The sequence below is a fragment of the Streptomyces sp. NPDC007088 genome (genome assembly GCF_042869355.1).
GTDB lineage: Bacteria > Actinomycetota > Actinomycetes > Streptomycetales > Streptomycetaceae > Streptomyces.
In genome coordinates this window covers 1-55,895 of record NZ_JBIAFO010000003.1, presented here as the reverse complement: position 1 = coordinate 55,895, position 55,895 = coordinate 1, and the positions used below count along the sequence as shown (strand labels likewise).

Here is a 55,895-nt window from a genome sequence, read left to right as displayed (position 1 = left end):
GCTGCTCGTCACCGCCGGTCTCGTGCTCGGCATCCACGACGTGGTCAACGCCGATACGCACGGCTGGACTTCGGCCCGGACGCTGGGCCTGGGGGCGCTGGCGCTGCTGCTGCTCGCCGGCTTCTTCGTACGGCAGGCCAGGGCCCGTACGCCGCTCATGCCACTCCGTGTACTGCGTTCCCGGGCGGTGGCCGGGGCCAACGTGGTGCTGATGCTGACGGTCGCCGCGATGTTCGCCTTCCAGATCGTGCTCGCGCTGTACCTCCAGCAGGTGCTCGGCTACGGGGCGACGGCGAGCGGACTCGCGATGCTGCCGGCCGCCGTGGTCATCGGGGTCTTCTCGCTCGGCGTCTCCGCGCGGCTCAACGCGCGCTTCGGTGAACGCCGTGTCGTCCCCGCCGGGCTCCTTCTCCTCATCACCCTGCAACTGCTGCTGAGCCGGATACCGGTGGATGCCCATTACCCGGTGCACGTACTGCCGTTGCTCCTGCTCGCCGCCGGTTTCGGGCTCGCTCTGCCCGGACTGACCGCGCTCGGCATGTCGGGGGCCGGGTCCGCCGACGCGGGACTGGTGTCCGGGCTGTTCAACACCTCGCAGCAGATCGGCATGGCGCTGGGCGCGGCGGTCCTCACGACGCTCGCCGCCGGCCGGACCGGCCACCTGCGGGCCCAGGGCCACGGGGCGGCCGAGTCCCTCGCGGGCGGCTACCACCTGGCGTTCACCGTCGGGGCGGGGCTGCTGACCGCCGCCCTGCTCGTGACCCTCACCGTCCTCCGCCGCCACACGCCCGCGCCGCGAGCGCCGTCCACCCACCGCTGACAGCCCGTCGCAGGCACCCGTCGCAGACCCCGTCATCGGCGCCCCGTGTCCCGGGTGTTGACCCTGTCCCTGGGGGAGGCCCCAGCATCGCCCGGGTGATGAACAACTACGCGGCCGAGCTCCTGATCCGCGCCCGGGTCCGCGATCTCCGTCGGCAGGCGGAGGCCGAACGCCTCGCCGGGGCCGCCCGGAGGCGACAGCGCCGCACTCCCGCCCGCCGCCCCTGCCTCCTCCGCGCCCTCGTCAGGGGCGTGGACCGACTGGTAGACAGGACCGGCTGGTAGACAGGACCGGCCGGGTGCGGGTCCGGGCCCGGTCCGTCACCCGAGGGAGACCGCCGTGCCCGCCCCCCGCACCCTCTACGTCGTCCGCCACGCCGAGGCCGCCCCGGACGGCTCCGGACTGACCGAGGCCGGGCGGCGGCAGGCACGGCTGCTCGGGCACCGGCTCCGGGAGGTGCCCTTCTCCGTCCTGCACCACGGGCCGTTGCCGCGCGCCGTGGAGACCGCCCGCCTCGTCGCCGAGGCCGCCGGGAAGGGCCGGGCCGGTCAACTTCCTCTGGAGCAGTCGGAGGAGGCGGGAGACTACGTGCCGTACCTGCCGACGCGGGCCGAGCTGCCGGCCGGCGCCGCCGACGCGCTCATGAAGTGGCTCGCGGACACCACCGCGCGGGAGGCGGAGACCGGGGCGGTACTCGCCAAGGAGGCGCTCCGGCGGTTCACCGGGCCCGTCGACGGGGACCTGCCCCGCCACGAACTCCTCGTCACCCACGCCTTCCTCGTGAGCTGGCTGATACGGGAGGCGCTCGACGCCCCCGCGTGGCGCTGGATGGGCCTCACCCCGGCCAACACCGGGCTGACCGTGCTCCGTTACGCTCCCGGCCGACTGCCCTCGGTGCTCGTCCACAACGACCTCTCCCACCTGCCCGCCGAGTTGCGCTGGACGGGGCTGCCGGGGATCGGGGACGGGCAGGGCACCGGGGGCGGGAACGGCTGAGAACGGCCGGGCGACCCGAACCGCCCGCCACTCGCGCCCCCGCCCCGCAACTCGCTCACCCCACCCCCACAAGGCACCCCGCCACTCGCTCACCCCACCCCCACAAGGCACCCCGCCACTCGCTCACCCCGCCCCCGCAGGCCCCTCCCCCAGCGGCGAGGCCCCCGCGTGCACGATCTCCAGGCCGGAGACCGCGCGGGTCATGGCCACGTAGAGCCGGTGTCCGCCGCGCTCCTCGGCCGCCCGCACCCCGTCCGGGTCGACGAGCACCACGTGGTCGTACTCCAGGCCCTTGGCCAGGCCCACGGGGAGGAGGACGAGCCGGGAGGGCCGCTCGTCCTCCGGGGCCGACGGCACCAGCCCGGCCCCGTTGAGCACCTCGCGCAGCCGGTCCACGGCCCGGTCGGCGGCGATCACGGCGACCGCGCCCTCGTGCGCGAGAGCCCTGCGGACGGCCGGGACCACCGCCTCGACGGCGTACGGGTCGGGGGCCCGGGTCAGCCGCAACCCGCCCTCGTCGCGCAGCGACCGGGCCGGGGTCAGGTCCACGCCGAGCTGCGGCAGGAGCCGGCCCGCGAGTTCCAGTACCCGCGCGGGGACCCGGTAGCCCCAGGTCAGCTCGGTGACCACGGTCTCCGGCCGGCCCAGACCGGCGAGCAGGGCGGGCCAGTCGCGCGCCGCCCACGGCGTCGTGCCCTGCGCGAGGTCACCGAGGACGGTCAGCGAGCCCCGGCCCAGGCGGCGGGCGATCGCGCGGCGCTCCATCGGGGACAGGTCCTGCGCCTCGTCCACCACGATGTGCCCGTAGGTCGCGGGGGGTTCGATCAGCCCGGCGACCTCGTCCAGGAGCAGGAGGTCCGCGGCGGTCCACCGAGGGCGGCGCCGGGTGATCGCCCGCTGCTCGGCCTCGGTCAGCAGGTCCCCGGCGTACCGCGCGGGCTCGGCGAGCAGCGCGGACACCACCTCCTGCGGACGGGCCCGCGGCCACACCGCGTCGAGGTACGCGGCCACCGGGCGGCAGCGGCCCGTACGGCGCTCCCAGGCCGCCGTACGCGGACCGGACCGGCTCTCCGCGCGCGCCCGGACGGCGGCCACGACCCGGCTGCGCACCCGCTCCCTGCCCAACAGATACGGCGGGTCCTCCGCGCGTACCGCCGCCACCAGCGCGTCGAGTTCGGCGCCCGGGACCCGCCAGCGGTACGAGCCGTCCGGCACGACCAGCGACGGCGCACCGGCACCGGCACCGGCGCCGGCCGCCTCCGCGCCCCCGCCCTCGTCCGGGCCCCCGCCCTCGTCCGGGTCCGCGCGTGCCCACGCCCCGCCGACCCGGGCGTACAGGGCCCGGCGCAGCGACAGGGCCATGCGCGCGTCGTGTTTGACGGCCTCCGCCTCCGGGCTGTCCGTGCCGCGCACCGGCGGCCCGCCGATCTCCTCGCGTACGGTCGACTGCCGCACCCCGCTCTCGCCGAGCGCGGGCAGCACCTCGGCGATGTACCGCAGGAACGCCGGGTTCGGGCCGAGGACGAGCAGACCGGAACGGCGCAGCCGCCGGGGGTGGGAGTACAGCAGATAGGCCGCGCGGTGCAGCCCGACGGCGGTCTTCCCGGTGCCGGGGGCGCCCTGGACGCACACCGACACGTCGAGCGGGGCGCGTACGAGCACGTCCTGCTCCGGCTGGATGGTCGCGGCGATGTCCCGCATGGGCCCGGTGCGGGGACGCTCGATCTCGGCGGCGAGGAGGGCGGAGAACCGTGGCGGCTCCGCCTCCTCGGCTCCGGCGCCGGTCGCCGTCCCCGAACCGGGCTCCGGTGGCTCCAGCAGCTCGTCCTCGTAGCCCGTGAGGTCGGTGGCGGCGCCCCGGCTGCCCGGCGCCCAGCCGAAGCGGCGGCGGACGGCCACCCCGAACGTGCCCTCACCGGCCGACGACGCGGAGGTCTGTGGCGACGCGGAGGTCTCCGGCGACGCGGAGGTCTCCGGCGGCGCGGAGGTCTCTGGCGACGCCCGGTAGAAGGCGCGGGCCACCGGGGCCCGCCAGTCCACGACGAGCGGGGGCGCGGCGGGCTCCTCGAAGACCCGCAGCCGGCCCACGTGGTAGCTCTGCCCGGCGTGGTCCCCCGCCGCGCGCGAGGTACCGAAGTCGAGGCGGCCGAAGAACAGGGGGCCCTCCGGCAGCTCCCTGAACTCCCGGGCCCGGGTGCGCAGTCCGTACCCCAGGGCCTCGGCGTCGGCGCCCGAGGCGGACACCTCCTCCCCGGCCGCCACCTGCTCCTGCGCGCCCTCCCGCATCGCGGCGAAGGCCGTCCGGCAACGGTCGTGGTGGGCGCGCTCGGCGGCCAGGGTGCGGCCGGGCGGCGCACCGGCGGCCGCGTGGTGTTCACCGGGGAGGCCGCCGGTTCCGCCACCGGAGGGGGAGTCGGGATCGGACAGCGGGGACGGGGCGCGGGCAGGCTCCTCCGCGCGGGCAGGGCTCGGCTTCATTCCCGCCACCATAGTGCCAGCGGCAGTCTTTTTTAACCGAGTTTCCTTTTTACTCTCGTGGACCCGTACTCGCCCCGAGCCCCGCGAACCCGTCCGCCGCCTCCCGCACCGCCTCGAGGTACACCGCGTCGGCCGTCCGCCCGGCGGCCACGCGCCGCCAGTTGGCCTCGGCGAGGACCCGCTGCACCGCCACGATCTGGGCGGCCGCCAGGCGCGCGGGGAGGGAGGGCCCCTCGCCGTCCCCGGCGTCCGTCGCGCGCTCGCCGGGCGCACCGCCGGGCGCACCGCCGGGCGCGCCGTCGAGCGCCAGGGCGAGGGCCTGCTCCGAGCGCCGGGTGTACGCGTGCAGTCGGGCCACGAGGGACGGGGTGCCGTAGAGGAGGCGGTGGAAGGCGAGGACCTCGGCGGAGTCGTTGAGACCGGTCACCGGGTCGCGGCGGTCCAGGCCCGCCCGGAAGTGCGCGTGGAGGGCGTCGGCGGCGTCCCGGAGCGGGGCCGGTCCGCCCCCGTCCCGGGAGGCGCGGACGACGCGGGCGGCCTCGTCCTCGTGGTCGGCGAACCGGTGCAGGACCAAGTCCTCCTTGGCGGGGAAGTACCGGAACAGGGTCGGCTTGGAGATGTCGGCCGCCGCCGCGACCTCCGCGACGGACACGGCGTCGAATCCGCGCTCCAGGAACAGGGCGACCGCCGTGTCCGACACCGCCCGGTACGTCCGTTGCCGCTTGCGCTCCCGCAGCCCGCTCATCGCCGTGCCCTTCCGCCGAGCGCTCGTCCACCGCCGCCACCCGGGCGGGACGGACGGGACGGCCATCCTAGTTCCGGGCCGGGCGGTCCGGGGGTCCGCGAGGGGGGCGCCGCGCTCTCCCTCCGCCGCCCCTCACTCCTCCAGGCCCAGTGGCTCGCTGATCGTCGTCCACAGGCTCTCGAACCAGTCGTGGGCCTCGCCGACGAAGGCCGCGTCCCGGCCGCCGGGCGCCGTCTCGAAGCGGAAGAGCCGCGCCTGCGTGCCCCAGGTGTCGAACATGCCGGGCAGTCCGTCGGCGCCGTCCTCGCTGCGTGCCACGAGGTAGTAGGCGAACAGCGCCTCCGCCCCGTTGAGCAGGTACAGCTTGACCGGCGGGGTGAACGGCACCGTCCGGAACTCCACGGAGACCTCGACGCCGTGCGAGTGGCCGAGGCCCGTCAGGGCCCGGCGCAGCACCCGCGCCTGCGCGTCCCGCATCCGCAGCCAGCGGCGGCGTACCGCCTCCCGTTCCTCCTCCGCGACGGCCGCCGGGAAGGCGAGCCGCGTCGACCGGCTCGGCAGCAGGATGCGCGCGGTGACCGAGCCGGGGCGCAGGCTGCCGTGGTGGACCGCGATGACCGCCTCGCTGACGGCCGGTATCAGGGACTCGGCCGTCAGCGTCAGGACGTCGATGCGCACCGCGCGCTCCTCGAAGGCCCGCACCAGGCGCGGGCCGAGGGCGACGAGCGTGCCCTGGGGCTCCCGCGTGGCGGCGTCCTGGTGCGCGGGGTCCCGGCGCGGGCGCGTCACCCGGGGCGGTACGCCCCGGCGCGCGGGCCCGAGGAAACCCTCCGCGCGCAGCACCTGCAACGCCTGGCGCACCGCGCCGCGCTCGACGCCGAACTCGCGGGCCAGCGCGGCCTGCGTGGGCATCCGTTCACCGACCTTGAGGACACCTTCGTGGACGCGGTCGCGCAGCACCCCGGCGATCCGGGCCGAGGCGCGCCGCCCGTCCCCGCCGCCCGTCGCGTGCTGCTCGGCCGGACGCGCGCACTCGTTCTCCTCGGTCACCTCCGCACGGTACAACTTGGCACCAGATCGGCGCAGTTGTCACAGAAGGACGAGGAAATCCCCGCCGGGCGCGGTAAGGGGCCCGGCGAGAGCCGGCAGCCGCGCCCGCGGGCGATCGCCCCTCCGTGTACGCGGACGGGGGCCCTCTGGCCGGGACGTTCCCGGAGACCTCAGAACATGTCCGGGCACCACGGCCTGCGTACCGTGCGCAGCATGCGGTCGGCGCGGTCGACCGCCCCGGTCCGCCCCTCCGCCACTCGGCCCAGCAGCGCGAGCCGCCGCACGGACTCGTCCCCGAGCCACAGCGCACCCAGCTCCGCTACTTCCAGCACCAGATCCGGTTCCTCCCGGGAGGGCGCGCAGGAGCCGGGCCCGTCCGCCTCCTCGACGGTCAGCCGGTAGCGGCCGCCCGTGAAGCCCTGCGGGTCGACGACCTCCAGGACGAGGCTCCCGGCCGCCGCGTACGTGCGCGCCTCCAGGGCCCGTACGACGTCGAGGACCCGTACCCACAGCCAGTCGCACTGCGCGGTCACCGCCGCCGCGCGCGGATCGGGCAGCAGCTGCGGGAGCAGGTCGTCGGGGGCGCGGAACCCGGACACCACCGCGGCGACCTGATCGATCGCGCACAGGAACTCCCACAGCGCGCGGTACGCCCCGGTGGTGAGCGCCACGAGGTCCTGCACCCGGGCGGTGGCGGCGGGCTGGCGCGCGTCGGTCCAGCCGCCGTCCACCTGATAGACGAGCAGCCCCTCGGCGCGGCCGGAGGCCGAGCGGTACAGGACCGTGAAGGGTTCCTTCCAGTCCTCGGGCCGGTTCACCTCGCCGGTCCGCTCCCGCCACCACAGCGCGTCCCGGCCGACCGCGCCCGGCTGCCCGGCGCGGAACTCCTCGTACAGGCCGGGGCCCGCCTCCCGTACCGTCGCGAGGTCCACGAAGTCGACGCGGCCGCCGTCCGAGGGCCCCGACCAGCGTGGGTCGAGGCCCGAACGGGTCACGTCCACACGCCACTTGGCGGCCGAGGTCGCGGGGCCGAAACCGAAGCGCCCGTAGATCGGGTACTGCGTGGGGATCAGCGTGGCCACCATCTCGCCCCGCTCCTTCGCGGCCCGCAGGTCGAGGTCCATCATGCGGCCGAGTAGCCCCCGCCTGCGGTGGGTCGCCGCGACCGTCACCGCGGTGATCGCGTCGGCGGTCACCGTGGCCCCGCCCACCGCCGTGAGCGGCTGCGGGAAGGAACGGAAGGTGCCCACGCACCGCTCGCCGCCGCCGGGCCCGCCCGCGCCCTCACCCTCCTCGAACGCGCCGGTCACCCGGTCCAGGTCCCAGTACGAGGCGCGGTGCGCGACCAGCGCGGGATCGGCGGAGGGGCCCCGCACGAACCCGGCGAGCGAGGAACGCACGAACTCGTGCAGCTGGGCGGGATCGGTGAGGGCGCGCACGTCGATGTCCATACGGCCACCGTAAGCAGCGCGGCACGGGCGCGTCGCGCGGGTTCGCACACCTCGGGGGCCTGTCCCCGGCCTGTCCGGGGACAGGCCGGAAGCGGACCGGTCAGAACACCGCCCGCACCGAGCCGACCTCCTCCGCGCCGCCCAGCAGCGGTGCGGAGCCGATCCGTTCGAGCACCGCGGAGTCCACGCCGAGCAGGCGCAGGGCGCGCGCCAAGACCGGGCCGAGCGCCCGGCCGCCGCCGTCCTCGATCTTGAAGGCGAGCGCGCGGCCGTCCGGCAGGGCCAGCGCCTGCACCGCCTCCGCGCCCATCTTCGACAGCGCCCCTGGCACCGCCCGCATGAGCCAGGTGTCGGGGCGGCGGGTACCGGCGACGTACTCGGGGTGCGCGCGCATCGCGGCGGCCACCCGGCCCTCGGGGCTGCCGGCGGGGGCGAGCACGAAGTGCCGGAAGGCGCGGGCCAGTCCGGTCAGGCTCAGCGCCATGAGCGGGGCCCCGCAGCCGTCGACCCCGACCGCGGCGACCGGCTCCCCCGCCGCCTCCTCGACGCTCTCCCGTACGAGGAGCTGGAGCGGGTGCTCCGGGTCCAGGTAGCTGTCGGTGGGCCAGCCGGCCCGCAGGCACGCGGCGAGCATCGCGGTGTGCTTGCCCGAGCAGTTCATGGTGACGCGCTCGCGGACGGCGCCCGAGGCGAGGTACGCCTCGGCCTCGACCGGGTCCAGCGGCAGGTCGGGCGGGCACTGGAGCAGCCCCGGGTCGAGGCCGAACTCGGCGAGCATCCGGCGTACCAGATCACGGTGGAAACTCTCGCCCGAATGGCTCGCGGCGGTCAGCGCGAGCCGCTCCCCGGAGAGGTCGAGCCCGGCGCGCAGCACCGCCGCCGCCTGCATCGGCTTGTTCGAGGAGCGCGGGAAGACCGGGGCGGCGGGATCGCCGACGACGTGTTCCACACTTCCGTCCGCGGCGAGCAGGACGAGGCTGCCGTGGTGCCGGCTCTCGACGAAACCGGACCGGACGACCTCGGCGAGGACGGGTGGGGCGGCGGGGGCGGTGGTGCTCATGGCGTGACGGCCTTCCGGGACGACGACCTCGTACGCCCCGGGTCTCAGGACAGCAGGTCGTCCACTTGCGCTTCTCCCTCACGGTACCTGCGGGCGATCTCCGCGCTACAGCCGTCGGCGGTGCGCTGAAGACGCTGTCGGCGCCGCGACACCTCCTCCTCGTGCCCGGCCAGCCGCCCCATCGCCTGCCGCAGCTCCTCGTCCGTACGGGCCCCCAGGTCCGAGAGGCCCACCTCGTCCAGCATCCTCGCGGACAGCCTGCGGGACTCCTCGCCGAGCGGCGCGCCGAGCGTGAGGTGCCGCGCCGAGGAACGGTGCCGCGCCGGTCCGTCCCGCAGGATGTCCGCGAGCCGCTCCACCACGGCACCGGCGCCCGCGACGTGCGCGGAGGCGGCGAGGTGCGCGGCGGCTACGACGGGGGCGGAGGCGGCTCCGGGTACGGAGACCGCACCGGGTACGGCGGCGGCTCCGGTGGCGGAGACCGCACCGGGTTCGGCGGCGGCTCCGGTGGCGGAGACCGCACCGGGTTCGGCGGCGGCTCCGGGTTCAAAGACCGCTCCGCCGGCGGCTCCCAGAGCCGCGCCGGTGAGCGCCGCCCGCCCGTCGTGCCCCGCCGTCGCGTCGCCGTCCCCGGCCCGCCCGTCGTGCCCCGCCGGCCCCGGATCACCCCCGGTGGGGGCCACGGCCTCGTGCGCCGCCTCGTACGCGGCACCCCCGAGACCCAGCGCGGAGGCGGTCTCCCGCGCCTCGGGGAGGCCGGGGGGAGCGGCCTCGGCGGCGGCGTCACGTCCCTCCGCGCCCCCCGCCCGGCGGGCGAGTTCGGCGCGCAGGATGTCGATGCGGCCGTGCAGCATGCGGCGTACGTAGCTGAGGTCGGCCTCGTCGCGCTGGGAGACCCGGCGCAGTTCCCGCAGCTCGGGCAGGTCGAGCGGGGCGAGGTCCGGCACTTCCCAGCCGCACTCCGCGCCGCCCCCCGGCAGCACCGGCTCCCCCCGCGCCTCGCCCTGCGCGCCGGGCGCCTCGGCCCCCGCGGGCAGCGGGGCGGAGGCGCGCTGGGCCGGAGGACGCGCGGCGCACCACGCGCGGGCGACCCCCTGGGCGGCTCTCGTACTCGACTGTGCTGGCCTTGTCATGTGTCGTATCCGTCCCCTCGAACGGTGCGGTGCACCGCGTGGAAAGCATCGTGCCACTCCGAGTGCTCCCCATGTGTCCCACTGGCTCCTTTCGCTCCCTGATCGCCCGGTAGCGACCGCTTTAGGAGGGCACGTCCTCGCACGTCCGGGGCATGGACAGGCGGATAAACCCCTCCTCATACGGCCATAAGGGCTATTCCGCTGCACGCGGGGAGGCACACCGGCGCACGGCGGCGTACGGAGGGAGCGGAAGGCGCCCGCGGGGAGCACGGCACCCGGACGGACGCGGGGGCGCACGGCCGGCCCACCCCGCACACACGGCCCCCTCGACCCGCATGACCCGCACGGCACAATGGACGGCATGCGAGCGGTGGTGCAGCGGGTGGACGGCGCGAGTGTCGTCGTGGACGGCGAGACGGTCGGCGAGATCAAGGGCGAGGGGCTGTGCGTGCTGGTCGGGGTGACCCACGAGGACACCCCCGCGAAGGCGGCCCAGCTCGCCCGCAAACTGTGGTCGGTGCGGATGCTGAGCGAGGAGCGGTCCTGCTCCGACGTGGGCGCGCCGCTCCTGGTCATCAGCCAGTTCACGCTGTACGGCGACGCGCGCAAGGGCCGCCGCCCGACATGGAACGCGGCGGCCCCGGGCCCCGTCGCCGAACCGCTGGTCGCGGAGGTCGTTCGGGAGTTGCGCGCGCTGGGCGCGACGGTGGCCACGGGCCGTTTCGGCGCCTCCATGCGGGTGTCGCTGACCAACGACGGCCCGTTCACGGTCCTGCTGGAGATGTGAGCGCCACTCCCGGACGCCCGGCGGAGGCGGCGGGAAACGCCCCGGCCGAGGCGGCGGGAACGCCCCGTCCGAGGCGTGAGAGCGCCCCGGCTACGGCGCGACGACGACTTCCTGCGCGGCGGCCGTGGCGTCGGCGAGCAGCGGGGCGTCCACCGGCACGTTGCGCTTGACCAGGGCGAGCGCGATGGGGCCCAGTTCGTGGTGGCGGGCCGAGGTGGTCACGAAGCCGATCTTGCGGCCCTCCTCCCCCTCCTCGGCGAGGCGGACGGCGGCGCCGTGCGGCGGCAGCAGCACCTCGCTGCCGTCCAGGTGCAGGAAGACGAGGCGGCGCGGGGGCTTGCCGAGGTTGTGCACGCGGGCCACGGTCTCCTGGCCCCGGTAGCAGCCCTTGTCGAGGTGGACGGCGCTGCCGAGCCAGCCCAGTTCGTGCGGGATGGTGCGGTGGTCGGTCTCGAAGCCGAGCCGGGGCCGGCACGCCTCGACGCGCAGCGCCTCGTGGGCGAGCAGCCCGATCGCGGGCCCCGCGCTCCCGGCGAAGGACTCCAGGTCCGCGCGGGGCAGGAAGAGGTCCCTGCCGTGCGGGGTCTCGCGGACGACGGCGCCCGCGGGGGCCGGGGTGATCGAGCCGGCCGGGAGGTGCACGAGGGCGGTGTCCGCGGTGCGGTCGGCGACCTCGACGCGGTAGAAGAACTTCATGCTCTCCAGATAGGCGATGAGCGCCTCCTGGGTGCCGGGTTCGACGTGCGCCCACGTGGTCTCGCCGTCGTCGACGAGGTACAGGGCGTGCTCGATGTGGCCGTGCGCGGAGAGGATCAGCGCCTCGGTGGCCTGATGGGCGGGCAGCGCGCTGACGTGCTGGGTGAGCAGCAGGTGCAGCCACGCGAGCCGGTCGGAGCCGGTCACGGCGACCACCCCGCGGTGCGAGAGGTCGACGAATCCGGTGCCGTCGGCGAGGGCGCGCTGTTCGCGGAAGAGGTCTCCGTAGTGCGCGGCGACCCCGTCGTCCACGCCCTCGGCGGCGACGGCTCCGGGCAGCGAGAGGAACGGGCTCGGCCGGTGAGTCTTCATATCCACGAAGGGTACGACGGTGTGGCCCCGGCCCTTATTCCGCGTCGATCCCTGATTCCGCTTCGGTCCCCGATTCCGCCCCGGGCTCCTCGGCGGCGGCCCGCTTCCCGCAGTCCGCGCACTGGCCGAAGATCGCGAAGTGCTTCATGTCGGTGTCGAAGCCGAAGGTCTCGCGGAGCTTCGCGGTGAAGTCGGCGGCGACCCCCACGTCGGCCTCGATGACGTCCGTGCAGTTGCGGCACACCAGATGCAGATGGTGGTGGCGGTCGGCGAGATGGTAGGTCGGCGCCCCGTGCCCGAGGTGGGCGTGGCTGACGAGTTGCAGCTCCTCCAGGAGCTCCAGCGTCCGGTAGACGGTGGAGATGTTGACCCCGGAGGCGGTTCTGCGCACCTCACTGAGGATGTCGTCGGGGGTCGCGTGTTCCAGCGTGTCGACGGCCTCCAGCACGAGCTGGCGCTGCGGCGTCAGCCGGTACCCGCGCTGCCTGAGATCGCTCTTCCAGTCGGTGCTCACCACGGGCCCAGTGTAGGCAGGCGAGTTCAGTCCAGGACGAGTCCGAGCCGATCCCGCAGGGCCGCGTGCCCCTTCCCGGTCACCGACACGGCCCGCCCGCCCCCGATCCGCACCACCCAGCCCGCCTCGAAGGCCCGCGCGCACAGCGCGGCGCCCACCGCCCCGGCCAGGTGCGGGCGGCGTTCGGTCCAGTCCAGGCAGGAGCGGACGGCGGGCCTGCGGGAGGCGGTGGGCAGGGTGACGCCGTTCTCCGCGAGCCACTCCTTCCCGGCCCCGGTGAGCGCGGGACCGGCCGCCCAGTCCAGCAGCCCGCGCCCCGCCATCGCGTCGGTGACCGCGACGCCCAGGGCCCCGGCGAGGTGGTCGTAGCAGGTACGGCCCCGGGCGAGGGCCTTTTGCCGCCCGGCGACGGCGAGGCCGCGCGGCGGCCCGGCGGCCGGGGCGAGCGCCGCGAGCGACTCGACCAGCTCCGCGACCCGCTCGTCGGCGAGCCGCACGTACCGGTGCCGCCCCTGCCGCACCTCGCTCAGCAGCCCGCCGCGCACCAGCAGGTTCAGGTGCCCGGTCGCGGTGGACACGGCGACCCCCGCCGCGCGCGCCAGCTCGGTCACCGTCCAGGCCCGCCCGTCGAGCAGCGCGAGCGCGAAGGCGGCCCGCGTCCGGTCGGCGAACAGCCCGGCGACCGCCGCGAGGTCCGGCGCCGTCTCCGCGACCGCCACCACCGGCCCCGCGCCCGAAGTCGTCTTCATCCGTCCAGTGTCCCGCGCGGACACCTCGGCGGCCGCCGAAGCGCCGGCCGAGGTGCCCGGGAGGGGGGCATGCCGGAAGAGCCGGTGGACCGGCCCCTGGAAACCGGCCCTTGGAAGGCGAACGCCTTCCGGGAGGCGCCTACTTGAAGAAGGCGATCCCGTCGTCCGGCATGTCCGGGAGGTTGCGGGCCATGTCGGCGACCTCCTCGGGGGAGACGACCTTCTTGAGGTGGGCCGACATGTAGGGGCGCAGGGTGACCTCGGGGGTCTGCTTCTCGCCGACCCACATGAGGTCGCTGTTGACGTAGCCGTACAGCCGCTTGCCGCCGCTGTAGGGGCCGCTGGCCTCGGTGCGGGCCACGGCGTCGGTCACGACGTCGACCTGGGGCTTCTTGTCGGCCAGTTCGCCGTACCAGACCTCGACGACGCCCTCGTCACGGACCATGACGATCTCGACCTTGCGGTCCTTGTCCACCCGCCAGTAACCGGACTCCGACTCCAGCGGCCGCACCTTGTTGCCGTCCTTGTCGAGCACCCAGGTGTGCGAGTGGTACTCCAGGAAGGGCCGGCCGTCGTGGGTGAAGCTGGCCTCCTGGCCGAAGTTGCACTTCTCGGCGCCGGGGAAGTCGAAGACGCCCGCGCCCGCCCAGTCGCCCAGCAGGAAGGCGAGGGGGACGAGGTCGGGGTGGAGGTCGGACGGGATCTCGATCATGGTCTGCTCAGGCGATCTGTCGGAGACGACGGTCAAGGCGGCGGGGCCGCCGGGTGCGGTGCGCGACAGCGCGGCGGTACGGGGTCAGCGCTGGCCCTGGTACAGCTTCTTCAGGGAGAGCCCGGCGAACGCGACGACACCGACGCAGACGAGGACCAGCAGGGTGGTGAAGACGGCCTCAAGCACAGGTGCTCCTCGGATGAGCGGTTGGACGGCGGGACGGTAAAGAGCCGGGGCCCAGCTTAATGGGCCGGGCCCCGCCGCTCAGCCCGAGGTGGGCCGGCCGGGGCGGGGCGCCTCGCGGCGCGGCCCCGGCGGCCCGCCCGGCGCGCCACGGCCGGTGGGCCGCCCCCGGACCGCCGCCCCGTCCCGCCCCGCTCACCGCAACAGCTGCGTCTGGAGGATCAGCGTCTGGTGGAAGGGGACCGCCGAGAGGCCGCCCGCGCGGTCCTGGATCACCAGGGCCACCGTGTCGCCGCACTGGGCGTAGGCGTGCCGCACCCGCTTCTTCCCGTACGGCTCGGACTCGGCGTACACGTGGAAGTCGCCCGTGAGGTCCCAGCCGTCCGGCAGGGACCAGCCCTCGTCCATGTCGCTGGAGCACGCGCCCCTTCGGCCTCCGTCGCCTCCCCGGACACGCCTTCACCCCCGGTCGGCTCCCCGGACGCGCCCCCGGCCTCCGCCACCTCCACGGGCGACCCCGCGTCTCCCGCCGCCCGGACAGAACCCTGAGCTTCCACAGAACCCCCCACAGGGGTGTGTGAAGCGTGGATTCCGCGTCCACGCGCACAGGAGACCTGCGGCCCGGGGATCTCGTTGTACGGAACATGATTACGATTCGGCCATGGCAGAGAAGCTGGTGATCAAGGTGACGGCCGGGGCCGACGCCCCCGAGCGGTGCTCCCAGGCGTTCACGGTCGCGGCGGTGGCCGCGGCGAGCGGGGTGGAGGTCTCGCTGTGGCTCACGGGCGAGTCCGCGTGGTTCGCGCTGCCGGGGCGGGCGGCCGGGTTCGCGCTGCCGCACGCGGCGCCGCTGCCCGAGCTGATCGAGACGGTCCAGGGCGGCGGGCTGATCACCCTGTGCACGCAGTGCGCGGCCCGGCGGGACATCACGCAGGCCGACGTCCTGGAGGGCGTACGGATCGCGGGCGCCCAGGTGTTCGTCAGCGAGATCATGAAGGACGGCGTGCGGGCGCTCGTCTACTGAGGCCGGTCGGGGCGGTCGTCTACTGAGGCCGGTCGGGGCGGTCAGCGGCGCGGCCCCGGGCCCCTCGGGTCGTCCCACCACCGGTCCTCGGGCCCGCGCCGGTTCGCGACGATCGCGGCGACCGGCGGGATGACCATGGCCACGACGCACATGCCGACCGCCGCCGGGACCGACCAGACGCGGACGACCGTCCAGGCGAGGACGAACAGGGCCAGGCACACCCCCATCATCAGGAAGTAGCCGCGGCGCCGGCGTGCGTACATGCCTCCAGCGTAGGCCCGTCGCGGCGCGGGCCCCAGCGCTCGCGGCCGCGGCCGCCCGCGAAGGGGGGACCACGACGGCCGGAGGGCCGCCCCCGGGGAGCCGGCCGGTGTCCGGCTTCCTCCGGGTGCGGCCCTCCGGCACGCGGGACCCGTACTCCGGGCGTCAGGCCGTCACACGGCGATGGCGACCTCGGCCAGGCCCCCGGTCTGCGCGACGACCGTGCGGTCCGCCGTCCCGCCGGGGACGAGCGCGCGCACGGTCCACGTGCCCTCGGCCGCGTAGAAACGGAACTGCCCGGTCGCCGAGGTCGGGACCTCGGCGGTGAACTCGCCGGTCGAGTCCAGCAGCCGGACGTAACCGGTGACGGGCTCGCCGTCGCGGGTCACCTGGCCCTGGATGGTGGTCTCACCGGGCTTGATGGTCGAGGCGTCCGGGCCGCCGGCCTTCGCTCCGCACATAGAACTTCTCCTGTAGCAGGTCGGGGGTGGTGAGGGGTGCGCCTGGGCGGCGCCTTACTTGGCCGCGCCCAGCTCGATCGGGACGCCGACGAGGCTGCCGTACTCGGTCCAGGAACCGTCGTAGTTCTTGACGTTCTGGACGCCGAGCAGCTCGTGCAGCACGAACCATGTGAGCGCCGAGCGCTCGCCGATGCGGCAGTACGCGATGGTGTCCTTCGCGAGGTCGACCTGCTCGTCGGTGTAGAGCTGCTTCAGCTCCTCGTCCGACCTGAAGGTGCCGTCGTCGTTGGCGTTCTTCGACCACGGGATGTTGCGGGCGCTCGGCACGTGGCCGGGGCGCTGCGACTGCTCCTGCGGAAGGTGGGCCGGGGCGAGCAGCTTGCCGCTGAACTCGTCGGGCGAGCGGACGTCGACGAGGTTCTCGGTGTTGATGGCCTTGACCACGTCGTCGCGGAACGCGCGGATCGAGGTGTCCTGCGGCTTCGCCTTGTACGAGGTGGCGGGACGGTTCGGCACCTCGGAGCCGTCGACCAGATCGCGGGAGTCCAGCTCCCACTTCTTGCGGCCGCCGTCGAGCAGCTTCACGGAGTCGTGGCCGTAGAGCTTGAAGTACCAGTAGGCGTAGGACGCGAACCAGTTGTTGTTCCCGCCGTAGAGAACGACGGTGTCGTCGTTCGCGATCCCGCGCGCGGAGAGCAGCTTCTCGAAGCCCTCCTGGTCGACGAAGTCGCGGCGGACCGGGTCCTGGAGGTCGTCCTGCCAGTCGATCTTGACCGCGTTCCTGATGTGGTTCTTGTCGTACGCGGACGTGTCCTCGTCGACCTCGACCACGACGACCTTCGGGTCGTCAAGGTGGGCCTCGACCCAGTCGGCGTCTACCAGGACGTCACTGCGGCTCATACTTCTCTCCTCCGGGGCAGGTGCGGCGGGCTGTTCGGGAAGGGGGCGGACGGGCGCCGGGGCCGGTGCGCGACGCTCCCCGGGCGGGGGAGCCGGCGCGCGGGGCGGCGGTGGCGTACGGCGCGGGGAAGCGCGGGCCCGAGCGGGGCCGGCTCCCGGGCGGGTGGCCCGGTGGACGGGGCCCGCGGGGGCGTCAGAAGTGGCGACAGAGCATGGCGGCGACGCGGCACAGGTCCACTGCCCGCCGCTTCGTGAGGTCCGCCTGGTGCGTCATGGTTTCGATCGTAGGGATCGATTCCCGGACATGTCACCGGCGTATCGCATGGTGAGACCCGATTGTCCAATTACTGATACGCGATACGGGCTCCGGGGACGGGCGGGCAGGAGCGGGCCCGGCGCGGCGGCGTCCGCCCGCTCCTCGCTTCTGCGGTACGGACGTCCTTGTCTCGTACTACGGACGGGGCGGGCGGGGGGCGGCGCGGCCGGTGGGGCGCGGGGCGCGGGCGGTTGACGGCGCCGGGCCCCGGTGCCGGGGGTGTGCCTACCCGTCGAGCCGCAGGTTGGAACCCTTCAGGGTGATGCGGACCCCGTCGGGGGTCGCCCGCACCGAGTCCAGGCCGATCCCGGCCGGGAGGTTCTTGACCGTCTGCGCGAAGTCGGTGACCCCGCGCACCTCGCGTTCGGCGAGCGGTACGCCCAGGTCGGGCAGGGACGCGGCCCGTACGGTGATCCGGTCGCCGTCGGCGCCGAGGGAGCAGGGCACGACGAGGGCCTTGGGGAGCGTGTGGCCCAGGATCTTCGCCTTGACGCTGAGGTTGACGCGGCCCTTGCCGCCGTCGGACAGGGCGGTGACCTCGGCCTCGATCCCGGGCGCCAGCTCGATGGGCTCGGCGCGGGCGGCCTTGAGCAGTTCCGGGTAGCCGACGACGGCGGTGCCCGTGGCGCGGCGCGCGGTCGCCGAGGACCAGTCGCCGCCGAAGTCGACTTCGCGCAGTTCGGCGTCGACCGACCCGACCCGCAGGTGCCCGCCGCCCTCCCCGGTGTCCGCCTCGTAGTCCTTGATCCGGACGCCGACCTCGTCCAGGGTGCCGCCCGCGAGCTGGGTGAGGAACGGGAAGCCGTGGATGTCGACCTCGGGGGTGTCGCTGAGCCCCTCGCGCGAGCGCAGCTCGTCGGCCGCCCGGTTCTGCGCGTAGTGGACGGCGATCCGGTCGGCGGCGACGAAGAGGCCGCCGAGCACCAGGACGACGACGAGAAGTATTCGCAGAGCACGCATGATGCGCGGATTCCCCCGATTCCGCGTTCGAGTGGCGAACCCGGCGAGATGAGGCGAGACGACCGGCCCGTGGGCCCCGGCGCGGGGGCCGGGAGGGGCCGGTACAGAACCGCGGCGGTACCGGAGTCCGGCCGGTGCCGGGGCGTTCCGCGCGCCCCGGCACCGGCCGTGTGCCCGTACCTCTGTCCCGCTCCCGCCTGCCCGTTCCCCCTGTCCGCCCCCCGTCAGCCGCCGTCAGCCGACGAGGCGGCCCAGCAGGTACACGGCGGGGGCGGCGGCCGCGAGGGGCAGCGCCACGCCCGCCGTCATGTGGACGAAGCGCGAGGGGTAGTCGTAGCTCGCGACCCGGTGGCCGATCACCGCGCACAGCCCCGCGCCGAGGCCCACGAGCGCCCCGCCGGAACCGAGGCCGTTCAGCGAGCCGAGCAGGGCGCCGGCCCCGGCCGCGGCGATCAGCGCCACGGCCACGGACGCGGCGGTGGGCAGCGGCAGCGCCCGGACGAGGACCGCGAGGGCCACCGCGACCCCTCCCGCCTCGACGGCGTGGGGCGGGGCCGCGAGGTGCCCGGCCGCGAGGATCGCGAGGGCCGCCGACACGATCGTCGCGGTCAGCCCGTACAGCCGCTCGTCCGGGGAGGCGTGGCTGCGCAGTTGCAGGGTGACGCTCAGCAGGACCCATACGCCGAGGCTGCCGAGGATCGCCGCCGGCCCGTTGTCCCGGCCGGCCGCGAGGAGCGCGAGGTCCGCGACGAACCCGCCGAGGAAGGCGAGCGCGATGCCCTGCCGGGCCGGCCACATGCCGTTGAGCCGGAACCAGCCGGCCGCCGTGACCGCCTGGAGCAGCACGAGCGGGACCAGCAGCGCGTACTGCCCGAGGGCCGCGCCCCCGCACATCAGCAGCGCGAGCACGGCGGTCAGCCCGGCCGGCTGGACACCGGGCTCGATGATCGGCGAACGCCCCTCCGCGCGGGCCCGCTGGGCATCGGTGACCCGGGCGTTCCCGGTCAGCGTGGGCGGGCCGAACCCGGGCTCGGGGGCGGCGGTGGAGGCGGCGGCCGGAGGCACGGACGCGGCGGGGACCGGCGCAGGCCCCGGCCCCGGGGCGCCCAGCGGCTCGGCGTTCCCCGGGTATCCGTGGGAGTACGCGGGCGGCTGGGGCTGGAGTGGCGGCTGGGGCGCCCGGTGCGCTCCCGTACCCGCGCCCGTCCCCGGCCCCCCGCCGTACGTCTGCGGGGTGCCGTACGGGGGCTGCGGCTGGGAGGGAGCCGGCGGGGTGCCGCCGTACGAGGGCTGCGGGTGGGCGGGCTGCGGATGGGCGGGTGCCCCGTGGGTCCCGTGGGTCCCGTGGGCCCCGTGGGTCGCCTGGGCCCCCTGGGTCCCGTGGGCCCCCTGGTCCCCGTAGGTCCCGTGCGCCTCGCCGTACCCGTAGCCGCCGCCGTGGGGCTGCTGTCCGGTCACGCCCCCGTTCTGCCCCGGCGCGGGCGGCGGGGTCGCGGGGCCGCCCGGGGCCGCCGGATGCGCGGCGGGGGGCTTGGGCAGGTAGGCCGTCTCCTCGGCCGCGTTGACCGGCGGCTGGAAGCGGGTCTCCCAGGTCTGGGTCTGCCAGGTCTGGGTGAGCTGCGACTCGTCCCGCGTCGCGCCGTGCTGCTCACCGTTCGGCCACTGCGGCTGTCCCGTCGGCCACTCCTGCTGACCGGTGGGCCACTCCTGCTCAGGCGGCCGCTGCCGCCCGTACGGATCGTGGGGCTGATTGCTCATGGTTGGGGGTTCACCCTCCTGCGAACGGCGGGAGCACCTCGACCGTGCCGCCCTCGGCCAGCCGTACCGTCTCATGCCGCCGGCCGCCCACCGGGTCCCCGTCGATCAGGAACGAGCAGCGCACGAGGACGCGGGACAGCTCACCGGGATGGCGTTCGCGGGCCTCCGCGAGCGCCTCGGCCAGGGTCCGCGCGTCGTACGGCTCCTCGGCGACTCCGGCGGCGGCCTTCGCCGCGGCCCAGTACCGCACGGTGCCCACTGCCACGGGTCGCTCCCTTCCGCTTCCTACGGCTTCGGCGAGCGCCGTGCCCGTGGGCCGGCCGCTCAGATCAGGTACGTCCTACACGTCGGCACGCTCGTACGTGCCGCACCCATCATGGCGCCTGCCCGGCCGGGCCCCGTAACGGGCGGGGCCGGACGGCGGCTCAGCCCCGGGCCCGGCGGTCCGGGACGGCGTCCCGCGCCCAGCGCGCGATCCGCTCCAGCAGCGCGTCGTCCGCGGCGTGCTCGGCGTGGCCCATGCCGGGTTCGAGCCACAGTTCCGCGTGGCCGTCCGAGGCGGCGGCCAGCATCCGGGGGTGGTCCACCGGGAAGTACGGGTCGCGCTCCCCGTGCACGAGCAGCAGCGGGGTCGGCGCGATGAGCGGGACGGCGGCCGTCGGCGACAGCGGCACCGGGTCCCAGTCGCGGTCGTGGATACGGGTGCGCAGCCCGACCCGGCCCACGACGCGGCCCAGCGGACGGGTCACGAGCCAGTGCAGCCGCCGCATCGGGGCCGTGCCCCGGTAGTACCACCGGGCCGGGGAGCTGACGGCGACGACCGCGTCGGTCCTGGCCACCGAGACGGACACGGTCCGGGCCCCGGGACCGTCGACGGCCGGCCCCTCGGGACGGTCGCCCCCGGGCGCCTCGGGCCCGGCGGTCTCCGGGGCACCCGCTCCCTCTCCCGGCCCCGCCTCCTCCCGCTTCCCCTGCCGCTCCCGCTCCCGCTCCTGCTCTCCGCTCACCCGGTCGGCGGTACCGGGCGCCCCGGTTCGCGCTTCCGTGCGCCCCCCGTCCGCCTCCCCCGCCGGTCCGGCCGCCACGCCGGGCGCGGGGGCGGGTGTCTCACCGGCCGCCGCGCCGTGCAGGGCGGCGTGCCGCAGGACGACGGAGCCGCCCATCGAGAAGCCCACGGTGATCACGCGGCTGTGTCCGAGGGACCGCGCCCAGGTGACGGCGGCCGCCAGGTCGAGCACCTCCCGGTCGCCGACCGTGGAGCGGCCCCCGGAGCGTCCGTGGCCCCGGAAGGAGAAGGTCACGACCGCCGCGTACCGGGCGAAGACCCGGGCCGCGCGGCGCACGTGCGGACGTTCCAGATCGCCCGTGAAGCCGTGCGCGAGGACGATCACCGGCCCGCCGACCGGCCCCGGACCAGGCTCGTAGGCGGCCTCGATCCGCACCCCGTCGTCCGTGCGCAGCAGGGCCCCGGCGCGCCCCCGGGTAGCCGTGCGGGAACCGTCGGTGACTTGAGGGATGGCGTTCGAGTCTGCCGGAGGAGAACTCATGTGGGCTATTCTGCTCGGCAGAGGACCTGGGCAGCGAAGCCCCCGGGTCCTTTCGTGCTTTCCGGCGCGTTGTATACGACCGGGTCCTCCCGGCGTCTACCAGGCGGCGGAGTGCGCGGCGCACCTCCGGGACGCGGGGTGCGCCCGGCTTCCACGTACGAAGTAGTGCCGCATCTCCTCCGGCCCGCGGGCCGGGGGAACCCATCGGTACCGAGGAGGAACCACGTGATGGGCGAGCGAGACGAGCACCACCATCCCAGCCGGCCGGCCCCCGTACGGAAGGCAGGTGAGCCCCGATGAGTTCCCTGCTGCTTCTGACCAACGCCCTCCAGCCGTCCACGGAGGTGCTTCCGGCGCTCGGTCTGCTGCTGCACAACGTCCGGGTCGCGCCGGCCGAGGGGCCCGCGCTGGTGGACACCCCGGGCGCCGACGTGATCCTGGTCGACGGCCGTCGTGACCTGCCGCAGGTCAGGTCCCTGTGTCAGCTGCTGCGCTCCACCGGGCCGGGCTGTCCGCTGGTCCTGGTCGTCACCGAGGGCGGTCTCGCGGCCGTCACCGCCGACTGGGGCATCGACGACGTGCTGCTCGACACGGCGGGCCCCGCCGAGGTCGAGGCGCGGCTGCGGCTCGCGATGGGCCGCCAGCAGATCACCGCCGACGACAGCCCCATGGAGATCCGCAACGGCGACCTCTCCGTGGACGAGGCGACCTACAGCGCGAAGCTCAAGGGCCGGGTCCTGGACCTGACCTTCAAGGAGTTCGAGCTGCTCAAGTACCTCGCGCAGCACCCGGGCCGGGTCTTCACCCGCGCCCAGCTCCTCCAGGAGGTGTGGGGCTACGACTACTTCGGCGGCACCCGCACCGTGGACGTCCACGTGCGGCGGCTGCGCGCGAAGCTCGGTCCCGAGCACGAGTCCCTGATCGGGACCGTCCGGAACGTGGGCTACCGCTTCGTGACCCCGGAGAAGCCGGAGCGCGAGCGCGGCGAGAAGGCGGAGGCGCGAGGCGCGGGAAGCGGCGGGACGAGCACGGCCGACGCGGTCGGCGAGTCCGCCGGGACTCCGGCGAAGACCGAGGTCACCGCGGCTTCGGAGAGCTGAGCGGGAGGTCCGTCCCGCGCCGGCCGGCCACCGGCCTCCGGCGCGGGAGGGACCGCCGCGCGCGGGGCCCGCGACCCCGCCCGGGAGGGGCCCGTCTCGGCCCGTGGGACGGCTGTTCATCCCGCGTAGACTGCCCGGCGTGGCCAAGGTGACGAGGGACGACGTGGCGCGGCTGGCGGGGACTTCGACCGCCGTCGTGAGCTACGTCATCAACAACGGACCCCGGCCGGTCGCCCCGGCCACGCGCGAGCGTGTCCTCGCCGCCATCAAGGAGCTGGGCTACCGGCCCGACCGGGTGGCGCAGGCGATGGCCTCGCGCCGCACCGATCTCATAGGACTGATCGTCCCCGACGCGCGGCAGCCCTTCTTCGCGGAGATGGCGCACGCCGTCGAACAGGCCGCCGCCGAACGCGGCCAGATGGTCCTGGTCGGCAACTCCGACTACCTCGACGAGCGCGAGGTGCACTACCTGCGGGCCTTCCTCGGGATGCGGGTCTCCGGGCTGATCCTGGTGAGCCAGGGCCCGAGCGAGACGGCCGCCGCCGAGATCGACGTGTGGGACGCCCGCGTCGTCCTGCTGCACCGCCGCCCCTCCCCCATCGACGACGTCGCGGTGGTCACCGACGACGTGGGCGGCGCGCAGCTCGCGACCCGCCACCTCCTGGAGCACGGCGTGCCGTACGTGGCCTGCCTGGGCGGTACGGAGGAGACCCCGGCCGAGGGCGACCCGGTGTCCGACCACATCGAGGGCTGGCGCCGGGCGATGTCGGAGGCGGGCCTGTCCACCGCGAACCGCCTGTTCCAGAGCCCGTACAACCGGTACGACGCCTACCGGGTGGGCCTGACGCTGCTGGCCGGGCCCAGCCGTCCGCCGGCCATCGTGTGCGCGACCGACGACCAGGCCATCGGCATCCTGCGGGCGGCGCGCGAGCTGCGCATCGACGTCCCCGGGGAGCTGGCCGTGGCGGGCTTCGACGACGTCAAGGAGGCGGCGCTCACCGATCCGCCGCTGACCACGGTCGCCTCCGACCGTACGGCGATGGCGCGGGCCGCCGTCGACCTCGTCCTGGACGACGCGCTGCGCGTCGCGGGCTCGCGCCGTGAACGGCTGCGGGTGTTCCCCTCCCGGCTCGTCGTCCGCCGGTCCTGCGGCTGCGCCTGAACGCGGCGGCCGCCCGTCCCCCCAGCCGGGGCCTCTCGCGTCCTTATACCGGGCAAACAAGGTTCTGCCGGGCTTCTCAGGACGGTCTCAGGGGACTCTCATGCTCGGCGGACACGCTGAGTGCATGACCGAGAGCCACCGCCACGAGGGCGGAACCCCGCAGCCGCAGTCCTCCTCCGCGTTCGACGGCGCCGGCTACCCGCCGCCGCCCGCGCAGCCCCCGTACACCGACGCCGGGCGGGCCCAGGACCCGTACGCCACCGCCGGGCAGGCCACCGCGCGGGACCCGTACGCCCCCTACGCCCACGCCGACGGGACGGGCGCGGCGCCCGCCCCCGCTCCGCGCCGCAGGCGGCGGCTGGGCGGGCCCGCGGGGCTGCTCGCGGCGGTCGCGGTCGCGGCGGCGGTGGTGGGCGGCGGGACCTCGTACGGCATCCAGCAGCTGACCGGCGGGCACAGCGAGTCGGCGAGCGCTCCGGTCGCGGGCACCCAGGTCGCGGCCGGCAGCAGGGGCACCGTCGCGGGTGTCGCGCAGGCCGTGAGCCCGGCCATCGTGGAGATCAGCGCCAGTTCGGACGCGGGGCAGTCGACGGGCGCGGGTGTCGTCATCACCTCCGGCGGCGAGATCGTCACCAACAACCACGTGATCTCGGGCGCCCGGCAGATCAAGGTGACGCTGTCGAGCGGCAAGTCGTACACCGCGAAGACCGTCGGCACCGACAGCGGCAAGGACCTCGCCCTGATCAAGCTCCAGGGAGCCTCGGGGCTGAAGGCGGCGACCCTCGGCGACTCCGACCACCTCAAGGTCGGTGACGAGGTCGTCGCGATCGGCTCCCCCGAGGGCCTGAGCGGCACCGTGACCAGCGGTATCGTCTCGGCGCTCGACCGGGACGTGACCGTCGCGAAGGAGGGCGGCCAGGACTCGCAGCAGCAGCAACAGCAGCAGCAGCAGGGCCGGGGCGGCTTCGGCGGCGGGTCGGACGACGGGAACGAGTGGCCGTTCTCCTTCGGCGGCGAGCAGTTCAACGGCGACACCGGCTCCTCCACCACGACGTACAAGGCGATCCAGACGGACGCCTCCCTCAACCCGGGCAACTCCGGCGGCGCGCTCATCGACATGAACGGCGCGATCGTCGGCATCAACTCGGCGATGTACTCGTCGGGTTCCGCGCAGTCCTCCTCCTCGGACGCCGGCAGCGTGGGCCTGGGCTTCGCCATCCCCGTCAACACGGTGAAGGCGGACCTGGACCACCTGCGCTCCGGCGCCCAGGACTGAGCGGGCCGGGACGGCGGGGCCGGGCGCTCCCCGTGCGAGGCTTGGACCCGTCAACGTGCCCGGACCGCGCGCCGCTCGCGGCGGACGGTCCGGGCGGCGCGGAACAGGTACGGGACCTGCGAGGAGCGAGTGTCATGAGCCCCGCCGAAGGCGAGCGCGAGCAGCATCAGCAGCGGATTCTCGTCGTGGACGACGACCCCGCCGTACGGGAGGCGCTGCGCCGCAGCCTCGCCTTCGAGGGGTACGACGCGGAGGTCGCGGTCGACGGCCACGAGGCGCTGGCCAAGGCCGGGAGCTACCGGCCCGACCTCCTCGTCCTGGACATCCAGATGCCCGGCATGGACGGGCTGACCGCCGCGCGCAGGCTGCGCGCGGCCGGTTCGACCACGCCGGTCCTCATGCTGACCGCCCGCGACACCGTCGGCGACCGGGTCACCGGCCTGGACGCGGGCGCCGACGACTACCTCGTCAAGCCCTTCGAACTCGACGAGCTGTTCGCCCGCATCCGGGCGCTGCTGCGGCGCAGCGCCTACGCGGCGGCCCGGGACGCGGCCGACGCCGACGAGGTGCTGTCCTTCGCCGACCTGCGGATGAACCTCGCGACCCGCGAGGTGACGCGCGGCGAGCGCCCCGTCGAGCTGACCCGCACCGAGTTCACGCTGCTGGAGATGTTCCTCGCCCACCCCCGGCAGGTCCTCACCCGCGAGCAGATCCTCAAGGCCGTGTGGGGCTTCGACTTCGAGCCGAGCTCCAACTCCCTGGACGTGTACGTGATGTACCTGCGCCGCAAGACGGAGGCGGGCGGCGAACCGCGCCTCGTGCACACGGTGCGCGGGGTGGGCTACGTGCTGCGCACGGGCGGGGCCGAGTGATCCGCCGCTTCAGCAGCCTGTCCCTGCGCTCCCGGCTCGGCCTGCTGACGGCGGCGGCGGTGGCGATCGCGGTCGCGGCGGTCTCGGTGGCCTGCTGGTTCATCGTGCAGGGGAAGCTGTACGGCGAGATCGACTCGGACCTCAGGCACAAGGTGCCCGACGTGTCGCTGCCGAGCCTCGTCAAGGTCATCGAGCAGTGCCCGTCCTCGCCGCAGCCGCAGGACGGTCCGCAAGCCCCGCAGCCGTACTACGTGGAGATCGTGCGCGCGGACGGAGCGGCGTGCGTGTACGCCGACTCGGCGGGCACGGTGAAGACCGCCCGGAGCGACCGGCGCATCGCCGAGGAGGGCACGGGCTACGGCTTCCGCGACGGGACCACGGCGGACGGGACGAGCGTCCGCGTCCTGACGACGGCGATCACCGGCAACGGCGTGCGGTCGAACGTGGCCATGCTCATCGCCTACCCCCTCTCCGACACCCGCTCCACCCTCAACGAACTCGCCCTCATCCTGCTCCTCGTCTCCGGCATCGGGGTCCTCGGCGCGGGCGGGGCCGGTGTCTGGGTCGCGCGCACCGGGCTGCGGCCGGTCAACGACCTGACGCGGGCCGCCGAGCACATCGCGCGCACCGACGACCTGACGACCCGTATCCCGGTCGCGGGCGACGACGAGATCGCGCGCCTCTCGCTGTCCTTCAACAGCATGACCGCCTCCCTCGCCTCCTCCCGCGAACTCCAGCAGCAGCTCATCGCGGACGCGGGCCACGAACTGCGCACCCCGCTCACCTCCCTGCGCACCAACGTCGAACTGCTCGTACGCAGCGAGCAGACGGGCCGGGCGATCCCCCCGGAGGACCGCAGGGAACTCCTGGAGTCGGTCAAGGCGCAGATGACGGAACTCGCGCTGCTCATCGGGGACCTCCAGGAACTGTCCCGGCCGGACGCGGGCCAGCACGGGCCGCTGGAGATCGTCGGCCTGCACGAGGTCGCCGAGACGGCGCTCAAACGGGCCAGGCTGCGCGGGCCGCACCTCACGATCGACTCCGCCCTCTCCCCCTGGTACGTGCGCGGGCAGCGGCCCGCGCTGGAACGCGCCGTCGTCAACGTCCTCGACAACGCGGTCAAGTTCAGCCCCGAGGGCGGCACGGTCGAGGTGCGGCTGACGGACGGCGCGCTGACGGTGCGCGACCACGGCCCCGGCATCCCGGCCGGGGACCTGCCGTACGTCTTCGACCGCTTCTGGCGCTCCCCGCGGGCCCGCGCCCTGCCCGGCTCGGGCCTCGGCCTGTCCATCGTCGCCCGCACCGTACGCGGCATGGGCGGCACGGTGGACCTCGCGGCGGCCGAGGGGGGCGGCACCGTTGCGACCGTACGGCTGCCGGGGGCGCCGGCCCCGCCGCCCGCCGAGGCCCCGGACGGGGCGCCGGCCGCCGGGCAGGCGGAGGGCTGACCGGGGCCGGGCCGTGGCCGTCAGCGCCGCCCCGCGCTCCGGCGGGCGTCCGGGGCCGAGGCGAGCGCGGCGCGTTCCTGTTCGCGGTCGATGTCGGCGGCGAGGTCCTCGCCCGAGAGCAGGTCGTGCGCGTGCGGGCCCCGGTCCTCGTCCTCGTCGGTGGCCTGCTCGGGGTGGCGGGCCCGCCAGTACGGGTTGTCGTGCGGGAGGCGGCCCGAGACCCGGCCGTACATCCCGCAGCACAGGATCAGCAGGCCCATCACGAAGCTGAAGATGACGTTGCTCATCCGGAAGTCGAGGATGTTGGCCGCCCGGTCCAGGACGAAGACGTGCGCGAAGCCGCTGAGCACGAACAGCGCGCCGACGACCATGTTCACCGTCGAGGCGATGTTCCCGCCGATGACGGCGGCGACCGCGAGGACCGAGCCGAAGACCAGCGAGAGCACGCTGAGCACCCCGTTGGTCGACAGCCCGGCGATCTCCTGGCCGCTCGTGTCGAAGGGGCTGAGCTGGTCGGCGAGCCCCAGGCAGCCGAACACGACGAGCAGCAGCCCGCACCCCGCCGCGCCCCAGCGGTAGACCCCGGCCAGTTTGCGGTCGGTGGGCAGTCCGTCCTCTAGCTTCATCGCCGTCCTCCGTTTCGCGGGCCGCGCTCCGGCCCCACCCCTCAGCCTCGGCCCACCCGCCGTCCGGCGCGAGCCGAACGCCCCGGCACAGGCGTACGGGCGGCCGGCTACAGGAGGGGGTCGCCGTAGGGAAACGGTGACGGGGCGCGCCCCGTCTCAGGCGAGGAAGCCGCCCCGCTCCAGCGCCGAGAGTTCCCGTACCGCCGCCTCCAGCAGCATCCGGTCCCGGTACTCGGTGAGCAGTTCTCCGGCCCGCGCGGCGGGCAGCCAGCGGATCTCGTCCACCTCGTCGCCGGACTCGAACGTGCCGGACAGCGCCTCGGCCACCCAGTAGGCGACCACCTTGGGGCGGCCGCGCGCGAGGTAGCGCACGGTGGGCAGGGGGCGGTCCGGGCGGCAGGCGCGGCCCGTCTCCTCGGCGACCTCGCGCAGCGCCGCGCCCAGGTAGTCCTCGCCGGGCTTCAGCTTGCCCTTGGGGTGCGACCAGTCGTCGTACTTCGGGCGGTGCACGAGGCAGAACTCGCGCGCCGCGCCGTCCGCCCGGCGCCACAGGACGCAGCCGGCCGCGCGCACCGGCCCGGCCGGCTCCGGCCGGGCCGTGCCGGTCACCGCGCCCACGCCGTCTCCCGCCGCCAGGCCCGGTGGAAGGCGTACCGGGCGGCCTCGACCTCGTGGCGCTGGTCGGCGTGCAGGACGCCGAGGGAGTACGCGGTGGCCGGGGCGATCCTCGGGGTGCGCGCGGCGGAGGCGGCGGCCGAGGCGGCCTCGGCGGCGTCGCGGTGCCGGTCCAGGGCCTGCGCGGCGCCGCGCAGATCCGGATCGTCCGCGCCGGTCATCGCCTCGACGGCGTACCGGCGCAGCCGCAGCAGTTGCCGGGCCCGCAGCCACGGCGTGTCCTGCGCCTCGGTGTCCTCCGCGCCGAGCACGAGGGCCTGCGCGTTGTACGGCACCCCGGCGCGGCCCAGCGGCAGCGCGGTGACGGCCTCGTCGAGCCGCTCGGCGGCCCGCTCGGCGAGCGGGCCCGGCGCCGCCGGGTCCCCGGCCCCGGCGCCCGCCCGCAGCGGCACCTCGCTCGCGAGGACCGCGACGCTGTCGGCGACGGCGTGGAAGCGCCCGGAGCCGAGCGCGACGAGCGCCGCCGAGTGCGCCCGGTTGCGGGCCAGGGTGAGCTGCCGCTCCAGGAGCGCCCCGGCGCGCGCGGCCCCCACCGACAGTGCTCCCGCCGCGCCCCCGCCCCGCGCGGTCAGCACGGCCGCCGCGCCCCGGGCCTGCGGCAGCACGGGCGCGGGGGCGCTCGTCTGCGAGAGGCGGTGCAGGGCGCCCAGCAGCCGTTCGAGGCGTTCGGCGTAGGCCCCTTCCCGGCCCAGGGTGCCCGCGAGCCATCCGAGTTCGGTGCGCAGGGTGTCGGCCCAGTCCGGGTCGAACAGCGGGCGGAAGGTGTGCAGGGTCGCGTCGATCCTGCGGGCCGTGCGGCGCAGCGCGCGGGCCGCCTCGGCGGCGTCCGGGGCGGCCGTACCGCTCTCCCGTTGCAGGCGCAGCGCCCGCAGGAACCCGGTGGCCTGCTCCCGCAGGTAACCGGCGGCCGGCCCGCCCGGGACGGGGGGGTCAAGTGGTCGTGGTGCCACGCCTGCGCCTCCGCGCGTCGATGAGCAGTTCCTGCACATTGGGGAGCGGCTGCCCGTCCTGGTCGGTGGCGTGCCGGTTCCACTCGCCGTCGGGGCCCAGGTGCCACGAGGCGGTGGTGTCGGACATGCCGGTCTCCAGGAACCGGCCGAGGGCAGCGCGGTGGGCGGGGTCGGAGACCCGGACGAGGGCCTCGATACGGCGGTCGAGGTTGCGGTGCATCATGTCGGCGCTGCCGATCCACACCTCGGTGTCGCCGCCGTTGCCGAAGGCGAAGACCCGGGAGTGCTCCAGGAAGCGGCCGAGGACGGAACGCACCCGGATGTTCTCCGAGAGGCCCGGCACCCCGGGCCGCAGCGCGCAGATCCCGCGCACCCACACGTCGACGGGCACCCCGGCCATCGCGGCGCGGTAGCACGCGTCGATGATCGCCTCGTCGACCATCGAGTTGGCCTTGATGCGCACGTACGCGGGCCGCCCGGCCCGGTGGTGCGCCACCTCCTTCTCGATGCGCGCTATCAGCCCGTCGCGCAGCGACTTCGGGGCGACGAGCAGCCGCCGGTAGGTCTCGCGCCGCGAGTAGCCGGAGAGCCGGTTGAACAGGTCGGAGAGGTCGGCGCCGACCTGCTGGTCGGCGGTGAGCAGACCGAGGTCCTCGTAGAGCCTGGCGGTCTTCGGGTGGTAGTTGCCGGTGCCGACGTGCGAGTAGCGGCGCAGCGTGTCGCCCTCCTGGCGGACCACGAGCGACAGCTTGCAGTGCGTCTTGAGGCCCACCAGCCCGTACACGACGTGGCAGCCGGACTCCTCCAGCTTGCGCGCCCACTTGATGTTGGCCTGCTCGTCGAAGCGGGCCTTGATCTCGACGAGGACGAGGACCTGCTTGCCGGACTCGGCGGCGTCGATGAGGGCGTCGACTATCGGGGAGTCGCCGGAGGTGCGGTACAGCGTCTGCTTGATCGCGAGGACGTCCGGGTCGGCCGCCGCCTGCTCCAGGAACGCCTGCACGGAGGTGGAGAAGGAGTCGTAGGGGTGGTGCAGCAGGACGTCCCGCTCGCGTACGGCGGCGAAGATGTCGGGCGCGGAGGCCGACTCGACCTCGGCGAGGTCGCGGTGGGTGCCCGCGATGAACTTCGGGTACTTCAGCTCGGGCCGCTCCAGGGAGGAGATCCCGAACAGCCCGGTCAGGTCGAGCGGACCGGGCAGCGGGTAGACCTCGACGTCGGAGATCTTCAGCTCCCGCACCAGCAGGTCCAGGATGTACGGGTCGATCGACTCCTCGACCTCCAGCCGCACCGGCGGGCCGAAGCGGCGCCGCATGAGTTCCTTCTCCAGCGCCTTGAGCAGGTTCTCCGCGTCGTCCTCCTCGACCTCCAGGTCCTCGTTCCTGGTGAGCCGGAACATGTGGTGCGCGAGCACCTCCATGCCGGGGAACAGCTCCTCCAGGTGCGCGGCGATGACGTCCTCGATGGGCACGTACCGGTCGGGCGCGGCCTCCAGGAAGCGGCTGAGCAGCGGCGGGACCTTGACCCGCGCGAAGTGCCGGTGGCCGCTGACGGGGTTGCGCACGACGACGGCGAGGTTGAGCGAGAGCCCCGAGATGTACGGGAAGGGGTGCGCGGGGTCGACGGCCAGCGGCGTCAGCACCGGGAAGATCTGGTTGCGGAACAGCGTGAACAGCCGCGCCTGCTCCTTCTCGGTCAGCTCCGCCCAGCGCACGAGGTGGATGCCCTCGTCGGCGAGCGCGGGCAGGACGTCCTGCTGGAAGCAGGCCGCGTGCCGGGCCATGAGTTCGCGCGAGCGGGTCCAGATCAGCTCCAGCACCTCGCGGGGCAGCAGCCCCGAGGCGGAGCGGGTCGCGACACCGGTCGCGATGCGCCGCTTGAGCCCGGCGACGCGGACCATGAAGAACTCGTCGAGGTTGCTCGCGAAGATCGCGAGGAAGTTGGCGCGCTCCAGCAGCGGGGTGCGCGGGTCCTCGGCCAGTTCCAGGACCCGCTCGTTGAAGGCGAGCCAGCTGCGCTCCCGGTCCAGGAAACGGTTGGCGGGCAGCTCCGCGCCGCCCGAGGTGTCCTCGTACACGTCGAGGTCGGAGTCGAGGTCCGGTTCCAGGTCCGAGTCCCCGGAGCGGACCACCGTCGGCCGGTGCGCGGCGAGCGGGCCGGCGGAGGAGCGGGGATGGACCGAGGCGCTGCTGCTGGACTGGGTCATGAAGTCATTCTTCCGCGTGGAACCCGTTCCAGGCGCGTCGAACGGCCCCTCTTCCCCGGCGGCCCCCGGCAGGGAGGCGGCGAGGCGGCGGGGCCCGTGGGGGGACGGTCCGGCGGTGGGGTCCCCGCTGGGACGGGGCTCGGGCACGGCGGGCTGCATTCCGCGAGCCTGCCGTGCCTTGCTGAATGACGGGTTACGGACACGTGGCGCGCAGTTTGCGCGCGGGGCTCCGGACGGGGGCGGAGGGCGACCGCCCCCGTCCGGCGGCCCGGTCAGCTCTCGGTGCGGTACATGAGGTCGGTCTCGTGCGTGGTGAAGCCGAGGCGTTCGTAGACGGCGACGGCCGCCGTGTTGTCCGCGTCGACGTAGAGCATCGCGGCCGGCAGTCCCTGGGCCGCCAGGTGCCGCAGCCCGATCGTGGTGAGCGCCTTGCCGAGCCCGCCGCCCTGCGCCCCGGGCCGCACCCCGACCACGTACACCTCGCCGAGCCCCTCCTCGGCGTGCACCTTGGTCCAGTGGAAGCCGACCAGTTCGGCGTCCTCGGTGCCCTCGTCGCGCACGGCGAGGAAGAAGCCCTTCGGGTCGAACCAGGGCTCGGCCATGCGGTCCTCCAGGTCGCGCCGCGTCAGGTTCCCCTGCTCGGGGTGGTGCGCGAACGCGGCGGCGTTCACCGCGAGCCAGTCCGCGTCGTCCTCGCCGGGCACGAAGGCGCGTACGGTGACGCCCTCGGGCAGTACGGGCTCGGGCAGGTCGAGCCGGTCCAGCGGCCGCCGCATCTGCCGCAGTTCGCGGAAGAGCGCGAGGCCGAGCACCTGCGCGAGGTGCCGGGCCGCCGGATGCCCGCCGTGCGCCCACACCCGCAGCCGCTTCCCGCTCGCGGCGAGCAGCGCCTTGCCGAGCGCCCGCCCGTGCCCCCGGGCCCGTAGCGCCGGATGCACGACCAGTTCCCCCGCGGGCGGCTCCACCGGATCGCTCCCGTCGAGCTGCGCGTACCCCGCGAGCGTCCCGTCCGCCGCGCTGAGCAGCAGGTGCAGCACCCCTTCCCTGGCCCCGCCCCGCAGGCGCAGCCGCCCCTGCTCGGACACGGCCTGCTGCCCGTCCCGCCGGGCGGCCTCGGCCAGCAGTTCACCGACCTCCCCGGCCTGCTGCGGGCTGAGGGCGTCCAGGGTCTCGATCCGACGGGGCGGCGTGGTCACGGCATCGCTGGTCATGGTCACGAGGGTACGGAAAGGGGCCGCGCGGGTCAGCTCGTGGGCTCCGTGCCCAGCACCGCGTCGGCCACCCGTGTGAGGTCCCCGGCGGAGGGCGGCGGGGCGCGCGGCCGTTCGGGGGCCCGGACCGGGAGCGGACGGCCGGTGGCCGCACGCGGCCGCGCGGGGGGCACCGGGCTGCCGCCCGTCACGGCTCCCGGCGAGGAGGACGCCGATCGCAGGGCCGCCCGCCTCGGCGTCCCCGAGGCCGTCGTCGCCGTCGGCCGCGGACAAGCCGGGCCCCTTCAGCCCGTCGAGCAGCCCGGTGAGGCCCGCGGGGCGGCGGCCCCCTTGGGCGGGTTCCACCGGCGGACTCCTGGACGGGCACCACCGGCGGTCCCGCGGAGCGGGTTCCACCGGCGGCCCCCCTCGGCAACCAGCTCGTAACCCGTATCCCCCTGTCGCGCTACGCGCGTTGACCATAGGCTGCGCTGCGCATGCCGCTTCTCGCCTGTCTTCTGGCGCACGCTCAGCTCGTGCGGGACGGGCCATCACCGAGGGGAACCGACTTGTCAGCCACACCACTTCACCCGAGACGCCGTACCCGGCGCCTGCTGGCCGTCGCGGCGGGACTGGCGACGGTGGGCGCGCTGTCGGCCGCGATGCCGGCCAGCGCCCAGACCGGCGGCCACGGACACGCGTCCGGTCACCACGGTCAGGACCACGGACACGGACACGGCGGTAAGGACAGGACCGTCGACGTCCAGCTGCTGTCCTTCAACGACTTCCACGGCAACCTGGAGGCCCCGTCCGGCTCCTCCGGCACGGTCAGCGAGATCCAGCCGGACAACACCACGAAGTCCGTCGCGGCGGGCGGTGTCGAGTACCTGGCCTCCTCCCTGCGCACGGCGCGCGAGGGCGAGAAGTACAGCGTCACGGCGGCGGCCGGCGACCTGATCGGGGCGAGCCCGCTGCTCTCCGGCCTCTTCCACGACGAGCCGACCGTCGAGGCGATGAACAAGATCGGCCTCGACGTCACGAGCGTCGGCAACCACGAGTTCGACGAGGGCGCCACCGAACTCGCCCGCATCCAGAACGGCGGCTGCCACCCCACCGACGGCTGCTTCGAGAAGGGGAAGAAGTTCCCCGGCGCCGACTACCCCTACCTCGCCGCCAACGTGACGAAGGAGAAGACCGGCAAGCCCCTCCTCAAGCCGTACACGGTGTGGAAGAAGGGCGACGTCAAGATCGGCTTCATCGGGGTCACCCTCGAAGGCACGCCGAACATCGTCACCGCCGAGGGCGTCAAGGGCCTGAAGTTCCACGACGAGGTCGAGACGATCAACAAGTACGCGAAGGAACTCGACCGCCAGGGCGTCAAGTCGATCGTGGCGCTCATCCACGAGGGCGGGCTGCCCGCGAACGGCGCCTACAACTACGACTGCGACTCCCCGGCGGCGGGCGGCGGCGTCTCCGGGCCCATCGTGGACATCGCCAAGGGCATCAGCCCCAAGGTCGACGCCCTCGTCACCGGCCACACCCACAACGCCTACGTGTGCACGATCCCCGACCCCTCGGGCAAGCCCCGCCTGGTCACCTCGGCCTCCTCCTTCGGCCGGCTCTACACGGACACGACGCTGACGTACGACAGGAAGACCAGGGACATCGTCCGTACGAAGGTCTCCTCCGCCAACCACGTCGTGAGCCGCACCCAGCCCAAGGCGCCGGACATGACCTCGCTGATCAGCCGCTGGAACACGCTCGCCGCGCCGGTCGCCAACCAGCCGGTCGGCTGGATCAGCGGGGACGTCCCGCGCGGTACGGGCCCCGAGCAGCCGCTCGGCGACCTCATCGCCGACGCGCAACTCGCCCACGGCCGGAGCCTCGACCCGAAGACCTCCCTGGCCCTGATGAACCCGGGCGGGGTGCGCGCCGACCTCGTGTACAAGGCGAGCGGCGCCGAGGGCGACGGCGTCGTCACCTACGGGGAGGGCTTCACCGTCCAGCCGTTCAGCAACACCGTCAACCTCGTGAGCCTGACCGGGCGACAGCTCGTCACCGCGCTCCAGCAGCAGGTCAGCGGCGCCAACGAGGCCGCGCCGAAGATCCTCCAGGTCTCCGAGGGCCTCACCTACACGCTCGACCTGACGAAGAGCGGCGCCGACCGCGTCGTGGCCGCCTCGGTGCGGCTGAACGGGGAGCCGATCGGCCCCGACACGGTCTACCGGGTCGCGATGAACAACTTCCTCGCGGGCGGCGGCGACGGCTTCGCCGCCCTCGCCCAGGGCACCGACCCGCTCGTGGGCAGCGACGACCTGAAGGCGTTCAACGACTACCTGACCGCCAACTCCTCGGCCGCCGACCCGATCGACCCGCCGGCCGCGCACCGCATCACGGTCGTCAAGTAGGCACACGTGCGGCCCTTCGCGCGGAGGGCCGTGTGACCCGTCGGTAAGAAGCGCGTCAACTAACCCGCGCATATGCCCGCTTAGCGGGCGCGGAGCTTGCGGCTGGGGGCCGGACGTATGGTCAACTGCGACGATGCGTTCCCCCCACCGCATAGCCCCGCCGTCCCCCGGAACCCCCGCCCACGCGACGACCCCCCACCCGTCGCACGTGTCTCCCGAAGCCCACGAGCCGTACGAGCCGTCCCACGAGCCGTACGCGCCGCGCTACACGAACCCGTACGAGGAACTCGCGGGGCTGGCCGACAACCCGCTCGACGACGTCCTGCGCTACGAGGACGGGACCGGGGCCGCCCCCGGCCACGAGGCGGGCTTCGACCCGGACGAGCCGTGGGCGCCGCCCAACCACCGGCGCGGCAGGCGCTTCTTCCGCCTCGCCGGGCTGCCCTTCGCGCTCAAGGCGTCCATCGCCGTCCTCACCCTGCTCGCCTTCCTGGCCCTCGGTGACCGCTGGGCCGTGCTCTACGCGGAGCACGAGGCGGCGGAGAAACTCAAGGACACGATGCACCTGGAGGCCACGCCCGAGGTCGACATCGGCGGCTTCCCCTTCGTCACGCAGCTGGCCCGCAAACGGCTCGACTCCGTCACGGTGACCGTCCCGGACGTGGCCGCCGACCGCGTCTCCCTCGCGAAGGTCTCCGCGACGGCCGAGAACATCCGGATCGACGCCGACCTGCCGAGCACCTTCCGCGGCGTCGACGTGGGCCGGGTGCGCGGCGAGGTCCTGCTGTCCTTCGACGACCTCAACCGCGAGCTGGGCGCCTCGCAGGTCACCTTCACGGGCACGGGGCCGCAGCACGTACTGGCCCGGGGGACCGTCCCGGTCGCGGGGCACGACCTGCGGGTGCGCGCCGACGCGACGCTCGCCCGGTCGGGGAACCGGGGCGTCGACATGCGCGTGGGCGGGATGCGGCTCACCGTCGGCGACCTCGCCACCTTCCGCCCCGGCACCAAGCGGGGGGACGGGCTGCACCTCACGGAGAAGTCCGCGCGCGCCGTCCAGCGGGAGACCGGCAAGGTCAAGGCCATGTTCGAGGTCCCCGCGCTGGTCGACCGCCTCGGCGTCCCCAAGGACGCGGTACGCACCGCGCTGGACAGCGACGAGAAGCTCCACGAGCTGACCGGAACCCCCCGCTTCCTGCACCGGCTCATGGACGTCAACCTCATCGACGCGGCCCTGGACCACCCCGGACTCCTGCGCCGCCTCGGCTTCGACCCGGCCCTCCTGACCGGCCTCTCCGAACTGACCCGCCCCCAGCTGGCCGACGAGCTCTCCCTCGGCTTCCAGCTCCCCAAGATCCCCTCCCGGTCCGGCGACGTCTCCCTCAGGGACGTCCGCGTGGAGAAGACGGGCATCCGCGTGGACCTCGCCGGCCAGGACCTGGGCTTCGGAACCGAGTGACGCCCGCGTGAGGGCCCCGGGATAATGCCCCTGCGGGGACCCGGGCCGGAGCGCGCACCGGCCGGGGCGGGAAGGCGGCACCCCCACTCCGGCCGGTCACGACCCGCGCGGGGTGGGCCAACGCGGGGTGAGCCCCTACCCAGCCCGTCCGGCGCCCGAGGACACCGGGCCCTCCCGCGCCCGAGGACACCGTTTCCTCAGGCCGCCCGAGGACACCGCGACCTCCCGCGGCCTGAGGAAACGGCCTGCCCCACGACGTCCGCCGAGGTTCACCCCCCGTTCACCGACGCCAGTCACCCGCTTCACCTGTTCTGCCTAATTTCGGCCTCACAGGACGCGGTCCCCGGGACACACCGGTCGCCGCTCCCGCGAACTTGGTATCCCGGCCGAAGGCCACCCCGCACGCCGAGCCCCGCAGGGCCCGGCTCCTGGAAGGAACCCCAGACAGTGAAGCTCCCGCGCAAGACCCGGCTTCGCGCCCTCTCCCTCGGCGTCGTCGCCGTCTCCGGCGCCCTGGCCCTCACGGCGTGCGGCTCCGACGACACGAGCGACGGACCCGGCAACAGCGACAGCAGCTCGAAGGCCGCCGCCCCCGAGGCCGGCTCGATCGACTGCGCCGACGCCAAGGGCGAGCTGCTCGCCTCCGGTTCCTCCGCCCAGCAGAACGCGATCGACGCCTGGGTGAAGAACTTCACGGCCGCCTGCAAGGACGTCCGGATCAACTACAAGCCCGACGGCTCCGGCGCCGGCGTCACCGCGTTCCTCCAGGGCCAGACCGCCTTCGCCGGCTCCGACTCGGCCCTCAAGCCCGAGGAGATCGCCAAGTCGAAGGAGGTCTGCAAGGACAGCCAGGCCATCGACCTGCCGATGGTCGGCGGGCCCATCGCGATCGGCTACAACGTCCCGGGCGTCGACCACCTTGTCCTGGACGCGAAGACCCTCGCCCACATCTTCGACGGCAAGATCGCGAAGTGGGACGACGCGGAGATCAAGGCCCTCAACCCGGACGCCAAGCTGCCCGGCACGAAGATCCAGGCCTTCCACCGCTCCGACGAGTCCGGCACGACGGACAACTTCACCAAGTACCTCAAGGCCGTCGCCCCCGACGACTGGAAGTACGAGGGCGGCAAGGCGTGGCAGGCCAAGGGCGGCCAGTCCGCCTCCGGCTCCTCCGGCCTCGCCCAGCAGGTCAAGGGGACGGCCGGCGCGATCTCCTACTTCGAGCTGTCCTACGCCAAGGGCGGCATCAGCACGGTCGACATCAAGACGAAGGCCGCCGAGCCCGTCAAGGCGACCACCGAGAACGCCTCGAAGGCCATCGCCGCCGCGAAGGTCGTCGGCACCGGCAAGGACCTGTCGCTCCAGCTGGACTACAACCCGACCGCCGACGGCGCGTACCCGATCACCCTGGTGACGTACGAGATCGCCTGCGAGAAGGGCAACAAGGCGGCGACCCTGCCCGCCGCGAAGTCCTTCCTGAACTACATCGCGAGCGAGGACGGCCAGGGCATCCTCGCCGACGCCGGCTACGCCCCGATCCCCGACGAGATCGCCACCAAGGTCCGCGACACCGTCAAGACCCTCAGCTGACCCCGCGTGCGGGCGGCGGCCCCCCGGGGCCCGCCGCCCGCACCGTCCGGTGCACCGCCGCCAGCAAGCCCACCACCGCCGTACGGACCCGAGAGACCGCCGGTGAGGGGCCCGCAGACCGGAGAACTCCGATGGACATACCCACCTCCCCCGCGCGGGGCGCCGTGAGCGCGCCCCCGCAGCCGGGCCCCCCGGCACCCCCACCGACGCCCACCCCCGAGCAGCGCCGCCAGGCCCGTGGCGCGACCCGCCCCGGGGACCGGATCTTCCTCGCCCTGTCGCGCGGCTCCGGCATCCTGCTGCTCGTCGTCATGGCGGCCATCGCCGTCTTCCTCGCGTACCGCTCCTCGCTGATCCTCTCGAAGAACCACGGGAACTTCTTCACGTCCTTCGAGTGGACCCCCGAGCTGAACCCGCCCGTCTTCGGTATCGCGGTGCTCGCCTTCGGCACCGTCGTGTCCTCGGTCATCGCGATGGCCCTGGCCGTACCGGTCTCCGTCGGCATCGCGCTGTTCCTCACGCACTACGCGCCCCGCCGGGTCCGCGGCCCCATCAGCTACGTCGTCGACCTGCTCGCCGCCGTACCGTCGATCATCTACGGCCTGTGGGGCGTCCTCGTCCTGGTGCCGCACCTGAACGGACTGTTCGGCTGGCTCGACCGGTTCTTCGGCTGGACCGGGATCTTCTCCTGGCAGGGCGGCGCCCCCCGCTCCCTGTTCAGCGTCGGCATCCTGCTGGCCGTCATGATCATCCCGATCATCACCAACGTGAGCCGCGAGGTCTTCCGGCAGGTGCCGCAGGCCCACGAGGAGGCGGCGCTCGCGCTCGGCGCGACCCGCTGGGAGGTCGTGCGCACCGCCGTCCTGCCCTTCGGCCGCTCCGGCGTCATCTCCGCCTCGATGCTGGGCCTGGGCCGCGCGCTCGGCGAGACGATGGCCGTGGCCACCGTGCTCTCGCCGACCTTCGACATCCAGGCGAGCCTCCTGGAGCCGGGCGGCGGCACCTTCGCGCAGAACATCGCGAGCAAGTTCAGCGAGGCGAGCGAGCAGGGCCGCGACGCCCTCATCGCCTCCGGGCTCGTGCTGTTCGTCATCACGCTGCTGGTCAACGGAGCGGCTCGGGCCATCATCGCCCGCCGCAAGGACTACTCGGGGGCCGACGCATGAGCCACACACCCCTCAAGGACCGCCGCCCGGAACAGCCCGCGCCGCCCTCCGCGCTGCGCGGGGCCCGGCTGCCGCGCTGGTCCAACTGGGCCGTGGCGGGCGCCTCGGTCGTCCTGGGCTGCCTGACCGGCCTGGCCGCCGGACTCGACTCGAAGGTCCAGTGGGGCCTGATCGCCGCCCTCGTCTTCCTGGCCGGCGGGTACGCGCTCGCCGCCCGCGTCGAAGGGCGCAGGCAGGCCAAGGACCGCCTCGTCACGAGCGTCGTGTGGGTCGCCTTCCTGCTGGCCTTCATCCCGCTGGCCTCCCTCGTGTGGGAGACCGTCAAACGCGGCGTCAAGGTCCTCGACCCGTACTTCCTGACCCACTCGATGGCCAACATCGGCTCCTACGACACCGGCGGCGGCATCTACCACGCCATCATCGGCTCGCTGGAGCAGGTGGGGCTGGCCACCGTCATCGCCGCGCCCGTCGGCCTGCTGACCGCCGTCTACCTCGTCGAGTACGGGCGCGGGAAACTCGCGCGGACCGTCACCTTCTTCGTCGACGTCATGACGGGTGTCCCGTCGATCGTCGCGGGCCTGTTCATCCTGAGCCTGATGCTGCTGTTCGACCTCGAACCCTTCGGCTTCGCCGGCTCCCTCGCGCTCGCCATCCTGATGATGCCGGTCGTGGTGCGCTCCACCGAGGAGATGCTCAAACTCGTCCCCAACGAGCTGCGCGAGGCGTCCCTCGCGCTCGGCATCCCGAAGTGGCGCACCATCCTCAAGGTGGTCCTGCCCACCTCGATCGGCGGGATCATCACCGGGCTCATGCTCGCCGTCGCGCGGATCGCCGGCGAGACCGCGCCCGTCCTGCTGCTGGTCTGGGGCTCCTCCTACATCAACATGGACCCCTTCTCGGGCGGACAGTCCTCGCTGCCGCTGTACATCTACCAGCAGTACGCGACGAGCAGCGGCTCCGGAGCGGCGTACGACCGCGCCTGGGCGGCGGCGCTCACGCTGATCGCCTTCGTGATGATCCTCAACCTGGCGGCGCGCGGTGTCGCCCGCTGGAAGGCCCCCAAGACCTCCGGTCGCTGAGCGGCGCCGACGCCCCGCGTCCCGCGCCGTACGCGATCCCCGCCCGCCTCGCGCAGACGACCGGCGGGAAGTCCCGAAAGAAGCAGTGATCCCCATGGCCAAGCGAATCGACGTCAGCGGCCTGACCGCCTACTACGGCTCCCACAAGGCGATCGAGGACATCTCGATGACCGTGGAGCCCCGCTCCGTGACCGCCTTCATCGGCCCCTCCGGCTGCGGCAAGTCCACCTTCCTGCGCACCCTGAACCGGATGCACGAGGTCACCTCCGGCGGCCGCGTCGAGGGCAAGGTGCTCCTCGACGACGAGGACCTGTACGGCAGCCACGTCGACCCGGTCGCGGTGCGCCGCACGGTCGGCATGGTCTTCCAGCGGCCCAACCCCTTCCCCACGATGTCGATCTTCGACAACGTGGCGGCCGGTCTCCGGCTCAACGGCTCGTACAAGAAGTCCGGGCTGAACGACGTGGTCGAGAAGTCGCTGCGCGGCGCGAACCTGTGGAACGAGGTCAAGGACCGGCTGAACAAGCCGGGCGCGGGCCTGTCCGGCGGACAGCAGCAGCGGCTGTGCATCGCGCGCGCCATCGCCGTCGAACCGCAGGTGCTGCTCATGGACGAGCCCTGCTCGGCGCTCGACCCGATCTCGACCCTCGCGATCGAGGACCTGATCGGGGAGCTGAAGGAACGGTTCACCATCGTCATCGTCACGCACAACATGCAGCAGGCGGCCCGCGTCTCCGACCGCACCGCCTTCTTCAACCTGTCCGAGGTCGGCCGCCCCGGCCGGCTCATCGAGATCGACGACACCGAGCGGATCTTCTCCAACCCCTCCGTGCAGGCCACCGAGGACTACATCTCGGGCCGCTTCGGCTGAGCCGCACGGTCCCCCGGCCCCTTCGCGGTGCTGCATGGCGGTGCCACCGCGGGGGAAACGAAGAGCCCGCCCCCGAACCATCCGGGGGCGGGCTCTCGTCCGTCCCGGGTCCACGCGGAACGTCCACGCGGAACGTCCACGCGGAACGCACGGCGCCGGGCGCCGGGCGCGGCCGGGTCACAGGAAGACGAGGTTCACGATCCAGAAGGCCACCGCGCCGACGATGCCGGCCGCCGGCATGGTGATGAACCAGCCCAGGACGATGTTCTTCGCGACGCCCCAGCGGACCGCGTTGACCCGCTTGGTGGCCCCGACACCCATGATCGCCGAGGTGATCACATGGGTCGTGGAGATGGGCGCGTGGAAGAGGAAGGCGGTGGTGAACATGATCGAGGCGCCCGTGGTCTCGGCGGCGAACCCCTGCGGCGGGTCCAGCTCGATGATCTTCCGGCCCAGGGTCCGCATGATGCGCCACCCGCCCGCGTACGTACCGAGGGAGAGCATCAGCGCGCAGGAGATCTTGACCCACACCGGGATGGCGTCCCCCTGGTCCTCGACGTCCGCGATGACGAGCGCCATGACCACGATGCCCATCGTCTTCTGCGCGTCCTGGAGACCGTGACCGAGCGCCATCCCGGCGGCGGAAACGGTCTGCGCTATGCGGAATCCCCTTTTCGCCTTGTGCGGGTTCGACTTCCGGAAGAGCCACAGGATGGCGCACATCACCAGATAGCCGACCACGAGGCCGATCACCGGGGACAGGAACATCGGGACGACGATCTTCTCGATCACCCCGGACCAGATGACCCCGATCCCCCCGGCGAGCGCGGCGCCGACCATCCCGCCGAACAGCGCGTGCGAGGAGGAGGAGGGCAGCCCGTAGTACCAGGTGACCAGATTCCAGACGACGGCGCCGACGAGCGCCGCGAACAGAATCCACATGCCCTTGTTGCCGTGCGGGGTCTCGATGATCCCCTCACTCACGGTCTTCGCGACCCCGTTGCCGAGGAAGGCCCCGGCCAGGTTCATCACGGCCGCCATCGCGAGCGCCGCCCGGGGCGTCAGCGCCCGGGTGGAGACGGAGGTCGCGATGGCGTTCGCGGAGTCGTGGAAGCCGTTGGTGTAGGTGAAGCCGAACGCGACCAGGACGGTCACGACCAATGCGAAGGTGTCCACCGGGTCAGGACTCCTTGACCGCGATGGTCTCCACCGTGTTGGCGACGTGCTCGAAGGCGTCCGCGGCCTCTTCCAGGACGTCCACGATCTGCTTGAGCTTCAGCACCTCCATGGCGTCGTACTTGCCGTTGAAGAGGTGGGCGAGCAGTTTGCGGTGGATCTGGTCCGCCTGGTTCTCCAGGCGGTTCACCTCGATCCAGTACTCGGTGAGATTGTCCATCGTGCGCAGATTGGGCATGGCCTCGGCGGTGAGCTCCGCGGCCCGGTTCAGCACCTCGATCTGCTGCTCGACGCCCTTGGGGAGTTCATCGACCTGATAGAGCACGACCAGATCGACCGCCTCCTCCATGAAGTCCATGATGTCGTCGAGCGAACCGGCGAGGGTGTAGATGTCCTCGCGGTCGAAGGGCGTGATGAACGAGGAGTTCAGCTGGTGGAAGATGGCGTGGGTCGCATCGTCCCCGGCGTGTTCCGCGGCCCGCATACGCTCGGCGATCTCGGCCCGAGCGGTGGGGTCCGCCCCGAGCAGTTCCATGAGGAGCTTCGAGCCCGTGACGATGTTGTCCGCGGATGCGGCGAACATGTCGTAGAAGCTCGTCTCCCTGGGGGTCAGACGAAAACGCACGTGGGGTCCTCGGGGTCCTCTGGATTCGGTCAGGCTGATGCTAGGCGCATCATCCGGCCACGGCTAACCGGCTTTCCCAGTGTCGCCCATCGGGCACAGTGATCAGCACAGGGCCCTTGAGCTGACGGAGAATTGGGTACGATATACCCACTAGGGGTATATCGACACGGTGTTCCGGGCTGTTCCACACTGGACCCCGACCCCCGAGCCCCCGGGTACGGGACCTCGGCCACCGGGCACGCCGGATTCCCGGCGCGGCTCAGTCACGGCACATCTCACACCGGGAGGACGCGATGACGACCACCGAGGCCGGCGCGACGGCGCCCGAAGCGCCCTCCGTACACGGCTACCACGACCACAAGCAGGAACACCTCAAGCGGCTGCGCCGGATCGAGGGCCAGGTCAGGGGCTTGCAGCGCATGGTCGAGGAGGACGTGTACTGCATCGACATACTCACCCAGGTCTCGGCGTCCACGAAGGCGCTGCAGTCCTTCGCGCTCCAGCTCCTGGAGGAGCACCTGCGGCACTGCGTCGCCGACGCGGCTCTCAAGGGCGGCGACGAGATCGACGCGAAGGTCGAGGAGGCCACCAAGGCCATCGCCCGGATGCTGCGCACCTGAGCACGGGGCCGTATGCGGGCGTACGGCTCCCGGCGTTCCGGCGGGGACGGGCCCGTGAGGGGACGCCGCCGCCGGCGGCGGGCGGCCGCCGCCGCGCCGCCCCGGGCTTCAGCTCCGGCCCCGGTCCCTCGGCCCGCGCCCCTCGCTCCGCGCGTCCCGGCCGGGGCACCGGCCCGGTCTCACGTCGAGGAGCTCGTCGATGCGATCGGGGCTGAGCCGGTCCTCGCGGGCCGTCGCCGCCGCGATCATCAGCTCGCCGCACAGTTCGATCTCGGCGAGGGCCACCAAGTCCTGCACCGCCGAGCCGGTCATCACCGTCACCGCGCCCCTCCCCCTTTCCGGCCCGCTCACGACTGGGCCGGTTTTCCAGAGTAGGGAGCGGCGTACGCCCCGCGCATGGCACGGACGGACCATTTCCGGGTCATACGCCCCCGGCGCACACCCTCCACATGGGTGGCACAAGGAGCACGGCGGGGGCCACGGGGCGCACTACTCCTCGGCGATCCGCCCGGTGTAGATGTCGCCCGCCGCCGGCAACCGCACGGCGGGCGCCCGGCCGAAGTCGAACAACAGCGTCGTCGAGGCCACCGACAGCGCCCGGTGCGCGGGCCCGGCCGAGGGGGAGGGGGAGGCCCCGGAGGCGCCCGGCCGCCCCGCGCCGCCCCCGTTCGCCCCGGCCGCGTCCCGGACCGCGAACCGGTGGCGGACCTTGCGCAGCAGCCCCTGCTCGTCCAGGTACGCGTCGAAGGGCACGGAGCGCCGCGCGAAGCCCCGCGCGGCCGACTCCAGGGACGCGCGGTCGGCCCCCTCCAGCAGCGCCGCGGCCCTGACCAGATCGGCGCTGCCCCGGTAGTGCCGCACCCGGGTCCCGGCCAGGTCCTCCGCGCCGACGTACGTCACGCTCCGCGCGCCCCGCAGCAGACCGGCCGCGAGCAGCGGATCGGTGGCCCCGCCGGTCACCAGATTCCCGTCGGGCAGCCCGGAGGTGTCCACCCGGACCCATTTGCCGGCGGGGACGCCCTCGCCCCGGTTCTTCATATAGAGCGCCCCGGGCGCGAGGAGCTCCTTCACCGGCCGGTGCTCGCGCACCCCGGAGACGTCCTTCGGCAGCAGGACGGTCAGCTCGGCGCGCCGCCCCGCGAAGTCGTAGTGGCCCCGGCTGCGGATCGTGACCCGGGTGCCGCCCGAGTCCACCTCCATCGCGGTACGGGTGCCGGCCCCGCCGGCCCGCACGAGGCGGTCCGCGGCGCCCCGCACCCGGGCCAGCGCCTCGCCACCGCCGGGCTCCTGCGCCGCCCCGGCCCCGCCGCAGCCGCCGAGCACCGCCGTGAGCCCGAGCACCGCGAGCAGCGCGGTCCCCGCGCCCGCCGGTCGCCGCCGCTGCGCCGTCATCGTCCGTCCGTCCCCTGGGGCTTGTGTCTCTCTCTTAACGAGAGGTACCCGGGCTCGTCACGCGAAGGACGGCGACCGCTCTCACGGCCGGAGTTACGGTGACAGAGTGGCGCAGCAGGAGCGAACGGAACGAACAGGTTCTGAGGAACACCGTACGACTACGGTCGAAAACGGACACTTCTGCGTGGCGGAGTGCGTGTGCGGCTGGCGCGGCCCCGCCCGCAGAGCCCGTTCCCGGGCCCGCTCGGACGCGGCCGGACACCTCACCGGACGGTCCGTCGCGCCGGGTTCCTAGGTTCCCGGGCCAGCGGATACCGCCGGATCACGGCCGTCCTCAGGCCGCCAGGTCGCGGTCGTCCTCCGGAGGGACGGCGCGGGCCGCTCCCGGCCGCTCGCCCTCGTCCTCCTCGTCCCGCCCGCCGCCCGCGCCGGTCGCCGCCCGGCGGCCGGGCCCGGCCCACACGAGCCCGCCGATCCGGCCCGAGCGCCCCACCGCCCGCAGTACGGGGGTGAGCAGCGCGGTGGCGACGGGGGACAGCAGCAGGGCCACGGCCGTGGCGAGGGCGAAGCCGCCGATGACGTCGGTCGGGTAGTGCACGCCCATGTAGACCCGGCACACCCCCTCCAGCAGGGCCACCCCGATACCGGCCAGGCCCAGCTTGCGGTGGGCGAGGAAGAGGCCGACGCCGACCGCCATGGTGAGCGTCGCGTGGTCGCTCACGAAGGAGTAGTCGTTCTTGCCGTCGACGAGCACGTCGAGGCCGCGGTGGTCGACGAAGGGACGGGGCCGCTGCACGAAGCCCCGGATCGGGATGTTCACGAGGACCGCCACCGCGGCGGCGAGCGGCGCCCACACCACGGCGGCCACGGAGGAGGCCGCGTCGTCGAGGGTGCCCCGGCGCCGTACGCCCCACCAGCACCACAGCACGAGAAGGACGGAGACGAGCAGCAGGCCGTACTCACCGGCGTACTCCATGAGCCGGTCGGCCCAGCCGGGCGTCGAGTCCGTGAGCCCGTTGATGTCGAAGAGCAGGCTGACGTCGGGGTTCGACCCGGAGGTGTCGAGTCCAGCCATCGTGCCGCGGCCCCTTGTCTTTCGTCCCGGGCCGCACACGTCGCGCGTCCCTCACCAACCCCCGTGGCCGGCACCGGCGGGCACCGCCGCGCCGCGCCCGCGCCCCGTCCAGAACAGGAAACGCCCGACCCCTGCCCCACCGTTCCGCTCTCCACCGAATGATCACGCAGACGTTATCGAAGAGAGACGGGTCCCCCCAGCTCAGGGGGTGGCTCGCAAGGAGCGCACGGGTGCACCGAGGGGCGCGTCGACGCCTTCCGGACGGTCCCGCGGCCGGCCGAGGGCCAGGGACGTGCCGGAGGCCGCCGAGGCCGCCGAGGGCGGGGCCCCGGGAGCCGGCCGGGCGCCCGCCCCGCCCCGTGGAGCGGCGAGCGCCTGCCCGGCGTCCCCCTTCCCGGGGGCCGCGGAGGCGGAGTCCCCCGCCCCGGGGGCCCGAGAGGCGGCGTTCCCCTGCGGCGCCCCGGCGGCGGCACCCTCGACCGCCTGTGCCGAGACGCGGTCGACGGGCCGTCCGCTCTCCCGGTCCTCGGGCTTGTCGGTGGGCAGCGCCTCCGCCCCGCCCTGGGTGACCCGGGTGGCGCCGAAGTAGTCCGGGGTGTCGACCGGGTCGAAGCGGATGACGGCCCCGGTCCGGGGCGCGTCGATCATGTAGCCGCCGCCCACGTAGATCCCGACGTGCCGGATGGCCCGCGAGTTCCTCAGGTCGTCGGAGAAGAACACGAGGTCGCCCGGGAGCAGCTCGGCGCGGGCCGGGTGCGGACCGGCGTTGTACTGGTCGTTGGCGACCCGGGGCAGCTCGATCCCGACCGTCGCGTACGCGGCCTGCGTGAGCCCCGAGCAGTCGAAACGCCCGCCCTGGCCCGCCGTCCCGGTCCCGCCCCACAGATAGGGGGTGCCGAGCTTCTTCTGCGCGTAGTAGATGGCCGCCGCGGCCTGCCGCGAGGGCGCGACCCGGCCGACGGGCTTCGCGAAGCTCTCCTCCAGGTTCCGGATGATCTTCACGTAGTTCTGGGTCTCGCGGTACGGGGGGACCCCGCCGTACCTGATCACCGCGTAGGAGCCCGCGTTGTAGGCGGCCAGCATGTTGCTGGTGATGTCGCCGGGCACGTCCTTCACGTACGAGGCGAGTTCGCAGTCGTAGCTCGCGGCCGAGGGGATCGCGTCGGCCGGGTCCCACACGTCGCGGTCCCCGTCCCCGTCCCCGTCCACGCCGTGCGCGGACCAAGTGCCGGGGATGAACTGCGCGATGCCCTGCGCGGCCGCCGGGCTGCGCGCCCGCGGGTTCCAGCCGCTCTCCTGGTACAACTGCGCGGCGAGCAGAGCGGGGTTGATGGCCGGGCAGAGGTTGCCCCACTTCTGCACGATCGGCTGGTACGAGGCGGGCACGGCGCCCTTGGCGAGCCCGACCGCCCGGCCCGCCCCGCCCGAGGCGAGGTTGCCGGCGGCGACGAGGGTGCCGACGACGAGCAGCGCCACGAAGCCCGCACCGAGCAACGCGACGACCCCACCGGCCAGCCAGTACTTCCGCACCCCTCAACTCTCCCCCACCGGAGCGCCCCGCACCGGACTTTTCCGGACCCCCCGTGTCGCCCGCGTCACGCCCCTGACCTCACGTCACCCCAGCTTCGCCTCCGCCCCCTTCCTCCCGCGACCCCCCGGGTACGGCCCCCGTCGAATTCCAGCCAGACCGGCACCGGGACAGACCGGGAACACACGTACGAGGAATATCCGGATACCCCGTCAGGTCATCTGACCGCGCATCACCCACACGACGGACACGCGCCCCCGTAGCGCACGTCATTGCCCGCCGTCACCCCCCGTGATACACAGAGTTACCGCACGCATCTTCGTATTCCCGCCCCGTAGCAGGCCGCCACGGACGGTGATCCGGAGGGGCGACGCGAAACTCGCCAACAAATGACGCCAAGTCGACAGGCACAGGCGCCGGAGTCGGCGACAATGAGCGAGACCTCTGCGCTGGTGCAGAGGGTGTGGAACAACCCGTTAGGGGCGGTGAGTTACATGCTTATGGCAGCCGAAAAGGGCGATATCACCACGATCATCGGCGGGATCGCCCCGGACTGGGGCCCCTTCGGGAGCCTGGGCAACGAGGCGCGCGTGATGATCCAGGTCGTGATGGCCTTCGCGATCATCCTGTGCCTCGCGATCGCCATCTGGGGCGCGGCGAAGCAGCGCATCGGCGCGACGGCCCTCCGGGACACCTTCAGCGCCGAGCAGGGCAAGGGGCTGATCATCGCCGGCCTGACCGGCGTCTTCATCATCGGGTCACTGGGCACCGTGTTCACCATCGTGTACGGCATGGCCGTCTGACCGGCGGCGAAGCACGCCCGGGGCCTCGGGGGCGCCCCACGTGCACCCCGCGTCCCCCTGTCCCCGCGTGCACCACGGCCGAGGTTGCGTTTCCCTGATGTCCAGTCACCACACCCCGCGCGAACACCCGCTGACGCGGCTACCTTCGTACTACGCGGTTCACCGAGAGGCCGAGGGAGCGCAGCCGGGATGAGCACGGGCGAGGATCACCAGTACGGCAGCCGGCCGCCCCTCTCCGACGACTACGGCGGCACCGGCCAGACCCGCACCCGCCTGCCGGACCGGGCCGGACCGGCGCGGGGCGGGGCGGGCCGCCGCCCCTCGCGCGGCCTCGTCCTGCTGGCCGCCGTCGTGGCCCTCCTCATCGCCGCGATCGCGTTCGCGAACCAGGGCGGCGGCGAGGACGACAACTCCTCGGACAGCCCCGGAGCGGCGGCCCCCGCGACCGACCCGACGGCCCCCTCCGGCAACCGCCCCACCCAGCCGGAGAACACGAGCGGCATCCCCACGGGCTTCGCCCACTCGAAGGAGGGGGCGCAGAGCGCGGCGGCGAACTACGCGGTGAGCCTCGTGTCGGCGGACATCCTCAAGCCGGACCGGCGCGAACAACTCGTCCAGAACCTCTTCGTGGCGGACCGCGGGCAAGCGCTCAGGGAACAGTTCGACAAGGCGTACTCCCCCGACTTCCTCGCGAAGATCGGCCTGGACGCCAAGGGAAACGCCGCGTCCGGCCAGACCTACGTCTCCCGCACCCTGCCGATCGGCACCAAGCTTCCGGCGTACTCGGAGTCCGCGGCCACCGTGGAGGTCTGGTGCACGGGGGTCTTCGGGACCGCGGCCGCGGACAGCACCAACCCGGTCACCAGCGACTGGTTCACCATGACCCTGAAGCTGCGCTGGGAGAACGAGGGCTGGAAGGTCGACAGCTTCTCCCAGAAGAGCGGGCCCGCGCCCGTCAACGGCGACAACAAGGTCTCCAGCGCTGACGACATCGCCAAGGCCGTCGAGGAGTACGGAGGGTTCACCTATGCCCGGTAACCCAGGTCGGGGCCGGGGCGCCCGCCTCACGGCCCTCGTGACGTCCGTTCCCGCGGTTCTGCTCCTGTTCGCGTCCCGGGCCCAGGCGGCGCCCAAGGACAACTGCGACCTCATCGTCGGCCCCGCCAAGTCCTACTGCGAACGCGACGACGGCTCTTCCGGCTCCCCCAACTCCAAACCCAGCATCGTCCCCGACACCCTCGACCCCGTCGCCTCCCTCGCGAAGGGCTGTGCCGACGCCGCCTCCTGGACCGTCGAGAAGCTCTCGGACGCCGTCAAGGACACCGCGAACGTCGACTTCACCAACCCGAGGTTCCTCCAGCAGTACGCCGTCGTGTTCGCCGCCTCCACCGTCCTCACGCTGGTCCTGTGGCTGCTGGCCGTCGCCAAGCGCGCGGTGCGCGGCGTCCCGGTGACGACGGCGATCAGCGAGGCCGTCGGCTTCCTGTGGCTGACCGTCCTGGCCTCCGCCTTCACCCCGCTCATCCTCTACACCGTCGTCTCCGCGACCGACGGCGTCACCGCGGTCCTCGCCAGGTCCACCGGCAGTCAGACCGACGTGTTCTTCGGCTCCTTCTCCAAGGCCCTCAACAAGGGCGACGACATCGGCGGCGGGCCGATCATGCTGATCGTCGTCTCCCTCGTGTCGATCCTCGCCGCCGGCGTCCTGTGGCTGGAACTCGTGATCCGCGCCGCCCTGCTCTACGTCGGCGCCCTCCTCGGCACCGTCGTCTACGCCGGGCTCGTCGACAAGAACATGTGGGGTCACGTACGGCGCTGGGCCGGCGTCATGATCGCGGTGGTCCTCGTGAAACCCGTCATCGTGATCGTCCTCGGCCTCGCCGGGGCGCTCGCGGGCGGCGAGGGGCCGAACGCGTTCTCCGCCGTCGTCTCGGGACTCGCGATCATCCTGCTGGCGATCTTCGCGAGCGCCATGATCTACCGCTTCGTCCCCGGCTTCGGCGACGAACTCGTGGCCTCCCGCGGCAACCGCATCCAGCAGGGCGCGGAGAGCCGCGCCGCGGCCGTCCTGTCCTCCCCCGCCTCCCTCCTCTCCCAGGGCATCAAGACCCACAGCAGCCGCAACTCCGGCGGCGGAGGCGGCGAGGGCGGGGGCGGCGGCCAGTCCAAGGCCCCCAACCCGGCCGGCGGCGGCATCGCCGCGCACGGCAACCGCGGTGGCGGCCCCGGAGGTGGCGGCGCGAACGCCGCCGCCCCCGCGCCCCGCTCGGCCACCAGCACTCCGCACGCCGCGAACCGGGGCGGAACAGGTTCAGGATCAGGCAACAAGAGCACGGGAGGTGAAGGGCGTTGACCACCCCGTCCCAGGCATTCGCGCCCCGCCGTACATATCTGATCGGCCGGGCCAGGCCCAACGCCGTCATCGGCCGCAACCGCGAGACCGGGGAGATCGCCCTCATCATCGCGGGCGCCTTCGTCGGCATGATGTGCGGGCTCCTGGTGCCCGTACTGGCGCTGCGGCTCGTCCTCCTCATGGGCTTCCCGCTCATCGCGCTCGCCGCCGTCTACGTCCCGTACAAACGCCGCACCTTCTACAAGTGGTACGAGATCAACCGCTCGTACAAGCGGATGCAGCGCAGCGGCGCCGCCTACCGTTCCGCGGCGCCCGAGGCCGGGGTGCGCCTGGACGGCCGGGAGGTCGAGATCGGCCCGCCCCCCGGCATCGGCCGCATCAGCTGGCTCGCCGCCCCCTTCGGCCCCGACGAGATCGCCGTACTCCTGCACGCCGACCGCAAGACGGTGACCGCCGCCATCGAGATCGAGGGCCCCGGCGTGGGGCTGCGCGACTCGGAGGACCAAGAGGCGCTCGTCGACCGCTTCGGCACCCTCCTCAAGCACGTCGCGAACGGCGACGGCTTCGTCACCCGCATCCAGATGCTCGCCCGCACCCTGCCCGCCGACCCCGACGCGCACGCCAAGGACGTCGCCCAGCGCGGCGACCAGCGCGCCCCCCTGTGGCTCCAGGACAGCTACGAGCAGCTCCAGTCGATGGTGTCGACCTCCAGCGAGCAGCACCGCGCCTACCTCGTGGCCTGCATGCACTTCAACCGCGAACTGGCCGCCGAGGCCAACGCGATGGCCCGCGCCGCCCGGCCGCAGGGCGGGCGCAAACTGGACCGCGACGCGGGCCTCGCGATCGTCATGGCCCGCGAGCTGACCGACATCTGCTCGCGTCTGCAGGAGGCCGACATCCGGGTCCGCCAGCCGCTCGGCCAGGGCCGGCTGTCCTCCCTCGTGCACTCCATGTACGACCCGGACCACCCCATCGACCACCTCCAGGCCATGACCAAGCGCAACGCCTGGCCCGCCGAGCTGGACGCGACACAGGCCACGTACCTCCAGGCGAAGACCCGCGAGTCCTCGACCCGCGAGCCGTGGTGCCACGCCACGGCCTGGGTCAAGGAGTGGCCGATGACCCCGGTCGGCGTGAACTTCCTCGCCCCGCTCCTCGTCCACACCCCGGACGTCATCCGCACCGTCGCCGTCACGATGGACCTGGAGCCGACCGAGATCGCGATCGAGCGGATGCTGACGGAGAAGACCAACGACGACGCGGAGGCGAGCCGCGCCGCGAAGCTCAACCGCACCGTCGACCCGCGCGACATGGCCGCGAACAACCGTCTCGACCAGCGCGGCGAGGACCTCGCGAGCGGAGCGGCCGGGGTCAACCTCGTCGGCTACATCACCGTGTCCTCGCGCGACCCCGAGTCCCTGGCCCGCGACAAGCGCACGATCCGGGCCTCGGCCGGGAAGTCCTACCTGAAGCTGGAGTGGTGCGACCGCGAACACCACCGCGCCTTCGTCAACACGCTGCCGTTCGCGACCGGCATCCGCCGCTAGGCACCCGGCCGCGAGGCATCCGCCGCTAGGAGGCACGCCAGATGAAGGACCCGCTGACACTCTTCACCGACGCCTTCACCGGTTTCCTGTTCGGGAAGGTGGAGACGACCCGGCTGCCCGTGCGCACCTCCACGGGCCAGGCCCAGGCCGTGTACCTGCCCACCGCCGCGCCCGGCCTCGGCGACTCCGGGGTGATCATCGGACGCGAGGTCTACAGCGGCAAGGGCTACATCTACGACCCGTTCCAGCTGTACGGGCAGCAGCTGCCCGCCCCGCACTGGCTCGTCCTCGGCGAGTCCGGCAACGGCAAGTCGGCGCTGGAGAAGACGTACGTCCTGCGCCAGCTGCGCTTCCGCGACCGGCAGGTCGTCGTCCTCGACGCGCAGGGCGAGGACGGCGTCGGCGAATGGAACCTCGTCGCCTCCGAGCTGGGCATCACGCCGATCCGCCTCGACCCGACGGCCGCGCTCGACATGGGGATCAGGCTCAACCCGCTGGACCCGGCGATCACCACGACGGGGCAGCTCGCCCTGTTGCGCACCATCATCGAGGTCGCGCTCGGCCGCGGCCTGGACGAACGCTCCGGCTTCGCCCTCAAGGTCGCGCACTCCTACGTCCACGAGACGATCCGGGACCGGCAGCCGGTCCTGACCGACATCGTGGAGCAGCTGCGCCACCCGGAACCCGAGTCGGCCGAGGCCATGAACGTGGCCCTGGACGACGTGCGCGCCTGGGGCCTGGACGTGGCCCTCGTCATCGACCGCCTCGTCGACGGCGACCTGCGCGGCATGTTCGACGGGCCGACGACCGTCGGCATCGACCTGGACGCGCCCCTCATCGTGTTCGACCTGTCCCACATCGACCGCAACAGCATCGCGATGCCGATCCTCATGGCGATCGTCGGCGTGTGGCTGGAGCACACCTGGATCAGGCCGGACCGCAAGAAGCGCATCTTCCTCGTCGAGGAAGCCTGGCACATCATCAACAGCCCGTTCGTGGCGCAGCTCTTCCAGCGGCTGCTGAAGTTCGGCCGCCGGCTCGGCCTGTCCTTCGTCGCCGTCGTCCACCACCTCTCGGACGTCGTGGACGGGGCGGCCGCCAAGGAGGCCGCGGCGATCCTCAAAATGGCCTCGACCCGCACGATCTACGCCCAGAAAGCCGACGAGGCCCGCGCCACGGGCCGGGTCCTGGGGCTGCCGCGCTGGGCCCAGGAGATCATCCCGACGCTCACCCCCGGCATCGCGGTCTGGGACGTCAACGGCAACGTCCAGGTCGTCAAACACCTCGTCACCGAGGCGGAACGGCCCCTCGTCTTCACCGACCGCGCGATGACGGAGTCCTCGGCGGAACGGGACGAGATCTCCGCGGAGCTGCGCGCCGCCGAGCAGGAGGCGGAGGAACGCGCGGCGTTCATGGAGGCGCAGCTCAAGGCGGCCGCCGAGTCCGAGTCGACGGTCGCGTGACGGGAGGCGGGGCCGGGCACGCGCCGCGCACAGCGGGCAGGCGACGGGAAGCGGACACATGACCGAGCAACGCAAGGCGCCCGGCGGGGGCGGCCCGGCCCGTTCCACCGCCTCGGACGGCCTGCTCCTCGGCGTCCTCGCGCTGATCCTCGGCGTGACCGTCCTCGTGTGGGTCACGACCGGCCTCGCCGCGCTCCTCGCGCACGGCGACTGGCCGGCGGCCGTCAGCTTCACGCACACCCCGCAGGCGCTGCGCCGCCTCCTCCAGTCCCCGCAGGACCTGCCCGCGGCGTGGCCGGACGCCCCCAGGGGCTCCCTGTCGGGCTACGGCCTGTTCTGGGGCCTCTTCCTCGGCCTCCTGATGGTCCTCGCGGTCCTCGCCGTCTTCGTCCTCGGCACGGCGGCCCGCTGGCGCGCCCGACGCCGCACCCCGGCCGGCCCCGCGACGCGCGGCCCCGCGCCCGAACCCGAGCGCGAGCCGGACCCGGTCGCCCTGGAGAAGCAGCCGCACCGCGAGACGCCGACGCCTCCGACGCGGGTGAGTGCGGTGACGCCCCGGGGGCCGGAAGCCCCCTCGCCCCCGCCGAAAGCCCCGGCGGCGGCCGCCCCGCTCCCGGCGCCGCGCGGCCCACTGTTCCTCGGGCCGGCGCGCGACCGCGCCTTGGTGGCGATCGAGGCGGTACGGGACGCGCAGGGCCCCGCACTCGTCGTCACCTCGGACCCGGCGGTGTGGGAGGAGACGAGGGACGCCCGCGCCAAGCTCGGCCCGGTCCTCGTCTACGACCCCTCGCACCTGTGCGACACCCCGGCCCGCCTGCACTGGTCCCCGTCCGCGGGCTGCGTGGACCGTACGACGGCGGCGCACCGCGCGAGGGCCCTGCTCGCCCCGGTACGCCCGGCCTCGCCGCTCGACGCGGCGACGGCGGACACGGCGGAGACCCTGCTGCGCTGCTTCCTGCACGCGGCGGACGTCGACGGCCGTCCCTTCAAGCACGTGCACCGCTGGGCGCAAGGCAACCAGCTCCAGGACGCGGTACGCGTCCTGCGCACGCACCCGGCGGCGACCTCGGGCACGGCGGGCGAACTGGAGTCGGCGCTCACCGCGTATCCCGAACGCCGCGACCAGGCCCAGAGACTGACGGCGCGGGCCCTCTCGGCGCTCTCCTCGGTCCACATCCGGGAGTCCTGCGTACCGAACCGAACCGATACCGCCTCGGTGGAGTCGTTCCTCGCCGAGGAGGGAACACTGTATGTGGTGGGCGAATCCATTGAGGACCCCAAGTCCCGTCCCGGCGCCATGCCGTTGCACACGGCACTGGCCTCCAGCGTGGTCGAGCACGGCCGCCGCATGGCCGCACGGTCATCCTCCGGCCGGCTCGACCCACCACTGACGCTGGTCCTGGACGATGTCGCGGCGGTCGCCCCCCTGCCCCAGCTCCCCGAAATGCTGGCCACCGGCCCGGCCCTGGGCCTGCCGACCCTCGCCCTGCTCCGCTCCCGCGAGCAGGCCCGCGCCCGCTGGCCCCACACGGAGCTACCGGCCTGAGCCGGTGTCCTTCCGCACGTATTCCAGTTCGTTGCCGTGGTCGCCGACGACGCGTACGCCGCTGGGTACGAAGCCGAGCTTGCGGTACGCGGCGGCGGCCCGCCCGTTGTCCTCGTGCACGAACAGCCGGACGCGCCGCACCCCGAGGCCGGTCGCCCAGTCGACGGCGTCCCGGAACAGCCCGCCGAGGAGCCCGGTCCCGCGATGCTCGGGCCGTACGTAGACCCCCACGAGCTGTATCTGGCGCTCCTCCACGGGATTGCCGAAGAAGTCCAGCCCGCCCGCGTCCTCGACGATGCCGGTGACGGTCCCCACCCAGGCGTCCCCGGCCCCGACGGCCACGAACTGCCGGCTGACCAGCCCGGCGGAGCCACGGGCCGCCCGGTCCTTCCAGAACACGTCGGGCCGGGCGAGAGCTTCCTCCGTGGTCTCCAGGAACGCGAGGTGGGCGAGAGGGTCCTGGAGGGCCGCGAGCCGCAGCTCCTTCACCTTCCGCCACTCCTCGGCACGGACGGGCCTTATCTCGTACGGCGACTGCTGATCCATGACGCGAATTTACCCCCGGCGGCCCCGGAACGCGGAAAAGCCCCGCACCATAAGGTGCGGGGCTCTCCCAGCAAAAATTGTTCGGCGGCGTCCTACTCTCCCACAGGGTCCCCCCTGCAGTACCATCGGCGCTACGAGGCTTAGCTTCCGGGTTCGGAATGTAACCGGGC

The 55,895-nt window shown here is 73.6% G+C and carries 54 protein-coding genes, 1 rRNA gene and 1 pseudogene (1 of these 56 running past the window's edge); 23 read left to right on the top strand and 33 right to left on the bottom strand.

All coding sequences use genetic code 11. The features are described 5' to 3' along the window. Together ACFYMP_RS05955 and ACFYMP_RS05950 are read left to right on the top strand one after the other, a co-directional pair. Positions 1–820, top strand: partial view of an MFS transporter gene (locus ACFYMP_RS05955; RefSeq protein WP_388851188.1) — the 3' portion only. The gene continues 662 nt to the left of window position 1, outside the view; only the last 820 of its 1,482 coding nucleotides appear in the window; its start codon lies beyond the left edge, outside the window; the stop codon is at positions 818–820. A 339-nt stretch (positions 821–1,159) separates the two neighbouring features. Further along, complete coding sequence (locus ACFYMP_RS05950; RefSeq protein ID WP_388851185.1) at positions 1,160–1,816, top strand: histidine phosphatase family protein; 657 nt, start codon at positions 1,160–1,162, stop codon at positions 1,814–1,816. Between the two features lie 123 nt (positions 1,817–1,939). Here the strand turns inward: ACFYMP_RS05950 and ACFYMP_RS05945 are convergent, their stop codons facing one another. From ACFYMP_RS05945 to ACFYMP_RS05915, 7 genes and pseudogenes are all read right to left on the bottom strand, one after another. Further along, the gene (locus tag ACFYMP_RS05945; RefSeq protein ID WP_388851182.1) at positions 1,940–4,294 is read right to left on the bottom strand and encodes a HelD family protein; all 2,355 of its coding nucleotides are present in this window, start codon (positions 4,292–4,294) and stop codon (positions 1,940–1,942) included. A 49-nt stretch (positions 4,295–4,343) separates the two neighbouring features. Then, on the bottom strand, positions 4,344–5,039 hold the full coding sequence (locus ACFYMP_RS05940) for a TetR family transcriptional regulator (protein WP_388851179.1): 696 nt from the start codon (positions 5,037–5,039) through the stop codon (positions 4,344–4,346). A gap of 132 nt (positions 5,040–5,171) precedes the next feature. Continuing rightward, positions 5,172–6,089 carry a winged helix-turn-helix domain-containing protein gene (locus ACFYMP_RS05935; protein ID WP_388851177.1) on the bottom strand — a complete coding sequence of 306 codons (918 nt, stop codon included), beginning with the start codon at positions 6,087–6,089 and terminating at the stop codon, positions 5,172–5,174. Between the two features lie 170 nt (positions 6,090–6,259). Further along, on the bottom strand, positions 6,260–7,540 hold the full coding sequence (locus tag ACFYMP_RS05930; RefSeq protein WP_388851174.1) for a GNAT family N-acetyltransferase: 1,281 nt from the start codon (positions 7,538–7,540) through the stop codon (positions 6,260–6,262). A 100-nt stretch (positions 7,541–7,640) separates the two neighbouring features. Beyond that, complete coding sequence (locus tag ACFYMP_RS05925) at positions 7,641–8,600, bottom strand: asparaginase (protein ID WP_388851171.1); 960 nt, start codon at positions 8,598–8,600, stop codon at positions 7,641–7,643. A 44-nt stretch (positions 8,601–8,644) separates the two neighbouring features. Beyond that, a complete protein-coding gene (locus ACFYMP_RS05920) occupies positions 8,645–9,175 on the bottom strand; it encodes an ABC transporter permease (RefSeq protein WP_388852239.1) in 531 nt (176 codons plus the stop codon). Positions 9,176–9,385: 210 nt separating this feature from the next. Continuing rightward, positions 9,386–9,733, bottom strand: a pseudogene (locus ACFYMP_RS05915) (hypothetical protein); the annotation flags it as partial. 361 nt (positions 9,734–10,094) lie between these two features. On the opposite strand from ACFYMP_RS05915, the gene dtd reads away from it, so the two are divergent. Then, on the top strand, positions 10,095–10,520 hold the full coding sequence (gene dtd / locus ACFYMP_RS05910; RefSeq protein WP_388851168.1) for a D-aminoacyl-tRNA deacylase: 426 nt from the start codon (positions 10,095–10,097) through the stop codon (positions 10,518–10,520). Positions 10,521–10,610: 90 nt separating this feature from the next. Here the strand turns inward: dtd and ACFYMP_RS05905 are convergent, their stop codons facing one another. From ACFYMP_RS05905 to ACFYMP_RS05885, 5 genes are all read right to left on the bottom strand, one after another. Beyond that, entirely contained in the window at positions 10,611–11,588 is a 978-nt protein-coding gene (locus ACFYMP_RS05905; protein ID WP_388851165.1) for a YgfZ/GcvT domain-containing protein, read from the bottom strand. Between the two features lie 34 nt (positions 11,589–11,622). Beyond that, positions 11,623–12,105 carry a Fur family transcriptional regulator gene (locus ACFYMP_RS05900; protein ID WP_388851162.1) on the bottom strand — a complete coding sequence of 161 codons (483 nt, stop codon included), beginning with the start codon at positions 12,103–12,105 and terminating at the stop codon, positions 11,623–11,625. A gap of 23 nt (positions 12,106–12,128) precedes the next feature. Continuing rightward, positions 12,129–12,851: an ArsR/SmtB family transcription factor gene (locus ACFYMP_RS05895; RefSeq protein ID WP_388851159.1), complete on the bottom strand. Its 723-nt coding sequence runs from the start codon at positions 12,849–12,851 to the stop codon at positions 12,129–12,131. A 139-nt stretch (positions 12,852–12,990) separates the two neighbouring features. Continuing rightward, entirely contained in the window at positions 12,991–13,563 is a 573-nt protein-coding gene (locus ACFYMP_RS05890; RefSeq protein ID WP_388851156.1) for an FABP family protein, read from the bottom strand. Positions 13,564–13,941: 378 nt separating this feature from the next. After that, on the bottom strand, positions 13,942–14,154 hold the full coding sequence (locus ACFYMP_RS05885) for a hypothetical protein (protein WP_388851153.1): 213 nt from the start codon (positions 14,152–14,154) through the stop codon (positions 13,942–13,944). Between the two features lie 253 nt (positions 14,155–14,407). Between ACFYMP_RS05885 and ACFYMP_RS05880 the strand changes: the two genes are divergently transcribed. After that, positions 14,408–14,770, top strand: a complete 363-nt coding sequence (locus ACFYMP_RS05880) for a DsrE family protein (RefSeq protein ID WP_388851150.1) — start codon at positions 14,408–14,410, stop codon at positions 14,768–14,770. A gap of 41 nt (positions 14,771–14,811) precedes the next feature. Here the strand turns inward: ACFYMP_RS05880 and ACFYMP_RS05875 are convergent, their stop codons facing one another. The 8 genes from ACFYMP_RS05875 to ACFYMP_RS05840 form a co-directional block, all read right to left on the bottom strand. Further along, positions 14,812–15,033 carry a DUF3099 domain-containing protein gene (locus tag ACFYMP_RS05875; RefSeq protein ID WP_388851147.1) on the bottom strand — a complete coding sequence of 74 codons (222 nt, stop codon included), beginning with the start codon at positions 15,031–15,033 and terminating at the stop codon, positions 14,812–14,814. 171 nt (positions 15,034–15,204) lie between these two features. Further along, positions 15,205–15,492, bottom strand: a complete 288-nt coding sequence (locus ACFYMP_RS05870; RefSeq protein WP_054232391.1) for a DUF1416 domain-containing protein — start codon at positions 15,490–15,492, stop codon at positions 15,205–15,207. A 54-nt stretch (positions 15,493–15,546) separates the two neighbouring features. Beyond that, a complete protein-coding gene (locus ACFYMP_RS05865; RefSeq protein ID WP_388851144.1) occupies positions 15,547–16,392 on the bottom strand; it encodes a sulfurtransferase in 846 nt (281 codons plus the stop codon). Positions 16,393–16,585: 193 nt separating this feature from the next. Next, a complete protein-coding gene (locus ACFYMP_RS05860; protein WP_363144680.1) occupies positions 16,586–16,666 on the bottom strand; it encodes an Ms5788A family Cys-rich leader peptide in 81 nt (26 codons plus the stop codon). 267 nt (positions 16,667–16,933) lie between these two features. Continuing rightward, positions 16,934–17,668, bottom strand: coding sequence for a DUF2993 domain-containing protein (locus ACFYMP_RS05855; protein WP_388851141.1), 735 nt, complete (start codon positions 17,666–17,668; stop codon positions 16,934–16,936). 234 nt (positions 17,669–17,902) lie between these two features. Beyond that, positions 17,903–19,426 (bottom strand): hypothetical protein, encoded by a 1,524-nt coding sequence (locus ACFYMP_RS05850; RefSeq protein WP_388851138.1) that lies wholly within the window; start codon positions 19,424–19,426, stop codon positions 17,903–17,905. A gap of 10 nt (positions 19,427–19,436) precedes the next feature. Continuing rightward, positions 19,437–19,691, bottom strand: coding sequence for a MoaD/ThiS family protein (locus ACFYMP_RS05845; RefSeq protein WP_363144141.1), 255 nt, complete (start codon positions 19,689–19,691; stop codon positions 19,437–19,439). Positions 19,692–19,851: 160 nt separating this feature from the next. After that, entirely contained in the window at positions 19,852–20,973 is a 1,122-nt protein-coding gene (locus ACFYMP_RS05840; RefSeq protein ID WP_388851135.1) for an alpha/beta fold hydrolase, read from the bottom strand. A 296-nt stretch (positions 20,974–21,269) separates the two neighbouring features. Between ACFYMP_RS05840 and ACFYMP_RS05835 the strand changes: the two genes are divergently transcribed. From ACFYMP_RS05835 to ACFYMP_RS05815, 5 genes are all read left to right on the top strand, one after another. Further along, positions 21,270–22,073: a response regulator transcription factor gene (locus ACFYMP_RS05835; protein ID WP_388851132.1), complete on the top strand. Its 804-nt coding sequence runs from the start codon at positions 21,270–21,272 to the stop codon at positions 22,071–22,073. A gap of 139 nt (positions 22,074–22,212) precedes the next feature. Continuing rightward, entirely contained in the window at positions 22,213–23,235 is a 1,023-nt protein-coding gene (locus ACFYMP_RS05830; protein ID WP_388851129.1) for a LacI family DNA-binding transcriptional regulator, read from the top strand. A 124-nt stretch (positions 23,236–23,359) separates the two neighbouring features. Continuing rightward, a complete protein-coding gene (locus ACFYMP_RS05825; protein ID WP_388851126.1) occupies positions 23,360–24,511 on the top strand; it encodes a S1C family serine protease in 1,152 nt (383 codons plus the stop codon). A 134-nt stretch (positions 24,512–24,645) separates the two neighbouring features. Beyond that, on the top strand, positions 24,646–25,383 hold the full coding sequence (locus ACFYMP_RS05820; RefSeq protein ID WP_388851123.1) for a response regulator transcription factor: 738 nt from the start codon (positions 24,646–24,648) through the stop codon (positions 25,381–25,383). Then, positions 25,380–26,831 carry an ATP-binding protein gene (locus ACFYMP_RS05815; RefSeq protein WP_388851120.1) on the top strand — a complete coding sequence of 484 codons (1,452 nt, stop codon included), beginning with the start codon at positions 25,380–25,382 and terminating at the stop codon, positions 26,829–26,831. Before ACFYMP_RS05820 ends, ACFYMP_RS05815 begins: the two co-directional genes overlap by 4 nt. A 20-nt stretch (positions 26,832–26,851) precedes the next feature. On the opposite strand, the gene ACFYMP_RS05810 is transcribed toward ACFYMP_RS05815, so the two are convergent. The 5 genes from ACFYMP_RS05810 to mshD all read right to left on the bottom strand — a co-directional run bounded on the left by ACFYMP_RS05810 (position 26,852) and on the right by mshD (position 32,499). Continuing rightward, on the bottom strand, positions 26,852–27,457 hold the full coding sequence (locus ACFYMP_RS05810; RefSeq protein WP_388851117.1) for a DUF4383 domain-containing protein: 606 nt from the start codon (positions 27,455–27,457) through the stop codon (positions 26,852–26,854). Between the two features lie 156 nt (positions 27,458–27,613). Beyond that, complete coding sequence (locus ACFYMP_RS05805; RefSeq protein ID WP_388851115.1) at positions 27,614–28,075, bottom strand: NUDIX hydrolase; 462 nt, start codon at positions 28,073–28,075, stop codon at positions 27,614–27,616. Continuing rightward, complete coding sequence (locus tag ACFYMP_RS05800; RefSeq protein WP_388851112.1) at positions 28,063–29,082, bottom strand: CHAD domain-containing protein; 1,020 nt, start codon at positions 29,080–29,082, stop codon at positions 28,063–28,065. The genes ACFYMP_RS05805 and ACFYMP_RS05800 overlap by 13 nt, the downstream gene beginning before the upstream one ends. Continuing rightward, the gene (locus ACFYMP_RS05795; protein WP_388851109.1) at positions 29,063–31,288 is read right to left on the bottom strand and encodes an RNA degradosome polyphosphate kinase; all 2,226 of its coding nucleotides are present in this window, start codon (positions 31,286–31,288) and stop codon (positions 29,063–29,065) included. Before ACFYMP_RS05795 ends, ACFYMP_RS05800 begins: the two co-directional genes overlap by 20 nt. Positions 31,289–31,560: 272 nt before the next feature. Then, the gene (gene mshD, locus ACFYMP_RS05790; protein WP_388851107.1) at positions 31,561–32,499 is read right to left on the bottom strand and encodes a mycothiol synthase; all 939 of its coding nucleotides are present in this window, start codon (positions 32,497–32,499) and stop codon (positions 31,561–31,563) included. A 548-nt stretch (positions 32,500–33,047) separates the two neighbouring features. Here mshD and ACFYMP_RS05785 point away from each other — a divergent pair. The 6 genes from ACFYMP_RS05785 (at position 33,048) to pstB (ending at position 41,051) form a co-directional block, all read left to right on the top strand. Continuing rightward, on the top strand, positions 33,048–34,886 hold the full coding sequence (locus ACFYMP_RS05785; RefSeq protein WP_388851104.1) for a bifunctional metallophosphatase/5'-nucleotidase: 1,839 nt from the start codon (positions 33,048–33,050) through the stop codon (positions 34,884–34,886). A 133-nt stretch (positions 34,887–35,019) separates the two neighbouring features. Beyond that, positions 35,020–36,345, top strand: coding sequence for a DUF2993 domain-containing protein (locus ACFYMP_RS05780; RefSeq protein ID WP_388851101.1), 1,326 nt, complete (start codon positions 35,020–35,022; stop codon positions 36,343–36,345). 447 nt (positions 36,346–36,792) lie between these two features. Continuing rightward, positions 36,793–37,935 carry a phosphate ABC transporter substrate-binding protein PstS gene (gene pstS, locus ACFYMP_RS05775; RefSeq protein ID WP_388851098.1) on the top strand — a complete coding sequence of 381 codons (1,143 nt, stop codon included), beginning with the start codon at positions 36,793–36,795 and terminating at the stop codon, positions 37,933–37,935. A gap of 131 nt (positions 37,936–38,066) precedes the next feature. Then, positions 38,067–39,101 (top strand): phosphate ABC transporter permease subunit PstC, encoded by a 1,035-nt coding sequence (gene pstC / locus ACFYMP_RS05770; protein ID WP_388851095.1) that lies wholly within the window; start codon positions 38,067–38,069, stop codon positions 39,099–39,101. After that, on the top strand, positions 39,098–40,180 hold the full coding sequence (gene pstA, locus ACFYMP_RS05765; protein ID WP_388851092.1) for a phosphate ABC transporter permease PstA: 1,083 nt from the start codon (positions 39,098–39,100) through the stop codon (positions 40,178–40,180). Before pstC ends, pstA begins: the two co-directional genes overlap by 4 nt. Positions 40,181–40,274: 94 nt before the next feature. After that, positions 40,275–41,051: a phosphate ABC transporter ATP-binding protein PstB gene (gene pstB / locus ACFYMP_RS05760; protein ID WP_388851089.1), complete on the top strand. Its 777-nt coding sequence runs from the start codon at positions 40,275–40,277 to the stop codon at positions 41,049–41,051. A gap of 177 nt (positions 41,052–41,228) precedes the next feature. Here pstB and ACFYMP_RS05755 read toward each other — a convergent pair whose 3' ends face one another. Beyond that, positions 41,229–42,227 carry an anion permease gene (locus tag ACFYMP_RS05755; protein WP_388851086.1) on the bottom strand — a complete coding sequence of 333 codons (999 nt, stop codon included), beginning with the start codon at positions 42,225–42,227 and terminating at the stop codon, positions 41,229–41,231. A gap of 4 nt (positions 42,228–42,231) precedes the next feature. Further along, complete coding sequence (locus ACFYMP_RS05750; protein WP_363144113.1) at positions 42,232–42,852, bottom strand: DUF47 family protein; 621 nt, start codon at positions 42,850–42,852, stop codon at positions 42,232–42,234. A gap of 293 nt (positions 42,853–43,145) precedes the next feature. Here ACFYMP_RS05750 and ACFYMP_RS05745 point away from each other — a divergent pair, with 293 nt between their 5' ends. Then, a complete protein-coding gene (locus ACFYMP_RS05745; RefSeq protein WP_388851083.1) occupies positions 43,146–43,472 on the top strand; it encodes a metal-sensitive transcriptional regulator in 327 nt (108 codons plus the stop codon). 108 nt (positions 43,473–43,580) lie between these two features. On the opposite strand, the gene ACFYMP_RS05740 is transcribed toward ACFYMP_RS05745, so the two are convergent. After that, positions 43,581–43,784, bottom strand: coding sequence for a hypothetical protein (locus ACFYMP_RS05740; protein ID WP_388852236.1), 204 nt, complete (start codon positions 43,782–43,784; stop codon positions 43,581–43,583). Positions 43,785–43,961: 177 nt separating this feature from the next. After that, on the bottom strand, positions 43,962–44,864 hold the full coding sequence (locus tag ACFYMP_RS05735; protein ID WP_388851080.1) for a hypothetical protein: 903 nt from the start codon (positions 44,862–44,864) through the stop codon (positions 43,962–43,964). Between the two features lie 106 nt (positions 44,865–44,970). On the opposite strand from ACFYMP_RS05735, the gene ACFYMP_RS05730 reads away from it, so the two are divergent. Next, positions 44,971–45,159 (top strand): hypothetical protein, encoded by a 189-nt coding sequence (locus ACFYMP_RS05730; RefSeq protein ID WP_388851077.1) that lies wholly within the window; start codon positions 44,971–44,973, stop codon positions 45,157–45,159. A gap of 39 nt (positions 45,160–45,198) precedes the next feature. Here ACFYMP_RS05730 and ACFYMP_RS05725 read toward each other — a convergent pair whose 3' ends face one another. Next, complete coding sequence (locus tag ACFYMP_RS05725) at positions 45,199–45,939, bottom strand: phosphatase PAP2 family protein (protein WP_388851074.1); 741 nt, start codon at positions 45,937–45,939, stop codon at positions 45,199–45,201. A 201-nt stretch (positions 45,940–46,140) separates the two neighbouring features. After that, positions 46,141–47,469, bottom strand: coding sequence for an NlpC/P60 family protein (locus ACFYMP_RS05720; protein WP_388851071.1), 1,329 nt, complete (start codon positions 47,467–47,469; stop codon positions 46,141–46,143). Positions 47,470–47,961: 492 nt separating this feature from the next. Between ACFYMP_RS05720 and ACFYMP_RS05715 the strand changes: the two genes are divergently transcribed. From ACFYMP_RS05715 to ACFYMP_RS05690, 6 genes are all read left to right on the top strand, one after another. Next, positions 47,962–48,270, top strand: coding sequence for a hypothetical protein (locus tag ACFYMP_RS05715; protein ID WP_363144677.1), 309 nt, complete (start codon positions 47,962–47,964; stop codon positions 48,268–48,270). 189 nt (positions 48,271–48,459) lie between these two features. After that, a complete protein-coding gene (locus ACFYMP_RS05710) occupies positions 48,460–49,308 on the top strand; it encodes a hypothetical protein (RefSeq protein WP_388851068.1) in 849 nt (282 codons plus the stop codon). Beyond that, on the top strand, positions 49,298–50,623 hold the full coding sequence (locus tag ACFYMP_RS05705) for a hypothetical protein (RefSeq protein WP_388851065.1): 1,326 nt from the start codon (positions 49,298–49,300) through the stop codon (positions 50,621–50,623). The genes ACFYMP_RS05710 and ACFYMP_RS05705 overlap by 11 nt, the downstream gene beginning before the upstream one ends. Further along, positions 50,620–52,170 (top strand): SCO6880 family protein, encoded by a 1,551-nt coding sequence (locus ACFYMP_RS05700; RefSeq protein ID WP_388851062.1) that lies wholly within the window; start codon positions 50,620–50,622, stop codon positions 52,168–52,170. The genes ACFYMP_RS05705 and ACFYMP_RS05700 overlap by 4 nt, the downstream gene beginning before the upstream one ends. A gap of 41 nt (positions 52,171–52,211) precedes the next feature. Then, a complete protein-coding gene (locus tag ACFYMP_RS05695; protein ID WP_388851059.1) occupies positions 52,212–53,633 on the top strand; it encodes an ATP-binding protein in 1,422 nt (473 codons plus the stop codon). 58 nt (positions 53,634–53,691) lie between these two features. After that, on the top strand, positions 53,692–55,179 hold the full coding sequence (locus ACFYMP_RS05690) for a type VI secretion protein (protein ID WP_388851056.1): 1,488 nt from the start codon (positions 53,692–53,694) through the stop codon (positions 55,177–55,179). Here the strand turns inward: ACFYMP_RS05690 and ACFYMP_RS05685 are convergent. Continuing rightward, positions 55,168–55,725: a GNAT family N-acetyltransferase gene (locus tag ACFYMP_RS05685; RefSeq protein WP_388851053.1), complete on the bottom strand. Its 558-nt coding sequence runs from the start codon at positions 55,723–55,725 to the stop codon at positions 55,168–55,170. The genes ACFYMP_RS05690 and ACFYMP_RS05685 overlap by 12 nt on opposite strands. 79 nt (positions 55,726–55,804) lie before the next feature. Continuing rightward, a 5S ribosomal RNA gene (gene rrf, locus ACFYMP_RS05680) occupies positions 55,805–55,895 on the bottom strand; the annotation flags it as partial.

Bases quoted from the DNA above. Each gene is read 5' to 3' on its own strand.
- pstB (WP_388851089.1), top strand. From the start codon at position 40,275: ATGGCCAAGCGAATCGACGTCAGCGGCCTGACCGCCTACTACGGCTCC.
- ACFYMP_RS05795 (WP_388851109.1), bottom strand. From the start codon at position 31,288: ATGACCCAGTCCAGCAGCAGCGCCTCGGTCCATCCCCGCTCCTCCGCC.
- ACFYMP_RS05810 (WP_388851117.1), bottom strand. From the start codon at position 27,457: ATGAAGCTAGAGGACGGACTGCCCACCGACCGCAAACTGGCCGGGGTC.
- ACFYMP_RS05905 (WP_388851165.1), bottom strand. From the start codon at position 11,588: ATGAAGACTCACCGGCCGAGCCCGTTCCTCTCGCTGCCCGGAGCCGTC.
- ACFYMP_RS05705 (WP_388851065.1), top strand. From the start codon at position 49,298: ATGCCCGGTAACCCAGGTCGGGGCCGGGGCGCCCGCCTCACGGCCCTC.
- ACFYMP_RS05715 (WP_363144677.1), top strand. From the start codon at position 47,962: ATGCTTATGGCAGCCGAAAAGGGCGATATCACCACGATCATCGGCGGG.
- ACFYMP_RS05685 (WP_388851053.1), bottom strand. From the start codon at position 55,725: ATGGATCAGCAGTCGCCGTACGAGATAAGGCCCGTCCGTGCCGAGGAG.
- ACFYMP_RS05850 (WP_388851138.1), bottom strand. From the start codon at position 19,426: ATGAGCAATCAGCCCCACGATCCGTACGGGCGGCAGCGGCCGCCTGAG.
- ACFYMP_RS05875 (WP_388851147.1), bottom strand. From the start codon at position 15,033: ATGTACGCACGCCGGCGCCGCGGCTACTTCCTGATGATGGGGGTGTGC.
- ACFYMP_RS05780 (WP_388851101.1), top strand. From the start codon at position 35,020: ATGCGTTCCCCCCACCGCATAGCCCCGCCGTCCCCCGGAACCCCCGCC.
- dtd (WP_388851168.1), top strand. From the start codon at position 10,095: ATGCGAGCGGTGGTGCAGCGGGTGGACGGCGCGAGTGTCGTCGTGGAC.
- ACFYMP_RS05740 (WP_388852236.1), bottom strand. From the start codon at position 43,784: ATGACCGGCTCGGCGGTGCAGGACTTGGTGGCCCTCGCCGAGATCGAA.
- ACFYMP_RS05870 (WP_054232391.1), bottom strand. From the start codon at position 15,492: ATGTGCGGAGCGAAGGCCGGCGGCCCGGACGCCTCGACCATCAAGCCC.
- ACFYMP_RS05895 (WP_388851159.1), bottom strand. From the start codon at position 12,851: ATGAAGACGACTTCGGGCGCGGGGCCGGTGGTGGCGGTCGCGGAGACG.
- ACFYMP_RS05885 (WP_388851153.1), bottom strand. From the start codon at position 14,154: ATGGACGAGGGCTGGTCCCTGCCGGACGGCTGGGACCTCACGGGCGAC.
- ACFYMP_RS05925 (WP_388851171.1), bottom strand. From the start codon at position 8,600: ATGAGCACCACCGCCCCCGCCGCCCCACCCGTCCTCGCCGAGGTCGTC.
- ACFYMP_RS05940 (WP_388851179.1), bottom strand. From the start codon at position 5,039: ATGAGCGGGCTGCGGGAGCGCAAGCGGCAACGGACGTACCGGGCGGTG.
- ACFYMP_RS05880 (WP_388851150.1), top strand. From the start codon at position 14,408: ATGGCAGAGAAGCTGGTGATCAAGGTGACGGCCGGGGCCGACGCCCCC.
- ACFYMP_RS05855 (WP_388851141.1), bottom strand. From the start codon at position 17,668: ATGCGTGCTCTGCGAATACTTCTCGTCGTCGTCCTGGTGCTCGGCGGC.
- ACFYMP_RS05735 (WP_388851080.1), bottom strand. From the start codon at position 44,864: ATGACGGCGCAGCGGCGGCGACCGGCGGGCGCGGGGACCGCGCTGCTC.
- mshD (WP_388851107.1), bottom strand. From the start codon at position 32,499: ATGACCAGCGATGCCGTGACCACGCCGCCCCGTCGGATCGAGACCCTG.
- pstA (WP_388851092.1), top strand. From the start codon at position 39,098: ATGAGCCACACACCCCTCAAGGACCGCCGCCCGGAACAGCCCGCGCCG.
- ACFYMP_RS05865 (WP_388851144.1), bottom strand. From the start codon at position 16,392: ATGAGCCGCAGTGACGTCCTGGTAGACGCCGACTGGGTCGAGGCCCAC.
- ACFYMP_RS05945 (WP_388851182.1), bottom strand. From the start codon at position 4,294: ATGAAGCCGAGCCCTGCCCGCGCGGAGGAGCCTGCCCGCGCCCCGTCC.
- ACFYMP_RS05690 (WP_388851056.1), top strand. From the start codon at position 53,692: ATGACCGAGCAACGCAAGGCGCCCGGCGGGGGCGGCCCGGCCCGTTCC.
- ACFYMP_RS05710 (WP_388851068.1), top strand. From the start codon at position 48,460: ATGAGCACGGGCGAGGATCACCAGTACGGCAGCCGGCCGCCCCTCTCC.
- ACFYMP_RS05725 (WP_388851074.1), bottom strand. From the start codon at position 45,939: ATGGCTGGACTCGACACCTCCGGGTCGAACCCCGACGTCAGCCTGCTC.
- ACFYMP_RS05840 (WP_388851135.1), bottom strand. From the start codon at position 20,973: ATGAGTTCTCCTCCGGCAGACTCGAACGCCATCCCTCAAGTCACCGAC.
- ACFYMP_RS05835 (WP_388851132.1), top strand. From the start codon at position 21,270: ATGAGTTCCCTGCTGCTTCTGACCAACGCCCTCCAGCCGTCCACGGAG.
- ACFYMP_RS05890 (WP_388851156.1), bottom strand. From the start codon at position 13,563: ATGATCGAGATCCCGTCCGACCTCCACCCCGACCTCGTCCCCCTCGCC.
- ACFYMP_RS05825 (WP_388851126.1), top strand. From the start codon at position 23,360: ATGACCGAGAGCCACCGCCACGAGGGCGGAACCCCGCAGCCGCAGTCC.
- ACFYMP_RS05745 (WP_388851083.1), top strand. From the start codon at position 43,146: ATGACGACCACCGAGGCCGGCGCGACGGCGCCCGAAGCGCCCTCCGTA.
- pstC (WP_388851095.1), top strand. From the start codon at position 38,067: ATGGACATACCCACCTCCCCCGCGCGGGGCGCCGTGAGCGCGCCCCCG.
- ACFYMP_RS05695 (WP_388851059.1), top strand. From the start codon at position 52,212: ATGAAGGACCCGCTGACACTCTTCACCGACGCCTTCACCGGTTTCCTG.
- ACFYMP_RS05820 (WP_388851123.1), top strand. From the start codon at position 24,646: ATGAGCCCCGCCGAAGGCGAGCGCGAGCAGCATCAGCAGCGGATTCTC.
- ACFYMP_RS05860 (WP_363144680.1), bottom strand. From the start codon at position 16,666: ATGACGCACCAGGCGGACCTCACGAAGCGGCGGGCAGTGGACCTGTGC.
- ACFYMP_RS05930 (WP_388851174.1), bottom strand. From the start codon at position 7,540: ATGGACATCGACGTGCGCGCCCTCACCGATCCCGCCCAGCTGCACGAG.